Origin of the sequence: Eubacterium ramulus ATCC 29099, assembly GCF_000469345.1 — a bacterium.
Taxonomy (GTDB): Bacteria; Bacillota; Clostridia; order Lachnospirales; family Lachnospiraceae; genus Eubacterium_I; species Eubacterium_I ramulus.
The window spans coordinates 1-57,671 of record NZ_KI271127.1 but is presented as its reverse complement, the minus strand read 5'-3'; the positions used below and the strand labels follow the sequence as shown (position 1 = coordinate 57,671).

General features: G+C 37.7%; 58 protein-coding genes (1 of these 58 running past the window's edge). 2 read left to right on the top strand and 56 right to left on the bottom strand.

Features of this window, described 5'->3' with window-relative positions; translation table 11 throughout:
- The 4 genes from HMPREF0373_RS07745 to HMPREF0373_RS07735 all read right to left on the bottom strand — a co-directional run.
- On the bottom strand, positions 1–1,176 hold the 5' portion of the coding sequence (locus HMPREF0373_RS07745) for a sensor histidine kinase (RefSeq protein ID WP_021739123.1). The gene continues 228 nt to the left of window position 1, outside the view; 1,176 of the gene's 1,404 nt are visible here — the first part of the coding sequence; it begins with the start codon at positions 1,174–1,176; the stop codon falls past the left edge of the window.
- Positions 1,160–1,837 carry a response regulator transcription factor gene (locus HMPREF0373_RS07740; protein WP_021739122.1) on the bottom strand — a complete coding sequence of 226 codons (678 nt, stop codon included), beginning with the start codon at positions 1,835–1,837 and terminating at the stop codon, positions 1,160–1,162. The genes HMPREF0373_RS07745 and HMPREF0373_RS07740 overlap by 17 nt, the downstream gene beginning before the upstream one ends.
- Before the next feature lie 397 nt (positions 1,838–2,234).
- A complete protein-coding gene (locus tag HMPREF0373_RS17770) occupies positions 2,235–2,396 on the bottom strand; it encodes a transposase domain-containing protein (protein ID WP_226972153.1) in 162 nt (53 codons plus the stop codon).
- On the bottom strand, positions 2,329–3,174 hold the full coding sequence (locus HMPREF0373_RS07735) for a tyrosine-type recombinase/integrase (RefSeq protein ID WP_049946824.1): 846 nt from the start codon (positions 3,172–3,174) through the stop codon (positions 2,329–2,331). The genes HMPREF0373_RS17770 and HMPREF0373_RS07735 overlap by 68 nt, the downstream gene beginning before the upstream one ends.
- Between HMPREF0373_RS07735 and HMPREF0373_RS07730 the strand changes: the two genes are divergently transcribed.
- Positions 3,165–3,653, top strand: coding sequence for a tyrosine-type recombinase/integrase (locus HMPREF0373_RS07730; RefSeq protein WP_226972159.1), 489 nt, complete (start codon positions 3,165–3,167; stop codon positions 3,651–3,653). The genes HMPREF0373_RS07735 and HMPREF0373_RS07730 overlap by 10 nt on opposite strands.
- A gap of 126 nt (positions 3,654–3,779) precedes the next feature.
- On the opposite strand, the gene tnpA is transcribed toward HMPREF0373_RS07730, so the two are convergent.
- The 48 genes from tnpA to HMPREF0373_RS07490 all read right to left on the bottom strand — a co-directional run bounded on the left by tnpA (position 3,780) and on the right by HMPREF0373_RS07490 (position 55,023).
- On the bottom strand, positions 3,780–4,193 hold the full coding sequence (gene tnpA, locus HMPREF0373_RS07725) for an IS66 family insertion sequence element accessory protein TnpA (RefSeq protein WP_173867549.1): 414 nt from the start codon (positions 4,191–4,193) through the stop codon (positions 3,780–3,782).
- 506 nt (positions 4,194–4,699) lie between these two features.
- Positions 4,700–5,152 carry a hypothetical protein gene (locus HMPREF0373_RS07720; RefSeq protein WP_044963416.1) on the bottom strand — a complete coding sequence of 151 codons (453 nt, stop codon included), beginning with the start codon at positions 5,150–5,152 and terminating at the stop codon, positions 4,700–4,702.
- A gap of 13 nt (positions 5,153–5,165) precedes the next feature.
- The gene (locus HMPREF0373_RS16455; RefSeq protein ID WP_021739117.1) at positions 5,166–6,998 is read right to left on the bottom strand and encodes a DNA/RNA non-specific endonuclease; all 1,833 of its coding nucleotides are present in this window, start codon (positions 6,996–6,998) and stop codon (positions 5,166–5,168) included.
- Between the two features lie 59 nt (positions 6,999–7,057).
- Positions 7,058–7,312: a hypothetical protein gene (locus HMPREF0373_RS07710; RefSeq protein ID WP_004612655.1), complete on the bottom strand. Its 255-nt coding sequence runs from the start codon at positions 7,310–7,312 to the stop codon at positions 7,058–7,060.
- A 16-nt stretch (positions 7,313–7,328) separates the two neighbouring features.
- On the bottom strand, positions 7,329–7,754 hold the full coding sequence (locus HMPREF0373_RS16035) for a DUF5082 domain-containing protein (RefSeq protein WP_021739116.1): 426 nt from the start codon (positions 7,752–7,754) through the stop codon (positions 7,329–7,331).
- Positions 7,755–7,787: 33 nt separating this feature from the next.
- Positions 7,788–8,084 (bottom strand): DUF4176 domain-containing protein, encoded by a 297-nt coding sequence (locus HMPREF0373_RS07700; protein WP_022250347.1) that lies wholly within the window; start codon positions 8,082–8,084, stop codon positions 7,788–7,790.
- A 46-nt stretch (positions 8,085–8,130) separates the two neighbouring features.
- Positions 8,131–8,691, bottom strand: coding sequence for a T7SS effector LXG polymorphic toxin (locus HMPREF0373_RS07695; protein ID WP_022250348.1), 561 nt, complete (start codon positions 8,689–8,691; stop codon positions 8,131–8,133).
- 15 nt (positions 8,692–8,706) lie between these two features.
- Entirely contained in the window at positions 8,707–10,116 is a 1,410-nt protein-coding gene (locus HMPREF0373_RS07690; protein ID WP_021739114.1) for an Mbeg1-like protein, read from the bottom strand.
- 16 nt (positions 10,117–10,132) lie between these two features.
- Complete coding sequence (locus HMPREF0373_RS07685; protein ID WP_226972154.1) at positions 10,133–10,969, bottom strand: DUF5037 domain-containing protein; 837 nt, start codon at positions 10,967–10,969, stop codon at positions 10,133–10,135.
- Between the two features lie 54 nt (positions 10,970–11,023).
- On the bottom strand, positions 11,024–11,458 hold the full coding sequence (locus HMPREF0373_RS07680) for a DUF5082 domain-containing protein (RefSeq protein ID WP_044963414.1): 435 nt from the start codon (positions 11,456–11,458) through the stop codon (positions 11,024–11,026).
- Positions 11,459–11,468: 10 nt separating this feature from the next.
- The gene (essC, locus tag HMPREF0373_RS07675) at positions 11,469–15,635 is read right to left on the bottom strand and encodes a type VII secretion protein EssC (protein WP_021739111.1); all 4,167 of its coding nucleotides are present in this window, start codon (positions 15,633–15,635) and stop codon (positions 11,469–11,471) included.
- A complete protein-coding gene (locus tag HMPREF0373_RS07670) occupies positions 15,632–16,783 on the bottom strand; it encodes a type VII secretion protein EssB/YukC (protein WP_021739110.1) in 1,152 nt (383 codons plus the stop codon). Before HMPREF0373_RS07670 ends, essC begins: the two co-directional genes overlap by 4 nt.
- A 29-nt stretch (positions 16,784–16,812) precedes the next feature.
- Positions 16,813–17,109 (bottom strand): DUF4176 domain-containing protein, encoded by a 297-nt coding sequence (locus HMPREF0373_RS07665; RefSeq protein ID WP_021739109.1) that lies wholly within the window; start codon positions 17,107–17,109, stop codon positions 16,813–16,815.
- A gap of 26 nt (positions 17,110–17,135) precedes the next feature.
- Entirely contained in the window at positions 17,136–17,678 is a 543-nt protein-coding gene (locus HMPREF0373_RS07660; RefSeq protein ID WP_022250354.1) for a hypothetical protein, read from the bottom strand.
- Between the two features lie 14 nt (positions 17,679–17,692).
- Positions 17,693–19,114 (bottom strand): hypothetical protein, encoded by a 1,422-nt coding sequence (locus HMPREF0373_RS07655; RefSeq protein WP_021739107.1) that lies wholly within the window; start codon positions 19,112–19,114, stop codon positions 17,693–17,695.
- 4 nt (positions 19,115–19,118) lie between these two features.
- Complete coding sequence (locus tag HMPREF0373_RS07650) at positions 19,119–19,418, bottom strand: hypothetical protein (RefSeq protein WP_044963412.1); 300 nt, start codon at positions 19,416–19,418, stop codon at positions 19,119–19,121.
- A gap of 1 nt (position 19,419) precedes the next feature.
- The gene (locus HMPREF0373_RS07645) at positions 19,420–19,704 is read right to left on the bottom strand and encodes a TIGR04197 family type VII secretion effector (protein ID WP_021739106.1); all 285 of its coding nucleotides are present in this window, start codon (positions 19,702–19,704) and stop codon (positions 19,420–19,422) included.
- A 28-nt stretch (positions 19,705–19,732) separates the two neighbouring features.
- On the bottom strand, positions 19,733–19,969 hold the full coding sequence (locus HMPREF0373_RS07640; RefSeq protein WP_021739105.1) for a hypothetical protein: 237 nt from the start codon (positions 19,967–19,969) through the stop codon (positions 19,733–19,735).
- Entirely contained in the window at positions 19,938–20,393 is a 456-nt protein-coding gene (locus HMPREF0373_RS07635; RefSeq protein WP_021739104.1) for a type VII secretion EssA family protein, read from the bottom strand. The genes HMPREF0373_RS07640 and HMPREF0373_RS07635 overlap by 32 nt, the downstream gene beginning before the upstream one ends.
- Before the next feature lie 58 nt (positions 20,394–20,451).
- A complete protein-coding gene (locus HMPREF0373_RS07630) occupies positions 20,452–20,754 on the bottom strand; it encodes a WXG100 family type VII secretion target (RefSeq protein WP_004612715.1) in 303 nt (100 codons plus the stop codon).
- A gap of 55 nt (positions 20,755–20,809) precedes the next feature.
- Positions 20,810–23,206, bottom strand: coding sequence for a hypothetical protein (locus HMPREF0373_RS07625; RefSeq protein ID WP_021739103.1), 2,397 nt, complete (start codon positions 23,204–23,206; stop codon positions 20,810–20,812).
- Between the two features lie 236 nt (positions 23,207–23,442).
- Positions 23,443–23,622 carry a hypothetical protein gene (locus HMPREF0373_RS07620; protein ID WP_021739102.1) on the bottom strand — a complete coding sequence of 60 codons (180 nt, stop codon included), beginning with the start codon at positions 23,620–23,622 and terminating at the stop codon, positions 23,443–23,445.
- A gap of 52 nt (positions 23,623–23,674) precedes the next feature.
- Positions 23,675–24,388: a class B sortase gene (locus HMPREF0373_RS07615; protein WP_049946823.1), complete on the bottom strand. Its 714-nt coding sequence runs from the start codon at positions 24,386–24,388 to the stop codon at positions 23,675–23,677.
- A 70-nt stretch (positions 24,389–24,458) separates the two neighbouring features.
- The gene (locus tag HMPREF0373_RS07610) at positions 24,459–25,217 is read right to left on the bottom strand and encodes an SPL family radical SAM protein (protein WP_242831195.1); all 759 of its coding nucleotides are present in this window, start codon (positions 25,215–25,217) and stop codon (positions 24,459–24,461) included.
- Positions 25,218–25,418: 201 nt separating this feature from the next.
- A complete protein-coding gene (locus HMPREF0373_RS07605; RefSeq protein ID WP_021739100.1) occupies positions 25,419–30,728 on the bottom strand; it encodes a SpaA isopeptide-forming pilin-related protein in 5,310 nt (1,769 codons plus the stop codon).
- 206 nt (positions 30,729–30,934) lie between these two features.
- On the bottom strand, positions 30,935–32,257 hold the full coding sequence (locus HMPREF0373_RS07600; protein ID WP_081695242.1) for a hypothetical protein: 1,323 nt from the start codon (positions 32,255–32,257) through the stop codon (positions 30,935–30,937).
- A gap of 83 nt (positions 32,258–32,340) precedes the next feature.
- Positions 32,341–33,744: an ERF family protein gene (locus HMPREF0373_RS07595; protein WP_021739097.1), complete on the bottom strand. Its 1,404-nt coding sequence runs from the start codon at positions 33,742–33,744 to the stop codon at positions 32,341–32,343.
- A gap of 23 nt (positions 33,745–33,767) precedes the next feature.
- Entirely contained in the window at positions 33,768–34,748 is a 981-nt protein-coding gene (locus tag HMPREF0373_RS07590; RefSeq protein ID WP_021739096.1) for a hypothetical protein, read from the bottom strand.
- 27 nt (positions 34,749–34,775) lie between these two features.
- The gene (locus HMPREF0373_RS07585; protein WP_044963409.1) at positions 34,776–35,321 is read right to left on the bottom strand and encodes a hypothetical protein; all 546 of its coding nucleotides are present in this window, start codon (positions 35,319–35,321) and stop codon (positions 34,776–34,778) included.
- 55 nt (positions 35,322–35,376) lie between these two features.
- Positions 35,377–36,639: a hypothetical protein gene (locus HMPREF0373_RS07580; RefSeq protein ID WP_021739094.1), complete on the bottom strand. Its 1,263-nt coding sequence runs from the start codon at positions 36,637–36,639 to the stop codon at positions 35,377–35,379.
- A complete protein-coding gene (locus HMPREF0373_RS07575) occupies positions 36,599–37,117 on the bottom strand; it encodes a hypothetical protein (RefSeq protein WP_147597880.1) in 519 nt (172 codons plus the stop codon). Before HMPREF0373_RS07575 ends, HMPREF0373_RS07580 begins: the two co-directional genes overlap by 41 nt.
- Before the next feature lie 436 nt (positions 37,118–37,553).
- Positions 37,554–37,793 (bottom strand): cold shock domain-containing protein, encoded by a 240-nt coding sequence (locus HMPREF0373_RS07570; RefSeq protein WP_199797990.1) that lies wholly within the window; start codon positions 37,791–37,793, stop codon positions 37,554–37,556.
- A gap of 76 nt (positions 37,794–37,869) precedes the next feature.
- Positions 37,870–38,385, bottom strand: a complete 516-nt coding sequence (locus HMPREF0373_RS07565) for a hypothetical protein (protein ID WP_147337239.1) — start codon at positions 38,383–38,385, stop codon at positions 37,870–37,872.
- A gap of 33 nt (positions 38,386–38,418) precedes the next feature.
- Positions 38,419–39,075 (bottom strand): hypothetical protein, encoded by a 657-nt coding sequence (locus tag HMPREF0373_RS07560; RefSeq protein WP_044963403.1) that lies wholly within the window; start codon positions 39,073–39,075, stop codon positions 38,419–38,421.
- On the bottom strand, positions 39,026–39,544 hold the full coding sequence (locus tag HMPREF0373_RS07555) for a zinc-finger-containing protein (RefSeq protein ID WP_021739089.1): 519 nt from the start codon (positions 39,542–39,544) through the stop codon (positions 39,026–39,028). The genes HMPREF0373_RS07560 and HMPREF0373_RS07555 overlap by 50 nt, the downstream gene beginning before the upstream one ends.
- 90 nt (positions 39,545–39,634) lie before the next feature.
- The gene (locus tag HMPREF0373_RS07550; RefSeq protein WP_081695237.1) at positions 39,635–40,600 is read right to left on the bottom strand and encodes a S1 RNA-binding domain-containing protein; all 966 of its coding nucleotides are present in this window, start codon (positions 40,598–40,600) and stop codon (positions 39,635–39,637) included.
- A gap of 162 nt (positions 40,601–40,762) precedes the next feature.
- Complete coding sequence (locus HMPREF0373_RS07545) at positions 40,763–41,059, bottom strand: hypothetical protein (RefSeq protein ID WP_021739087.1); 297 nt, start codon at positions 41,057–41,059, stop codon at positions 40,763–40,765.
- 6 nt (positions 41,060–41,065) lie between these two features.
- Positions 41,066–42,892, bottom strand: coding sequence for a VirD4-like conjugal transfer protein, CD1115 family (locus HMPREF0373_RS07540; RefSeq protein ID WP_318248172.1), 1,827 nt, complete (start codon positions 42,890–42,892; stop codon positions 41,066–41,068).
- A 100-nt stretch (positions 42,893–42,992) separates the two neighbouring features.
- A complete protein-coding gene (locus tag HMPREF0373_RS07535; RefSeq protein WP_021739085.1) occupies positions 42,993–43,970 on the bottom strand; it encodes a DUF6017 domain-containing protein in 978 nt (325 codons plus the stop codon).
- A gap of 45 nt (positions 43,971–44,015) precedes the next feature.
- Positions 44,016–45,113: a hypothetical protein gene (locus HMPREF0373_RS07530; protein WP_021739084.1), complete on the bottom strand. Its 1,098-nt coding sequence runs from the start codon at positions 45,111–45,113 to the stop codon at positions 44,016–44,018.
- 121 nt (positions 45,114–45,234) lie between these two features.
- Positions 45,235–45,903, bottom strand: coding sequence for a DUF6100 family protein (locus HMPREF0373_RS07525; protein ID WP_021739083.1), 669 nt, complete (start codon positions 45,901–45,903; stop codon positions 45,235–45,237).
- 34 nt (positions 45,904–45,937) lie between these two features.
- The gene (locus tag HMPREF0373_RS07520; protein ID WP_081695236.1) at positions 45,938–46,486 is read right to left on the bottom strand and encodes a DUF5697 family protein; all 549 of its coding nucleotides are present in this window, start codon (positions 46,484–46,486) and stop codon (positions 45,938–45,940) included.
- 108 nt (positions 46,487–46,594) lie between these two features.
- Positions 46,595–49,261 carry a TraG/VirB4 family ATPase gene (locus HMPREF0373_RS07515; RefSeq protein ID WP_021739081.1) on the bottom strand — a complete coding sequence of 889 codons (2,667 nt, stop codon included), beginning with the start codon at positions 49,259–49,261 and terminating at the stop codon, positions 46,595–46,597.
- Positions 49,236–49,724, bottom strand: coding sequence for a hypothetical protein (locus HMPREF0373_RS17155; RefSeq protein WP_021739080.1), 489 nt, complete (start codon positions 49,722–49,724; stop codon positions 49,236–49,238). The genes HMPREF0373_RS07515 and HMPREF0373_RS17155 overlap by 26 nt, the downstream gene beginning before the upstream one ends.
- 10 nt (positions 49,725–49,734) lie before the next feature.
- Complete coding sequence (locus HMPREF0373_RS07505; RefSeq protein WP_044963395.1) at positions 49,735–50,481, bottom strand: hypothetical protein; 747 nt, start codon at positions 50,479–50,481, stop codon at positions 49,735–49,737.
- A gap of 7 nt (positions 50,482–50,488) precedes the next feature.
- Positions 50,489–52,621, bottom strand: a complete 2,133-nt coding sequence (locus tag HMPREF0373_RS07500; protein ID WP_021739078.1) for a transglycosylase SLT domain-containing protein — start codon at positions 52,619–52,621, stop codon at positions 50,489–50,491.
- 11 nt (positions 52,622–52,632) lie between these two features.
- Positions 52,633–54,570: a hypothetical protein gene (locus tag HMPREF0373_RS16030; RefSeq protein ID WP_049946821.1), complete on the bottom strand. Its 1,938-nt coding sequence runs from the start codon at positions 54,568–54,570 to the stop codon at positions 52,633–52,635.
- Positions 54,571–54,621: 51 nt separating this feature from the next.
- Positions 54,622–55,023 carry a hypothetical protein gene (locus HMPREF0373_RS07490; RefSeq protein ID WP_021739076.1) on the bottom strand — a complete coding sequence of 134 codons (402 nt, stop codon included), beginning with the start codon at positions 55,021–55,023 and terminating at the stop codon, positions 54,622–54,624.
- Positions 55,024–55,394: 371 nt separating this feature from the next.
- Between HMPREF0373_RS07490 and HMPREF0373_RS07485 the strand changes: the two genes are divergently transcribed.
- Positions 55,395–55,841: a hypothetical protein gene (locus tag HMPREF0373_RS07485; protein WP_021739075.1), complete on the top strand. Its 447-nt coding sequence runs from the start codon at positions 55,395–55,397 to the stop codon at positions 55,839–55,841.
- Positions 55,842–56,109: 268 nt separating this feature from the next.
- On the opposite strand, the gene HMPREF0373_RS07480 is transcribed toward HMPREF0373_RS07485, so the two are convergent.
- The 4 genes from HMPREF0373_RS07480 to HMPREF0373_RS07465 form a co-directional block, all read right to left on the bottom strand.
- Positions 56,110–56,640 carry a hypothetical protein gene (locus tag HMPREF0373_RS07480; protein WP_021739074.1) on the bottom strand — a complete coding sequence of 177 codons (531 nt, stop codon included), beginning with the start codon at positions 56,638–56,640 and terminating at the stop codon, positions 56,110–56,112.
- Between the two features lie 75 nt (positions 56,641–56,715).
- A complete protein-coding gene (locus tag HMPREF0373_RS07475) occupies positions 56,716–56,949 on the bottom strand; it encodes a hypothetical protein (protein ID WP_021739073.1) in 234 nt (77 codons plus the stop codon).
- Positions 56,950–57,141: 192 nt separating this feature from the next.
- Entirely contained in the window at positions 57,142–57,369 is a 228-nt protein-coding gene (locus HMPREF0373_RS07470) for a helix-turn-helix domain-containing protein (RefSeq protein ID WP_021739072.1), read from the bottom strand.
- Entirely contained in the window at positions 57,350–57,619 is a 270-nt protein-coding gene (locus HMPREF0373_RS07465; protein WP_167618654.1) for a hypothetical protein, read from the bottom strand. Before HMPREF0373_RS07465 ends, HMPREF0373_RS07470 begins: the two co-directional genes overlap by 20 nt.
- Positions 57,620–57,671 lie beyond the last annotated feature (52 nt).

Below are 57,671 nucleotides of genomic sequence, written 5' to 3'. Positions count from 1 at the left end.
TCCTTTTTTATACACCTTACACCAAATATTTCCATTATCCGGCGTATACTTTACCGCATTGCTAATTAAATTGCCAATTACTTTCTGAAAAAGAACTCTGTCCGCATGAATATCTGTGTGCTCTTCTATTTCTATGTGGAAAGTCACCCCTCTATCTGTCGCAACATCTTCCCATTCTTGTATACAATTTCTTACAATGTTATCCAAGGATACATTAGAAAAATTGACTAAGAATCCAGCTGACTTTATACGCGAAACATCAAGTATCTCCTGAATCAGTCCTTCCATTGCAAAGACTACTTCGTATGATCTTTTCAGATATTTATCCCTATCTTTATATCCACCAATTCCTGAAATCATCCCTTGAATTTGCCCTTTTAATATAGTAACTGGGGTTTTCAATTCATGCGAAACTGCTGCAAAAAATGACAATTGCTTCTGTTCCATTTCCTGCTCTCTTTGGATTTCATCTTGCAATATTTTATTTTTTTCTTTTAACTCTTGTAATGTCTCTTCCAAATGTTCCGCCAATCGATTCAAATTTTCTCCCAAAATACCAATCTCATCGCTTCGTGTTTCGGGATACGGTCTACGAAAATCTAATTTCACCATTCTTTTAGATGCTTCATTCACCTTTAAAATTGGTCGAGTGATATATTGAGCGAAAAAAATAGCAATTAAAATAGATACAGCAAAAGTAATTACTCCGAGAACTGGCAAAATTCGGTTTAACACTTTTAACCCTATATTTACAGACTCTTTCGTTCCAAATATCTGAAGTTTATAAATCGTGCCTTCATTAGATTTCACGATATAATTTTTTGTAATGCCCTTGCTATTTTGTGCTTTTGAACTATCTGCATCTGGAGCTAAAAAATAAGATATCTCTCCATAATTTCCTATCTCCTCTCCTTCTTGATTTTTCACAATGATAGAGACTCCATACTCTATCGCAAACCGTTCCAATATCTTCTGAGTTTCATCATTAGTCATATCCTTTATTTGTGAAATCGTAGTGTCTAATTCTTTCTCAAGACTTTTATTTAATTCTGTTAAATAAAAGTTCGACATGCCAAATGTGACCATTCCGTAGATTGCCGCACTCAATGTCAATAATAGCATTATAGTTACTAAAAATACCTTGACAGTTAAGTGTTCTTTAATGTACTTTCTCAAGGCGATATCCCACTCCTCTTACTGTTTCAATATAATTTCCCAGACTGCCTAATTTCTTTCTTAAATTTTTAATATGATTATCTACAGCACGTTCATCACCATAAAATTCATATTTCCACAATCGATTCAGGAAGCTCTCTCTTGAGATCACAGCTCCAGGATGCTCCATTAGCTCCTTTAATATTTCATACTCCTTTTGTGTCAGATCAATACTTTCTCCATTTATAATTACCCGATAATTACCAATAATAAGACAGATTTCACGATACCACATCTGATTATTTTCTGTTTCCTCTTTTTTATTATATCTTCTAAATACAGCTTCTATTTTTTTAATCATCAGCGGTAACGAAATTGGCTTTGGAATATAATCATCTATTTGTAATTCAAATCCTTTAATCTGATCTGTTTCACTGCTTAATGCACTAATCATAATAATTGGCACATTTGAACTTTGCCTGATGATTTCACAAACGGCATATCCGTCCATCTTAGGCAACATAATATCCAAAAGTACCATATCCGGATGTTCTTTATTGAAAATCGCCACCCCCTCTACACCATCATCAGCAACACATACTTGATAGTTTTGGTCTTCCAAAAAAAATTGTATCATTTCTTGTATATCTAAATCATCTTCCACAATCAAAATTTTCTGCATACTGTCATCTCCTAAATAATTTCATTTTATCATCTTATTTTGTAATTTGTGTGTAGTTTCAATAATATTTAGAATAACAAGAACTTATTTTTTCTGTCAATACACTATTATATTTCATCTGTACATCCTTTTCATTTTTTCCATTCTATATAGAACATATTAAATACATAGAATAGAATCTTTTATTATAGCATTTACAAAGCCTATGGATCCAATATCTGATTATTCCGCCACCCCGTAATATTCTCAATATCAATTCAAGGCGTTTCACCGGCTTTCTTGTACAGTACATTACTCTTACTTAAAATCTGTAAGCGCTTAAATTTCAGCCGTTGATAGAAAAATATCCGGCTACTTTTCAGTAAACGGAATACCTTGACAATTCACATATGATTTATTATTGATTTGAGTTTTCTGCTCGACGCTCTATCTCAGCTTTTACCTTTTCATTCCATGGAGCAAGTTGATCTAATTCATTGTCACTCATACTATCATCTGGCAGCTTTTCCAGAAGATAGGTTAAATAGTGATAGACATTTACTCCATTTGCCGTGGCCATCTCTACCGTCGTATTGCACTGTTGGCTGGAGAGCCCCTTCTCTGGCATAAGGTGTTTGCTCCCATGCCCGGTGGAAACGTTTCCCGACGGAAGCAACCTGCAGTACTTTTGCTGGATCGGATGCAGGAAAGAACCATTCCGATTTTATTTTATATTTAACTGTCATGATCTTTAGATACTCACAGCATAACTGTCGCAGATCGTCCGGCAGATAGACAAGACGGTCATTGCTGCCTTTTGACTGATAGATTTTTAGTACACCATTTTCCAGGTCGACCGTGTCCAGTCGCAGTTTTCTGGCTTCTGATACCCTGAGTCCACAGCAGAAAAGCATGCGAAACAGGATCCTGTATTCCAGAGCCAGCCTATGAAAGACCTCGGCATTTATGGTTGGCTGGTAACTGTCAATCTCCAGAAACAAGGACTGTATTTCTTCAATGCTTAAAACATATGCGCTACGGTTGCTTTTACGGGTGAAGTTTCTCGGGACATAGCACTTAATTCCATATGCCTGCATGTACAGACTTAACTGTCGGAGAACGGAGATCCTTCCTGCAAGAGTAACTTTTGTTTCTGTTTTACGCAGAGTCCCCCATTTTCCCGCCAGTTCCTGAGTTATCACAGGAGTTTCAACCTGTTCCTGATTACAGAATTCATCAAATTTGTGAAGAATCCATTCTGCATGCTCATACTGGAAGCCTGCGTTTCTTTTTTCTGTGATCATGCTTTCGATAAATGGTGCAAAACAGCTGGTGAAACTATAGTGTCCTGACATCATACAGCCCCTCCTTCCAGAAGAAAGGCGATAAGGAACGTTCCGTATCCATTACAGATGCAACAGTATCTCATTTAAAAAAGTATTTAAGACAGTTTCATCCGGAAATGCTTCCTGATCAGCCCTTATTCTATACGAAAATCAAAGGAAGTATTGCTCCGATGTCCCCTGGAAATGTCTCAAGAATCATCAATAAGTATGCGGATGCGATCAGACCAGAACACCCAAATCTCCCGAAACATCTGCATTGCCATATGTTCCGGCGTACCAGGGCAACTGGTTTATACCGAAACGGGGTTGAACTGGAGATGATATCTGTAATTCTTGGACATTCATCTACTGAAACAACCAGGATTTATGCGACTCCATCCATTGAAATGCTTGGAGAAGCAATGAATACTGCTAATTCTACAATTCCAGACGAGACTCCGGAATGGGAAGAAAATGAGGATGAACTTGCTCGCATCTGTGGGCTGAGATAACTTTTTTATCCTCATCTTTTGTTATAAGAATGCCTAAAATAAAGCTTTTGGTAAAAAGATGAGGATAAAAATTTCATGTTTATAAGCCTGTTACGATATAGATTTCATCGGCGGCTGTGATATCCCCTAACATTCCAACTCCTTCACAATGCGAAGCGTTTGAGCCAGAAGCTGAGGATCTGTTCCATTTGGTATTGTTAGATGAAAACTTCCTACAGACAGCTTCATTGGCTCTGCTACGGAAAGGTTATTTCTTTCCGTAGCTACCGGAATCACATTTAATGGCTGTTCATATGGGAGCGGGTCAGTATCATGAAAATCCACTCTGACAACTTCCTGGCTTTCCGGTGCACGATAGCTGCGTGCGGTTGACGCTGGCAAATCCACACAACCTTTCTGACGCAGCCTTTTTACCCAGTTGTAAAAAGTTCCCGGTTTAATGTCGTGTTCCACACACCATTGATGATCTGTCAATCCACTTTGACGGCATTCCATGATGAGACGGTATTGTTCTTCGGCAGGTATTCTTTTGCTTCTCATAAGCACACCTCCATAAATCGGATAGAGTAAAATGCTCGCATCTATCATTTCTAGCAAGAGAAGATGAAGTGAAATGCTTGCATTTTCTAATGATTATTATGGATTCATTTTTAGGGCAACACAATCCGTCGAATTATTTTGCGCTTACAACTGAACCAATGCCACTAACGCTGAAAATGACATTGTTGATTTCTTCCCATAAGTTCTCAAAGTCCTCCCTTCCATTCTTCAATACTTGCTGTTGTTCTTCCAATAAGTATTATTTAGAGAACTCTTTCACGTTAAATTTACCTAAACATGTAAAGAACCAATTAGGCGCCTACTATTTATTTACTACTTTTTGTTGTATTTTCATGCTGGTAAATCCAGCTTTATGCAAGATATCTTCTCTAAAAAGAAAATACCGATAAAGCCCCTAAAATAGGGAATATATCGGTATTTACCAACTTATGAAAAAATACGCAGAAAATTAGTGGGATTTTTTAAGGAATAAAAGTCTATATTGTTTATATGTTTTTTTCAGAATTATACCATTCTTCTAAAATATCATATGCTGTCTTATCTTTATCATTGCTAAACACTGTTTCATAACAATAATCTGCATTTAATCTATTCTTTAACACATCATAAGTAAGTTTAATTTGTGTTGGCATCTTTTTTTTATATTTCTGACATAATGTTATTAATGATTTAATATCGTCATTAATAATAGCTATTGTAGCTCTCTGTCTATCTACTGACACATCATACTCTTCTTCGTTGCCATTTATCACATCATTTAGTCTATTCTTTTTCACTACTTGCCCATTTACCTTATAAAAAAAGCCACTTGACAGTATATTATTTTCAAAAGAACAATATATATATACTTTTTCGGCTCTATCTTCTACGTATTCTAAGCAAATAGAAACCATATCTGCTTGAAGTTCTGAAAAATAATCCTCAAATATTTTTTCCATGATATCCTCCAATCTAATTAAAAATATTCTGAATAGTAGCATCTCCATCAATTATATATTCTACAATAAATTCCGTTGGGCGTAAACCATTTTTATCATATCTAACTTCAACGTTAACAGCAACTTCCTTTCCCTGTTTTATTGCCTGTGCCCATATATTTTCAATTTTTCGATAATCGCTTAAATTGACATGTTGAGACTGAGAAACCATATTATCTAACTTGGGAGAACCGCCAAAGCGATCTCCAGCCAAGTGTCCCGCATGATCTCCTTTTAATTTCCCAGGAGTTTTTGCTACATGGTTTAATCTCTTTTCACGTTGTGTTAATTGTAAGTTTTCAGTATTCCAATTAGATATCCTACCCAATTCATCTGTTTCATAGTTATAGTTGAATTCACCTGTCTGATATTTAATACTAGACTTTAATTTTCCAGTTTTATCAAATGGTATCTCTGTAAAAATTTTCTGACTAGTTTGAACATTACTCTTCAATACATCTAATCTACCTTGATTAGAATTTATTGTGATACTATCTCCCAGTTCTTCAATATCCACCTTTCTCGCCACATCTCCAATTTCCGATACTGAACTATTTGCTAGGTTTCCTGACAGGACTCCTTCTACCACATTACTTCCCAGCATTGCCAATATACGGCTGTCTGTACTTTGATAGATTGCATCATAAGCTTTATCTTCTGCCACATTGCCAATCAATATCCTTCCACCATCTACGGCGATAGTTTTAAATTTTGCAGCACCTGTTGCCCCTTTTAAAATACCACTCATCGGTAATGCCATTGCCGAAATCATAGTACTGGCATTTCCTATAGTATAATATAAATCCGGATTTCCTGCAAACAGTGTATCACGGATAGGGTTTTCTGCCATTGTAAATCCGTCCCCGGAAAAGCCAAGGGATATATTATTCATTCCTTCTGTTGCGTTCGATAATCCATATAAGGTAGATGTTCCTCCTACAATAGCCCCTCCAAGCACAATAGGGGCAGCCGCACCCGCTGTTGCGAAAATCAATGCTGTTCCCACTGTTGCGGATACGATGCCTGCAAGAAGCTGTTTCAATCCTTCTGCTTTCCTATCATCAGCAAGTTTATCGTTCATTTTATCTTCAAACTTTTTCATTGCCTCTTCGTACTGAGCCATGTTCTGAGCTACAAAATTTCCACTTTCTTCATAGCCCATCTGCAGCCTTTGATATGCCGGCAGCATTGCAATAGAACCAGCCTGATAATTAGTTACTGATACAGCAGAGCTTCCTGTTCTTGCTATCAGAATAGACCTTATAGACTCCATCATGGAGTCCATATTCTGTGTGTCATTTTGATGCGTTTCCTCATAATCACCAATATCACTGTTTAAAGTTTTAACACGACTTTCCATCAACTGATAAGAAAGTACTAAAGATAAACCTGAAGGTTGGACAACTGAAACAATGTCACTAACATTGGAAATGACGCTATTGATTTCTTCCCTTAAATTTTCAAAGTCTTCCCGTCCATTCTCCAATGCTTTCTGTTGTTCCTCCAATATTTCTTGTGGAATCTCAGCCTCATAAGAAGAATCAATTCCATAATATCCCTCTGCATATACCGAAAGACGTACCTGAAACTCAGTTAAGAGTTGCTGTAGTGATCCAATCACAGGAATATGTACTTCTTGTATATAATTCTGTATGCTTTTCCCGGTTTCCCCTTGGATGCATGGTGTTACTACAATCGTTTCTAATGCCTGATAAACCGTCTCTAATTGTGTTCCCCATTCACTCAACTGGCTAATCATCTGATTTTGTACTTCCAACAACTCTTCAATTTTCACATGGTATCCCATAACACACCTCCTCCTTGGGTGCTTCTTTTCAAATTCTATATGTTCCAACCGCTAAATGTCTATCGTTTTATTAAGGATTGTTCTGCATAAGTCATACAGGTACTGACATCTTGTAGTTTTCCCACATCTTCCTGCAATAAAGTTTTATAACTTCCAAACAGTTCTGATAAAGTCTGATAGGTTTCTAAAAATGCTGCTAAAGATTTCATATTTCCTGTAATTTCCGGTTGTTCTTTACTTTTTTTAATACCTTGGCTGGCTACAGATAACGCTGACACATTCGAATTATAAGTTAATTTATTTAATTCAATCATTGACAGTCCCCCTTACCTAATTAAGCAATGTTTCAATATAATTTCCCAAAGAGTTAATCTGACTTTTTAGCCAGCCAATCACTCCTTCTTGATCATAAATCTGATTTTCCAATCTTGTGATTTCATCCATAATCGCATCTACGGCTTGATCAGTTTCATCATAATATGTTTGATAACAAGGTTTAAGCTGTTCCTCAGCAATTCCTTCATACTCTTCTTTATTAGATCCTTTCCAACTGCTACATGAAAGTTTTTGCGTAATGTCAAATTTCTCCGACTCTATATTGAGTTTATAAGTCTGCAGTTTCTGTTTTGCACCTTCCAAACGCTCAATTTTCTTTTCTAATCCCTGAATTTCATTTTGACACTCTGAAATCCTATAGTTTGCTTGATTAATTTCATATTTTGCAGATGAAATAGCAGCTTGATTTTTATTTGCCATGAATCACACCTCCCTGTCCAGAAAGCAAAAGTTTTATGACTCATTTTCTATTTTTAATAATCCATCCAAATGTTCTTTTAAACTTTTTTGCATTCTGAAATCATCTTCATCTTGAAACCCTTTTTGAATTACTTCTTCAATATCCTCGTGGTTTAGATATAACACGTTTTCTCCAATCAAGCCTTCTGGATAAGTACAAGCAACATAATCAAAATATTTTTGCTCTCCCTTGAAAATTGCTACAACACCTCTTCCAATCAAAACAAGCTTTTTTACACTTCCTTTTACAATAATTACAGAACCTAATGGTAAAAACTTTTCTTCTTTCATTGCATTCATACCTCTCATATTTAAAATAAAACAGAACGTTTCTTAATTATTTAGAAAATTTCATTCGCATTAAAGTTATTCCTTCATCAAGTAAACTCATATCATTCGCATGTGACACATCATATTCTCCAATTTTTTCGTTAATGTCTGTCAATGTAACCATAAGTGTATCAATTTTCTCTGGAACTTGAAACTCGATGGAATAACTGAATAAATCATCTACTTTACTAAGTTCATCTACGATATTCTCATAAATGTCAGTATAACTTTCTTTATATAAGTTTAATTGTTTCTGCTGTCTTTCTAACACATCTTGTTTAATAATTGCTGTATTTGACTCCTCAAGTTCCATAAATCCTAGTACGTATTTAGAATAATTTTCTTGGAATAGATCTAGAAGAGCTTCTATCTCTGTTTTTATTGGCATATGAATATTTTTTATGTTATCTTTTAATTTTGTACCAGCTTCACCTTGCAATTCGTTTGTATCTCCTAAAACTTCCAGAGTTTTTCCAACCTCTTGTAGCTCTTCTTTCCAACGCTCAATTTGTTCCTGCGATTTAAGCTGTAAGCTTAAAATTTCTTCCATTCTAAGATAATATCCCACATTCTTCCCCCTCTCTTATAATATATCTTTTTCTTTAAGAAGCATAAGTTTTCCCGCTTCTCTATAAGAGTCTGCACTTGCTATAAGAAATGTTTTATACATTTTCATCAAATGATCCAGGTTCTGATATGTTTCTGTCATATTGTTAAGAGATATAAGTTTACTTTCCATATCCAAATGCCCATAAGTACTTGTAATCCTCCCCGCTTTCTTTTTGAAATCATTTACTTGTCTAAAATATGGATTTTTAAATAGTGCAATAAAATCCACACCTGCTGCCGCCCATTTAGAAATTCCTCTTTCAATGGAATCCCAAATTTCCATTCCTATATGGACGCCATTTTGAAATGTATCTATAAAGTACTTGCATACTTTCTTTCCAAATTCCTTTGTATTTTCGGATTCTTTTGCCAAAAGAAAAAGATTTATTAAGAAGATTCCATCTACAGCCAAATTCCGTACTACTCCAGGGGCTTCATTTTCTATTTTTCTTATGACTACACCAACCGTTTTTGCAAAGTCATCCATCTTACCATTTTGGAAAAATTCTGTATCGTGTTCCATCATCCAGCGCCAGACAAAACCGGTATCATGTTTTTGAAACAGAGCGCCATCTGTCAATTTTTCCAAATCATATATTTCATAAACCCTATCGTCTGTTCGTATAGATTGGAACATTTCATCTGGCATTTGATTAAGTAAATTTCCGATAAAAGACCATTGATAGTGTTTCACATGGGAAGCCATATTATCAATTTCTAAAGCATGTGACAAAAGATATTCATCGGAGTATCCTGGTCCGTCCAAATTGTAAATCGTTCCCACTTTGTTCTGCATGTTTGCAGGCACTGTAATTCCAGCATGCTGTGACAGATTTCCACCTAGAGAATGCCCCGAAAAATCAAATGTTGTATAATTATCCCCATATTTTTTATTCATATCTTTCACAAAGTTCTGTGCTGCTTTCTGCTGTTCCGTTAAAATATTATTGAATAAAGCGATATCTGCATTGATCCAGTCTTGACGTAGCTGATGCGTAGTGTCACTTTCACTTCCTCGGAAACCGAATATCGACTGACCTTCTCCACAATCAATCATACATCCATAAAATCCCGAATTTGCATTATCATCTTTTACTTCCACGATCTCCCACTGTGCATATTCTGAATTTTTTATCTCCTCTATAAATGCCTTTGCTTCCTCGAAACGCATCTGCTCGTATTCACTCAATTTTGTCGTTTTGGGATCTTTATTTCCATATACTCGATTAATATATTGTTTTTTTATACTAGGTGACACTCTAAAAATATTTTCCAACGTTGCTGAACCGTATCTATCTACCGCGTCCTTTATATCATCATTTTCAATATTCATATATGCTATCTGTGAAGCCACAAGTGCATCTTTATCTGTTGTCGAACCCATATACAACGCCTTCCTTTTATTTATATTTTTCCTGCTCTTTTCCCTGTTTTGCTGCTTTGAACACCTCTAAAGAATCATCAAATACCTTTGAACCACTCCGCATAATCGTTCCAAAATAAGGCTGCTCTTCAATAGCTTTGTCTAAACGACTTCCTCCATTTCTAGGTGCACTTGTCTCCAATACTTTTTCTGCCTGCCGAAAGTTCTTTTTGTCTAGGTAATAAATATAAAGTAGTGCTTCCCCACCCAGCTTCTCTCGAAACAATTCCTCGTACATTTTATACTCCTCTTCATCGGTCTTATCCATCATTGTCGTAGCATCTATATAAATACGTATAGCCCCCAAGGTTCTTTCATCCGGATTACCTGCATAATTACGTAGATTAACGTAGTTTTCCCAATTGGAGACTTCTTCTACAGGCATATTTTGCCATTTTTCCCACTCATCTTCTTGTGACCAGATACGTCCTTGGATATAGTATCTTTTCGCCACTTGTGAAATCACTTTTTCTGTTTTTTTCTCCATCTGCTTTGCTAACAGACGTTCCACATACCCATCTCCAAGAGGGCCTACTTCTAGTCCAAAATCTTCTGTATAAAAATAGCTTCCTTCAAATGGATGTTTTGGATCACTTTTTGCAATACATGTTGCATAAATTGCTCCATTATCTGATGGTAACAGTTTAGGTTGATTCCAAGACAGTACTTCAAATTCTTCTCCGTATTTTTCCTGTAAATGACTCTCTATCGCTTTTGTTATAACTTCTTTTTTCGTATCCATTCCACATCCTCCCAACATCATGATTAAGAAAAGACTCACTAATAGTGCTGATTTATATCCTCCTCTTTTCAAACCGATTCCCTCCTATCTGTGGCACTTTTCTAATGAATAGTTACACGGCTTTTGCTAATTTAGTAGTTTTGTAAGCCAATTATCCAAATCATTAAGTACCATCTTCAATTGTCCAATGATGCCTTCATGCTCATATCGTTTGTTCTCCAATTGTGTAATTTCATCATTCAATGCATCTTGTAAGCTATCTACATCCTGTTTGAAAGCATCACAATCTTCCAATACTTTTATTACTTCCCCATCAAAAGACTCTCTATTGCTTCCACACCATGTAAAATAATTCATAGATTCAATAGTTCCCGCCATGTTACTGATTGTCGTACCTATTTCTTCCTTTTTTGCACTTACTGCATCCCTTACACTTTTAAGTCTTTCAATTTTTTCTTCTAAACTTTCGATAGTTATTCTGTTATCTGCTATTTGCGCATTACATTTTGATATTCTTTGCTTACATTCAGCAATTTCTACCCCATTTTTATCCTTATCCATAAAATTCTCCCTAATATTTTGGAACCCGCACTTTAACATAAGCTCCATTATGGAACAATAAACCATCTTTAAACTGTGGAAGTTCCTTGGCTGAATTAATCGGGAACATTGTTGTTGTTCCCTGATTTCCAAGAAGTAAACCTTCTGTTGTGTTTTTCGCAAATTTCGTCACTTCGTCAAATCCTTTCATCTTTCCGGAATGTGCAGTCAAAATGATACTGATACCAACACCTGCTGCCTCATTCAGAATAGGAGCCAAAGTTATCGCCTGTGTTTTGGTCAATTCCACAAAATTATCCCAATCGTCTACAATCAAGCTAAACGGCTGCAATTCCCGGCAGATTTCCTTTGGATTTAACGTCGGATCCATTTCTAATGATTCCTTGACTTTTTGATTTCTTTCTGTGATCTCTGCCTTGAGTGCATCTATGAGCAGTGGCACCATTGCCTGATTTTCTATATAAACAACTTTTTCTGATGTTTTATAGGAATAAAGTTCCATAGCTTTGGAATCTACCAGATAGATTTTTCCTTTTCCTAGCATCTGATCGAGAATGACCTTCAATACGTTTGTCTTACCTCTTGCTGCTTCACCAAGAATCGTAAATGGTGTATTTCCAAGCTGGAATCCGCAGGCACACACAGCTTCTTTTTCGAGTCCAACATAAATATCCTGCTCTGTATGAGGATATTCTTTCATATCTGCAAAGAACAAGTTTTCTGGAAGAACCGGAATTCTTGGAGCTTGTTCACCTGGATACAGAGCATCAATATTCTGTATCAATTCTTTAATTTTATCCTTATATTCCAATTCTGTTTCAAACTTGACCATGCTGTAAAGCTGCATTACACTTATCATATTGTCATATTTCAAAAGAGCTCGTCCTTTTGTTTCTGATTGTTTATAAGTGCTTCTTCCAACAATTAAATTTACATCTGACTCATCAAACAGATATCCCGCCACTTTGTTTTTAAAATTGTTGTAGGTAGAATATTTCATGCCATTGCTTCTGGTAGCAGTTGCAATCACAAAAATCCCAAGTCCATAACCATCACGGGAAATCTTTTGGAAAAATTCTTCAGCCTCATATCCAAGTTCTTTTACTACATCAAAATTGTCAATCACAAGAACAATTGCTTTCATTTTCTCTGCAGAAACCTGATTGTAAACTTCAAAATTCTGTACTACTTCATCTGCCAGTTTTTTCTTTCTCTCTCTGATTTCTTTCTGCAAAATCCCCATTAACTTCTGGAATCTTTCCGAGTCATCAAATACAATATAATCTGCCACATGAGAAAGTTTGTTTAATGGCATCAGACCACTGTTTCCGAAATCCAAAATATAAAAATTCAAATCCTGCACGCTATTCTGCATAGCCAAGGACAAAACCGCAGTTGTCAAAAAGACGGTTTTCCCATATCCTGCTGAAGCAATATACAGCAAATTCCCATCTTTGATAAAATCAACATCATATGGAATCTGTTCCTGTTTTTCCGGAATATCAATGAGTCCCATAGCAATTTTCATGTTCAATTCTTTTGGGGTTGCACGAATCAGTTCCTGTGGGCTTACAAGTTGTTCCGGTAGTGGTGGAAGCCAAGGTTTTTTCACCTCTTTTACATCTTGTGTTTCATAATACTCGTGAATATAGCGTACTACTGCGTCCAACTGCGTTTTTACTACTTTGTTGTTTTCTTTCGTATCACTTAAATCTTGATTTACCAATTCCCCTTGTCCGATTTCATTGAGTACATAAACCCGGTCATCGACTTTTTCTTTCTGTTCTTCTTCATTATAAGCAGCTCCACTCCACGCAGATTGGAACAATTCATAGATTTCATTATTACCCACTTGCAGATAGGCACGTCCAGGCAGCGTAATGTTTGCTGCATCTGCCGTTTTTAAAATTTCTTTACTGTCTGCTTCGTTCTGTACTTTAAGTGCCAACTTAAATTTTGAGTTTGACCAAATCTGATCATCTACTACACCTGTAGGTTTCTGAGTTGCCAAAATCAAGTGTACACCAAGGCTTCGTCCAATACGGGCAGCAGATACCAGCTCTGACATGAATTCCGGCTGTTCCTTTTTTAATTCAGCGAATTCATCACTGATCAGGAATAAATGTGGAAGAGGTTCTTCTGCCTCTCCATTTTTAAATAACTTATTATAGTTATTGATATGGTTCACATCATATTGATTAAAGATACTTTGTCTTCTTGCTAGTTCACTTTTGATAGATGCCAACGCACGCATACTCTGGGAACCATCCAAGTTCGTAATCGTCCCCAATAAATGTGGAAGGGCTGTAAACATCTTAGACATACCGCCTCCCTTATAGTCAATCAAAAGGAAGGCAACCTCATAAGGATTGAAATTTACAGCAAGTGAAAGAATATACGATTGTAAGATTTCTGATTTTCCGGAACCTGTTGTACCTGCAACCAGACCATGCGGTCCATGAGCTTTCTCATGAAGATTCAAATACACATAATCTCCGGCTGCTCTTGCACCAAGCGGTACTGCCAATGATTTTGAAGAATTATTTTTTCTCCATCTTTCTTCAATCCGAAGTTGTGATGGTCGTTCCACCTGATACATTTGGAAGAAAGTAATACTGTTCGGTATCTGTGCACTAATCCCCTGCATGTGTTCTAGCACACCCAGATTTCTTCCAAGCCACTCTAAAGGAATTTCCTGCATATTATGAAGCCTGAACTTTTCCTGCTTTTCTTCCCGTTCATCAATCAGCAGAAGTCCATCTTCTGAGTTTTTCAGCATTGCAATAGTTCCTATATTTTCTGGCAGATTTGCCCTTAAATGAGAGGTATAAATGATAGAAAATCCTAAATTATACCCTTCCTTTTCCAAATACTCCATGATGGAATGATCCATAATCCATTTTGGCTCATCAATCAGAAAGAGAAAGTGTGGTAGAAAAGTACTCTCTTTTTTGCTTTCCTCTTCTTTTTGCTTCCTGTCTTTTAAAATCTGATATAGACTTCCTAAAATCTGATCTCTTTTGTTTTCTGAATTGATCATTGCAACGCTGTTTACCGTATGGATTTTAAAATGCGGATACCAGCGCATCCACTGGAAATCTTCCTGATAAGCTTCATCATAGATTGCAATAATTTCCAAATCATGATAACTGTGAAAGAACGTGAGCTGGCAAATGAGTGCCTTTATTTGCTCATGTATTACACTTTTTTCTCCTACCAGGCCAAGATGAGCCTTTTTCAAATCGATAACTACCGGTTTTTCAATGACAGAAAATTCTTTTTGAATCGCTTTTGCCTCATCTTCCAATATATCTGGTTTCGTTTTTAATTCATCAAGTTTCAGCTGAATTTGAAGCTGTGGATGTGTTTTTTCTACTCCCAATGATACTTTTAGAAAATCTTCGTCATTATAATTTCGCTCATAAATTCTAGGGCTGTATTCTTCAATCATATTCCGGATTTCAGATACAGACGGATAATTATATTCATAGGCTTCTTTTTCTTTACAATAGGCATGATAGATTTCTTTTCGTTTCCGCAATAGATACTGCTTATAGGTTTTTTCTCTCAGAATTTTGTTTTCTTTTAATTCTTTCTTATCACTGAAAAAACGCATAATGGAAACAACTAAAGACATCCCCGTACCGGCAACCGCCATCACTACAAATAATCCACGCTTCATAATCACACTAATTGCAATGGTAATGCAAATCATAATCACAGGTGGCAATATTAGCTGAACAAGTCCGCCTTTTTTACGATCCATCAATTCTTTTGGCTTCTCTAATTGAATTTTTTCTTCCTGTACTCTTTTGATAATTCTTGGAGAACGTTTATACTTCGGAAAGCCTTCAAACGGGACTCTGGAATCTTTCATAACAGGAAGTTGCGTATGTATTTCAGAAATATTCCCTTCTATAAGAATTACATTTTCCAACAAAATAACAGAAATATCTCCAATTGTTAAAACATCTCCATTTTCCAGTAACACCTTGTCTTGCTGTATCACCTTATCATTTATAAGCAAAACATCTTCCGTTTTTTTATGAATAGAAATTTCTTTTCCTTTTACAATAATATCGACCTTACACTGTGGAAAAACGATATCTGTTTTCCTTGAACCTATAGTAAAGTAATCGGGACGAAATAATCTTATTCTTCCTGTTTCCATTTTCATTCTCCATCCCCCTCAGTATCCCCTGTAGTTATATCTTCATAGTTATTTTGATCTTCCGTTTCATATTTTTCCATCAGGGGTTCCATTTTCTTTGTAATTTCATTCAGCTTATCGGATTTTTCTGCACCTGTTAATTCTGTATTTTCTTCTGTTATTGCTTTTTCTTTCATATATGCATATAAAAGTAATTGATCATCTGAAAGTCGTAGTGCAATATCAGCAGCCTGTTCTGTATCGCTTCTTCCCAGATAAATCCAGTAATCTAATTTCGACTCTGTATCATTCAATGTCATTTTAGCTAAAATATTATCTTTTTGCTCTTGTGTAAGATTTTCGCTACGGACATATGCATTCGCAAGCATAAATTTCTGTGGGGCTGTCATGTTCTGCACCTTGACATTTCTCATACAGTCTATACATGTAACATAATCAGACTGAACATATGCATCACTAAGCTCTATAACGGCTCTTTGATAAGGTTCTTTTGCTATGCGGTCATATCCTATGTATCCAACTGTCCCAAACAATACGAACCCGAGAACTGCTGCTGTTACTTTTAATGTTGTCACCTTGTTTTTTGGTATCAGAACTTTCTTCTCTCTACGGTCTTTCTTAATTCGTTCATACTCTTCACAAAGTATCTTTTGTATGTCTTCTACCGTGGTTCCTGACTGTACTTGTCCTAACACCCCTTCTTTCCCTAAAAGCTGCATACCTCCCTGCAGATAATCCTCAAATGTATATTTATTCTGTAAAGCATATCCAATAATTGCTTTATAGGCATTTAAGAACTGTTTCTCTCGGTCTGTACTTGCAGACAAAACATCTCTGCTTTTCGCTTTCACACTTCCATGAAGATCATAAAACAGATTTTGGGGCTGCAAAGAAAAAGAATATTTTTCTATGTATTTTTTAAGATTTCCAATATCATCTAAAACTAAAAGGATATCAGGAAGGTCTTCTTTTCGAATCTCCATGAACGGTCTTCGGTTTTCTAAATCATATGTAATTTCTAATTCTTCGCTCTTTTCCTCTATATGCGACTGTAAAAATCCATGTTCCGGATAGGTGATCCATTGATATTCAAATGCATCTTTTGCTATAACTTCTGATTTTTTAATAACTTCTTTTATTACTGTATCTTCCATAACCTTCCTCACCTTCAAGTAAAATAATTCTAATCTGCTTTAATTTTTAATTTTGGATACTTTATTTTATCTTTTTGTAACTCATATTGTTTCAAAAATTCTTTTTCCATTTCATCTACATACCCTGTAAAATAGATTTCTTCTATATCTTCATGGTTAAAAAAATATGTCATCTGACTATTTTGTCCTTGCGGATACAAGCACCCTGCATAGTCAAAATAACCTATGGTTCCTTCATTATTATATAAAGGAACTCTTGATATAATCATAATTTTCTGTTCTCCATCTTTTAATCTTATAACACTTCCAAGTGGCAATACATTCATAATTCTTCTCCTTTTCAATAAGTATATTATATATTTTTATAATATTTATATCGAGCAATAGGCTTCGTATATAGATAACTTTCTAACAACAAGATTGTTAGAGTCCATATAATAAAATGACAAACTGTTACGACTGCACTATACGGACTAATAATCATCATTAAAGGTCTATATGCAAAACAAATTATTAACAATATTATAACTAAACATGTATTACTTCCAAGCTGTTTTTTCCCTTCTTTGACGAATTGTTCAATTTCAAGTTTCGAGCAAGTATATTCAACTGCCGTTTCTTTTATTAATCTGTCCAATCTTTTTTTACCTAGATAAAACAAAATCTGTCCAGCAATAATTCCCAGTATCAATGTTGTCCAATATAAAATATTAACATTCGTTTTTATTTGGACATCAATTTTATTTAAAACAAAATAAATAATCATAGATGCACCCGCAACTAATCCCACTTGCAGCCCACCACTTCCTTTATTTTTCATAGCATAAATCTGTTGTGTTTCATTTGAATAATAATAATTCATCCCTTTTTCTGAATTAAAATATAAAAGCATCATTCTTAAATCCTCCATCACGCAAAAGCATTACCTAATCCATCAAAAAATCCAGATACTGCTTTTCCTACATTTGATAATCCTTTCTTTACATCATCAACCGCTTCATTTATTTCTTTCCCTATATCTTTTATCCCAAGCCAATTATTCTCATACGCATGGTCAAAAACTCTACTACCAAATACTGCGATTGCTGCACCTGCTGCAATTCCAATAGCAGCAACACCGATAGGTCCTACTGCCAATGTTGCTGCTGCAGCTGTTCCTGCCATAGTGCCCAATTCCCCGGCAATCAAACCAACGCCCAAGTGTCCAGCAGCTTTTACCGTTGCATCACCAACTTCTTCTCCTGAAATAAGTTGACCGCTAAAATCTATAGCTGCGCCTATAATAGGCATTCCGACTTTTCCAAAAGAGTGTAATTTTGTACCTGTATTAATTAACTTTCCACTTTGTTGAGCAAATGAATTACTTAATATAACAAAACTATTTTCTGTTGCAGGTCCCTGAATTCCTGTAGACAAAAATATTTCCCCCAATTTTACTACAGATTTACCACCTGATTCAAAAACTTTTGATATTATATCCATTTGCATATTATCCTTAATTTCATTTGGTATTTGTCCAATATTTTTCAGCATTTCTTTTAATAAATCAGCTGGTATTTCAGCATTTGGATTTTTTTGATACAATTCATATAGTTCTGACCACTCTTTTAAAGTTATATTCGGAACTTTCTTTTTTAATTTTTTAACATATTCTTCCATTTCCTTTTCTAGTTTTTTTGTTCTATCATTCCATCGTAATTGAACAGTTTTTTTCCATTCTGGAGTGTCTAATGAAACAGAAAAACCAGTTCCATTCCAACCTTTTTGTATAGCCACAATTCCTTCATTCACAGTATCATATAAAGTAATGCTTTCTGAAAACAACGAGGCCGTAGTATTTTCTATATCATATAATTTCTGTATTTTTTCATTCAACTCTTCAATAAGCGTTTGATTTTGATTAATAGAAATTTGATATTGAAAAATCATTTCTTGATACCAAAAACCATACTTTATCTTCATTACATCGTTTTGCATATTGCTTTGCATTAAACTAATATTTTTTTCTAAAAATGTATTCGTGGATATAAGAGCGTCTCTTTTTGCTATTAATTCTTCCTCATCAAGATTTTCATCTCCAACTGTACTTTTCAGATTTTCATGTTCTTGAATTACAGACTCATTCGCACAAATAAGGCCTTGAATAACAGCTTCGTGATTTCCTAACTGGTATTTCATGCTATCCCAGGCTGCTCCTTTAAGTTCTGTATTCTGTACAAATTGTGAAATTGTTTGCAATGCAGATAATAAATCTTTGTTATCAAATTCCAGATTTTGAATAATACTATCTGCCTGTCCTTTTATAGAACCTGGATAAAGTTTTAATCCCATACTTTTACCACTCCTCGTTTTCCTGCTCTTTCTCTAGTTTTTTCAGATTACTTTTCAAATCACTTTCTATTTCTGAAAATTTTGAATCTTTAAATGTCTTTGCCTCCCATACCGATTGTTGAAGCTTAGAGATACTCTTGCAAAATTCTGTATCATGCTTAAATTGAAGAAACATATCTGAAAAAATATTTTCTATTATTTTATCCTGATAATTGATTTCATCTTTACTTTCTTCTAATGTTCTTATCGCTTTTTTATAGTCGTCAATTTTATCCTGTAACTGTCTTTTTTCATTATCTTCCATATTAATCACCTAATAAACCAGCAGTTAATATATTAGCAATACTCTGATCCACTTGCTCAAATGTCTTACCTAAAGTTTTTATATGTTGTGCATCTTGCTCTAACGCATATCTATAAGCTGATTTTTGAGTCTGGCTTGTTTCATATGCCGTAATAGAATTTCCTTTGGCAGTAATATTTGACTCTGTATCTTTTGATATTTCTTTCTCCTGTAAACTATTTGCATTTGCTGAAATTGTATCTGAACTGCTTGAAGCAACCTGCGTATTGCTTTGTATATTACTCATATTCTATTTCCCCTTTCCATTTCTTATTTTATAATATTTGCAATATATCACCATAGAATATCCCAGCTTCTTCATAAGTAAATTCTTTCGACACAAACATTCCTGTACGCATAGATCTTAATTTGTCTTCATCACCAACAGCTATATTTATTTGACCTGCTTCCTTTAAAATCTGTAAGGTTTCACAAATCTTTTGTTCAGAATTGACCATAATATCTTTGTTGATTTGATATTTAGTACTCGTAAGTGTAATTGTTAATTGCATCTTCACGTCTCCTTTTCCTTCTTTTGTCAAAAACCAGGAAGAAAATAAAAAAGAAAAGTATGAGCATAATACCTGTTATGGCAATATTTACGCCCAACGCATTATCCTCTTTCTCAATTTCTTCTTTCTTTACTTCTGAACCTGTATATAAAAACAGTTGATCCTGTATTCTTTCGTATTCATCTTTTCCACTTTCTAAATCTGTTTCAAACAACTTTTTTTCTATTTTCTGATAGGCATCATATTCTTTTAAATGCACCTTTTCAATTTTCTCTTCATATTGATCTGTAAACAAATCTATTCCATAAGTATCCGTTAAGGAAGAATAGGTTTCATTCTTTTCCTGTAATACAGAGGTATCGAACTCAATGTTGCTATTAATATTTTTTTCAAGTGCTTTTCCTGTGTCATCCATTTTTCCCATACATACGTTCCTCATATTTTCAAAAAGCCGTCGGGAAAATCCCGACGGCTCTCTGCTACTACATCGCTCCAATTTTCCCTGCGATTTCCTGGTCGATGCTCTGCATTGCTGCGGATACATCACGTAACTGCTGTGCAATTGATGTGATAAGATCTGATGTAGCTGTAAAACTTGGTTCTAAAGATTGGAACTGGTCATAAAATGCCTGGCTGCTGTGACCGGCCCATTCATCACATAAGGATGTTACCATGTTTCTCATCGTAGAAACCACTTGGTTGAACTCCTCACATCTGGTATTAAATTCTGCTGCCTTTGCCTCCATCTGTTCCGGGCTTAATTTAATGTTGTTTACATCTGCCATAATGTACCTCCTTTGAATGCTTCTCCTTTTTTTATATGCAATGCTGCCAAACAGCTTATTGCTCTGGTTTTTTATTTCTAAAGTATCTCAAAATCAAGAATATAATAAGTGCTGTTAAAAGTACTGCAAAAACAATATAAATGAAATACGATGTTATATTACTTTCCTTTTCTGTATTCGCAGAAACTGCTTTTGCCGAAGATTCTTTTACTTCTTCTCCGCCCACTATCTTTTCCTTTTCTTTTGAAACATCATTTAAAGCTACTGGCTTAGCGATAAATTGATAAGCCTGTGTATATTCCATACTTCCCAATCTTGTATATGGAAGCTTTGCTGAAAAGTCAGCTAATATATTTTGATTTTCTTTACTGGTGGTTGTCTTGGTATTTTTTGCTGCACTCAAGCCGTCTTCCACCGCTTGATTTGAGGCGTCTTTTGCATCCTGAATACCTTTCTGAAGAGTATTGATATTTTCTTCTGTTGTAGTATAGACTTTATTTGCATAATCCACATAAGACATATTATTTTCTATCAAACTCTTCTGAAGCAGTCCGTTATTCTGTTTTATTCCATTTACATTTTCTGCAATATATTCATCTTGTACAGATGGTGCAAATGACTTCAGCTTTTCATTAAACTCGTGGATATAGACTGATTCAGCCTCATATTTTTGTTGCAGGATACCATTGAAGTTTTCTTGGTTCTTCTGCATTGGATCTACATAAAAATCCTGGAATACATTTTTTATTTCCTGCCCATTTGTTGTCTGCTCATTCCCAAGTTCTGTTTCAAAGGCTTTCACCTGCTTTCCATAATGCTCCAGTCTCTCTTGAATTGTAGTAGGTTGATTTGTCCCTGGATCAATAATCATATTCCCTGCTTCATCATATCGATAATCTTTATATTCCTGCAATGCAGTCACCTCTCGCGGTACATTTTCAATCACGGAATTAATGTACTGCTGAAAAGCATTCAAATCACCATCAAACACAATTTCATGAGTTTTGTCAAGCGCCAAACTTCCATTTCCTGCGTCACTCACAAAAGCACTTATAGAAGAATACCCAAGACTATTACACATAGCTATCATATTCGGATCTTGCTCACATTCCGCAAGTGCTGTCTGCACCGATTTTGCAGTTGTATATACTTTCGGAATTTCTATACCCAAATCAGGATCTTTCTCTATAATTTCAATAGTTTCCTGCTCATTTGCTGCCGCTGCAAGTTTACTGGTAATAGCACTCCATAACTGTTTTGTCGTATCTGCCTTTTGATTTTCTTCGGAGTCGGGAACATCTGCAAGGGTTATAGATAATTTTGGTGAATCCGAAGTAGCGTAATGTAATTCAAAAACCCCTTCACTTTTTTCCTCTAAAATCAATCCCGGATTTGCTGCTTCAATTTTCTTTGCAAACTCAGCTAAGCGGTCAGTCAGCTGATTTGGTAATCCCTGATTATAAGTCTCTATCGATTTTCCTAATTCACCTGCTATAATATCCGGCTGCCGTTTCAAATCTTCAAGCATGTTTCCAACTGTATTTCCTGGTTTTTTATTCAAAACTTCGTCCAGTTTATTATTTGCAGTATCGACTACAGAATTTCCCTCTTCATCTTTAAATACATCTAGCTGTTTTGTATATTCAGCCAAGGATGTAAGCTGTTCTGAAAGACTTCCTCCTTCCGTCTGCATATTCTGCAGTTGTGATTGTGCCTCTTCTACACACTTTTTGTACTGTGAATCAAGATCAGTTGCTAAAGCCGTATTTTTCTCTACATATTCTTCTACATTTAATGGTTCTGTTGTATTTTCTTCTCTTTTTAATTCCGGAATCTCAACTAATTGTACCAAATCATGCGACTGTATACTCTCAATGGCATCTTTATCTTTTAAATCATTATTCATAACTGTAGCAGCACCATCTTGAGCCTTATGGAACTCAGAAAGAATATTGTTCAAATACATATAGCTCAAACTGTCATTCAAAGAATTTCCAAAACTCATCACATCATATAACAAATGATACTGAGACTCTCCTGAAAGATTTTTATTTAAAGCATATTCAAGTTGAGCTGCTTGTGGTGTTGTATTAAGACTAACAACATTTTGTGAAAATCCGGCTGGTATGATTATGTAAGCACCATATTTTCCGTTTGTTAATCCTGTTCTTGCTTCCTCTAATGATGAATATTCAAACGAAGAGCTGGGAAATTGAACAATCTTATCTGCATAATTTATTTTTTCCTCTGCTGATGTTGTCCCCTCATCCAGATTGACTACCGCAATTTTTCTTGACTCCTGTTTCGTGTTTTCTCTTTCAGCAACTGGGGCAACTACTTGTTTTACATCAGGTCCTTTTTGATTTGTTTGTCCAAGGAAATATCCCAAAGTTCCTACAAGCCCGATACATCCAACAGCAAGCAGAACTGCAACGACTTTTTTATATTTCATTACAAATCATTCCCCTCCTTATCTTTGGAATTACATTTCAAATGCTTTTAATGCATTTTTTATTTAGCCCATTTTACCATAATCTTCCATTTCTCACAATATTTTTTTGACAGAATGGATATTTTTTTCACAATAAAGGAAGGAATTCATTTACTTTTCTAGAAAACTGCACATCATCAAAAAAACTTAGTGATAAAATGGTTCTGCTCACATCCTGTCTATTTTGATTCATCGTTTTAATCTTTATAATTATCCGAAATAATTCTAATTGTTGGTAAAGTCAGTCCTGTTTTTGTTACTGCGTAAATACAACTACTTATTTTTTTAATGCCTCGATATCCAAAAAACTCCAGATATTCTTCATGTGATATTCCTTGAAAATCAAATTTTCTTGTATCAATTTCAATTAAATACACCTAGTATCCTCCTTTTCCAATCTGCTTTTTTAATATCTTGTTTCTGGTATCTTCATGATGTTTTTTCTTTCAAATATGCTTTTATAATAATTCTGACATTTGCTTTTGCACTACAGGTAGACAATATGATTTCATTTCCCTTATTATCCTCAACATATCCTCTTTCTATCTGATAAATCTCACTATCTGCCGACACCTGTTCACAAGTTGTAATCTGATAGTTCAAAGTTCTTCCATCCGGTAAATAAACCTCCATATCCGTGTGCTTCTGGAAAAAATCAATATCCTGATAATTTCTCAATACATGAAACATACTTCCATCTTTCATATTATGGCCATAGATAATATTCTTACTATCTGAAAAGTCCCGTTCATTCCGGTAATCTAAAAAAATACTGCCCGCAATATTGTAAGTTTTTTGCACCGTATGGTTCAAATAATAGGAATTGTCTCCCCCTCTTACCACTGGATATTCCAGTACCCCTGGAATTCTGATCCATGCTACAACATCTGGATTGATTTCCTGTAAAGCTGCAAAATCGACCGTTACAGTTTCTTCCTGCTTTTCTCCTTCCTTATCATCTTCTGCAACATTTGGTTTCGTATTTTCCGGATCCCTTGTATTCTTCTCTACTTTTACATATTCTTGTAACTGTTCATATTCCCGTTCTGCTTTTTGATATTCACTAATAATCTGATAAATCCAGACTCCTGCTGCCAGCAAGATCACGCTTAATATCCCAAGTAAAAAGTATTCTTTTTTCATCTGCTTACCTCCAACGTAAAAAAGCGGCAGCATACCAAAACTGATATGCTACCGCCTGCACTTATGCCCCTTATTTTCTTAAATTACAGCAATCCAGTGGGTTTGGATTGATATGCTGTTTCCAATATTCATAATGTTCTGTGACATCTTCACAGACCGTCAACGGAAGATGAATTTTTTCCAATATCCTGATTTTTTCTTCCAATGGTAAATGCCAGTACCCACTCTGACGCAGAACATATTTCTGGTAATCCAAGTCCGGAAACCACTTTTTAATCCATCCATTCACCCGAAGAAATTCTACCAAAACTTTGTCTACCGGCAGCCTATTTAAGTAATCAAAATCCAAATACTCCTCAATCAGAGGGCTTAATCGTAATGTGACATCAAAGCCCTCTTCCTGTAATTTTAACAATGCCCTTAACCGCTTTGACGGACTACTTGCCTTTTCATAGGCAAGAGCCTTTTTATCATCAAAACAGGTAATGGTGATCTGGATATGTGCCAGCTTCGGATCATAAAGTTTCCGGTATCGTTCCTCTCCTGCCAGATGGGATTTTGTCACAATCAGATACCCAATACCATATTCATTTAACTGTTCTATGGTTTGATAGGTAATCTGTTCCTGACTTTCCAGCGGCTGAAAGCAATCTGTCATGCCTCCAAGTCTTAACATGGTTCCCGGTGGCACCTTTTCCAATTTTCTCCGGATTTTCTGGATATCTGCCACTCTTGGATTTTCTGCATTCCAAAGTCCGCGGAAATCCAAAAGGCTGCGTGCATAGCAGTAGGAACAATTATGCATACAGCCACAGCCATAAGTATCCAATCTGGTCGGATACCTGCATTTTTCTGCTTCGTTGCCGCTTACACTTTTATAAAAACTTTTAAATTCTTTTCTTTCGCTTCAGCATCACCTTTCCTTTCACTTGCGGGGTCCGGTACCGCCCCGAAATCTTCTGGTAAAGCATCCAGAAATGTTCTTTACACCACCCCGCAGGTCTAGTGTTCCATCATCTCCAAATGCTTTTTATCTCTTTGTGCGTCTGATCCGCCAAAGGACAATACCAATACCAAAGGCCGCTACTACTGCAATACCGATTGGCAGCAGGAGCATGGTATTATCCCCGGTTTTTACGTCCTCTGGTTTTTCCGGTGTCTGCGGAAGTTTCTTATTCTGGATTTCTTTTACCACTTCAATAACCTTTGTTTTTGCGTCTACATAACTAAATGTGATTTCATAGGTTTCCGTATGCTCTTCATATCCTTCCAACGGTTTCGTTTCCGATAATACATAAGTAATCGGTCCTACTGCTTTTCCTTCTTCGTATGTGGCAATCGGCAGCAGTTCACTGGTTGCAACTCCATCTTTATCTGTAGTAAGTTTTCCAACCACTTCCTCAGTCTCTTTGTTTTTCAATTCAAATTCCACATTCGCAAGTGGTGTCTGATCTTCTGCATCTGTTTTCTTAATAATTAACTGCCCCATTGGTACTTCATCTTTCATGGAAACTTTCTGTACTTCTCCGGTTTCCTCTACAGTAAATTCTACATCTTCTGCAATCAAAAATCCTTCCGGTGCAGCTTCTTCATGAAGGATATATGTTTTTCCCGGCTGTAGATACTCGATCCGGTAAGGTTCTTTGGTAGAGATCCATTCTTCTATGATATTTCCCTCTTCGTCCAGTACCTGTAACTTGGCTCCTTCAATTTCCTGTTCTCCGGTGATATCCGTTTTTGTGATGTCAATCTTTGTATGATCGTCTTTCATGGAAACTTTCTGGATTTCTCCGGTTTCCTCTACGGTAAATTCCACATCTTCTGCTTTCACATATCCGTTTTCTGTTGGAGCCTGTTCTTCGTGAAGTATGTACTTACCCGGTTTTAATGCATAAATGATATGCGATTCCTTTGTAGAAGTCCACTCTTCCACTACAGTGCCTTCTTCATCTTGAATCTGTAGTCTGGCACCTTCCACTTCCTTTTCTCCAGTAATGTCTGTTTTTGTAACTTCAACTTTCGTCGGCTGGTTCTCCACTTCTTTTTGTATAGAAATCACTTCCAATTCTGGATCCGCATAAGAAGCATCAATTTCAACCTTCTCTTCATATGGTAGATATCCTGGCAGACCTTCCAGTTCCTTCAGATAATATTTCCCGTGTGGAATGGTATCCAAGTACTTCAATTTTCCTTCTTGATCTGTTTTTTCAACTGCTACCAGTTCATCTTTTTTCACCACAACTTTTCCTGCTGCATTTACAATATCTTCTCCTGCATACAATCCAAACGAAACCCCAGCAAGCGGTTCTTTTGTGGCTTCTGATCTTTTCAGCACTTCAATTTCCACCTTCTGCCGCTGGTTCTTGATTTCCTTTGTAACATAATCAACAGCCACTTCTTGTCCCTGATAGGTAATCTCAAAATCCTGTTCTTTTGGATCCAACACGAAAGAATCTCCTGTTTTAGTCTCTTTGATATAGAATTTGCCAATCGGAAGATTATTTAAAGTTCCCTTTCCTTTTTCATCTGTTACAATTGTTCCAACCAATGCATCTTTTTCAAAACGTATGATCCGGTTGCCCTCACTGTCCATCTGCCCATCTGGCGAATAAATGGTTTCTCTTGCATGGATAGAAAATTCTGCCCCAGCAAGCCCCTGTTCTTCATACTCAAACTCATATCCTTTTTCCGTTTCCATAGCATCTTCTCCAGTAAACAGGTTGGACACTTTATTGACTACTTTTGCCAGACCATTTTTTAATTTTGTCAGCATCTGGTCTGTTATTTTTTCGGCACCTATAAGCACCTCTCCTGTTTTTTGGATTGTCAGGCTTCCTACTGCCTCATCGTTTTTTACTTCCACGACTACAATATACTTTCCAGTTTCTTCTTCCACCTCATGTACGGTATTGCTGTCTACTTTGATGGTAATGGATTTTCTTGGAGCTTTTTCATAAGTTCCTTCTTTTGTCACCTCATTTAAAGGAAGTATTTCCTCTCCCTTTTTTAACACCTGCTCAAATCCTGTCTGCACAAACAGTTCTGGGCTTTTTACTTCTTCAATCCGGTAGGTACCCATTTTTAACGGTTCTGGTGTCAGAAGATAGCCTTCCTCATTTGTTTCAAACACCTCAATGGTTTCCGGTTTTGGATACCGTACTTTCATCGTGACATATTTCTTTTTCTCCACATCATAGATTTTATAATGGGCACTATTCTTTAAAATCGGGAGATCAGTCTGAGCATCCTTTTTGATGATTTTAAAATAGAATTGCATTGGACGGTCATTAAAGACACGCCATACCTGTGGTTCTCTGCTGTCCTCATCAATGGTAACCAAAAACGGCTGAATCTCTTCCATATTTTCCGGAACGGTACTTTCGATACATACATATTTTCCATATGGAAGTTCCGGGGAACACAGATACCCTTTTTTGTCGGTAAACATTTCTTCTGTCTGTATCTTTTCTCCATTTTCATAATAAGATGCAGTTTCCTCTTTACTGAAATCATATCCGATAAAATCCTGCGGTGCATATTCGGTTCCATTCGATGGTTTTAAGGTACCATCCTTTACTTTAGAAAGTTCACTGATCAGGTACACTTTAAATCCGGCACCCTCCAGCAATTCTGTTTCCGTCTGGCTGCCATCATCACTGATTTTAATTAACTGGAATGCCTGTTTTTTTATGGTTTCCAAAACAGTCACATTTTTCTGCACAATTTCCACATCTTGCCCTTCATATGCAAGATCTACCGGGTATTTGGTTTGATCCAGCAAATATGCATTGGAAGGAGGTGCAGAAATTTCCTGTACATAGTATTTTCCAAGATACAAATCTTTGAAATTCAGAACACCTTTTTCGATCGTTCCCTGCACGACCAACTGATCCTTTTTATAAAGCAGTCCTGTCTTTCCATTTGGGTGTTGGATATCTTCTGCCGCATACAATCCATAGACAGCCCCGTTTAAATCTCCATCTCCCTGGCTTACAGAGTCCTGTGTATCTTTGTCTATTTTCTTGATATGGACTGCTCCCCGTACCTCTTTATTTTTAAAGGTATGTGCAAAGGTATACGTGTAGGTCGTATCATTTTTATATTCATAAAAGAACTCATAACTATCACTGCTCTGAACATAAAGAGGTGGTGCCTGAATTTCCTTTACTACATAATGGAAGCCAATTGGGATATCCGCAGTAAATGCAGCCTTCCCGTTTTCATTGGACTCCGCTTTCTGTATCATAGTTCCCTTTGTAACCAGCACGGAACCGTCTGCACCGGTAACATCTTCATCTGCATACAATCCAAAAATTGCCCCTTTCAATGCTGCATCATCATTACTTGATTTCTTCAGCACTTCCACAGATACCTTTGGTCTGGCATTTTCATATTGTGTTTCTTCCTCAACCACTTCTACTGTCTGCCCTGCATAAGAAAGGGTTACCATATGGGTACGTTCTTCCTCTGTCTTCCCTATTGTCAGGGAATCCGGAGCCTGCTGTTCTACCACCTTATAGGTTCCGAGATGAAGCATATCCGAAGAACAACTTCCATCTTCTTTTGTCTCCAGTTCTCCTGCCAAATCTCCTGCCTGATAGATTTTTGTCTGTTTATCCTGGCTGTAGATGTCTTCTGCTGCATAAATTTTATACTTTGCCCCTGCAAATGCAGCATTGGTATAGGTAAATTGCAGATTTCCAGCCTCTCCAGATACTCCTGTCAGCTTTTCCCCCTGCTTTCGGATGATAATCTTCCCTTTTTGTTCCTCATTTTTTACAGTCAGTGTTTGTGTTTTTGCTACTTCCAGATTGACATTGTAAGCAGTTGTATTCAGTTTATACCCTTTCGGTGCAGTGATTTCCTTGATGTACACTGTATCCTGCGTCTTTGTCAGCTCCGCTTTAGTTGCCCCTTTTTCATCTGTTGGCGGCATCTCCAGAATCAAATCTGTACATGCCTGATCCCGATAAATCCAAAAAACAGCCCCTGCAAGTTTTACACTGCTTTTTGCATCTTCTTTGATGACCTCAATCCAGGAAATATCCATCCATTGAATCGAAAATGAAACCTTAGTACTTGGTTCCTCATAAAAATCCCCATAACCAACATCCTGATTGCCGGAACCGGTAGAAACCACTAGAGTTTTCCACTGAGCCCCTACCTGTCCGCCTAAATCTCCGCTATTCCAGGTACCATGTACGGTTTTTTCTGCGGTAAAGTAAAAAGTTGTACCACCATAAATCTTAATGGAACCGCCTTTCTGCTCCTTTCCGGCAGTATCATGGTAAGTCACACCTTCCGGTAAAGAAAGGGTAATATAATTTCTATGGTCTCCATTTAATGTGATATTTTTTGTTTTCTGCACATCTCCTTCCAAAAAAGCGGTTTCGTTTGTGGAAGAAAGGCTGATGGCAGCACTTGGCGGTGCTTCCTGCCCGCAAAGATAATTGATGTATTCCATGACACCATAGCGTTTCAGTCCGTCCTGCGTGCAGCCCACAAATGCCACTTCCTCTCCGCCATAACAGTAACTTGCTGCTAAATGTGTCAGGACATATTTGATATCATTGCTATAATTCTTTAGATATTCTCCGGTTAAATCACCCGGCCCTCCATATCCATAATACAAAACTTTCTGTAAGTTTAAGTTGCTCTCATAAATTTCTGCCACGTAATCAGACGAAGGCGGTGACTGCAGATTTGATTCCAGACAGTATGCAATCCGTTCGTTGACGTAAAAATAGCAGGTACTGTAAGAACCTAAATCACTTGGGTATACAATCCTCTCCCCTTGCACCAAAGAAGCTTTTTCCCTTGCCTGTTCCATAGAAGAGGGGACAACGGAAAACAAGACACCCTCTTCTTCCTTTAATGCACTGGTATCAATGTTGGCACCATCAGGCTCTGCGTCTTCCTCCCCACTTTTTATCTCTTTCTTCTGTTTCTTCTCTTTTTGCGGACTCTCTCCTTCCTTTCCCGCTTCTTTCACAATGATTTTCCGTGTAATCTCATAAGTATCTCCGGAAGGTTTTTGGACCTGGTAAATACAGTCATACCTTCCAGGTCTGTCTGCATCAAACAGCTTTCCTTCTTTATCTGCTGACAAAACAAGAGAAACCTTTTCTCCGTCTTTTACAGTAATACCGATGAAATCGAATGCCGGATCAAAAGTTTCTCCCTGCTCAATCGTAATGTCTTCTGCCTGTGTTTCTTCTTTTACATCTGTCTGTTCTAATGGTGCTGCAAAAGCACTGCTCCCACCTGCAAGCAGAGAGGAACACCCTAATAAAACAGCTAAAAATCCTGCTGTACATCGTTTTTTCCATGTTGTTTTCAATAAACGCTCTCTCCTTTCACTTTATTGTTTTTTAGACGGGCAGTTCCATTTTCGGGAATATGCTGCACACCGGAAACTGCCCTGTTTCCCATTTCTTCTTAAGGTCTGTCCCGAATCATACATTGTTCTCCTTTCCCATGGCACTTTAAACCATGCAAAAAAGGAACTGCTTTCGCAATTCCTCTTTTGCACATTTTAAAAATGAATTATCTTGTGTTTTTCCTGATTTCCTTTGTCAGCCAGTCATCAATCCCTTTTTCATGTTCTGCCCACAGTCCGTCCTGATCTAAATCCCACTGGTTCCGATTACAGGATAAGGAAAGCTCCTCACAGATACGGTATGTATGATTACAGCCTTTTCGTATGGTATCCCGTTTTACTCTTTTTTTCGGGCATTCAAAGTAAGGATCGCCCTCTTTCTTTCTCTCTTCACATTCCTCACAGATTTCACTATACTTTTTGTCACATATAAGCCGTAACTGCTTATCCATGTCATAGACTTCTTCCACATGGGAGAGACCACGCTTTTTTAATGCTTGTAAAACCTCATACAAATCTCTCCAATTTCCAATTCCCGGATTCCCAAGGAACGTTTTTCCTGATACCTGATGGGCAATCTCTGCTTTTAAAATTCCTTCGGTCACATAAATCTCATTTCCTTCTGCTTTTCCCGATATCCCTACAATACTGCTGATCCCACACCCTTTCTTTTGATTTGCACTGGAAAGCCATACATATTTATTTTTTCCCTTTGGGTTGTCCAATCGTATCTGGAATCCTGCCAGATATCCGTCTACTGTATAAACAGGACAAAGATACCCGCTGTTTCCTTCATAGAAATTCAGATCCCAGTCTCCTTCCCGATTGATATAAAATCCGGGAACGCCTTCCAAGCGTAATCCCTGCTTTATCAGTCTCCTGGCAATCTGTTGAGATTCCTCCTTACTGGTACTTTTATATCCTTTTTCTTCCATACGCCGGATAATCTCTGCATTCACACCTCTTCTTTCCAAATCTTTGCGGTGATATTCCTTCAGTTTCAGATAAGAGAGCATTTTTTTATAAACATGATGCCGTTGTTCTGCATCCACAGGTTCTGCCATGCGTTCCTTCTGTTTCCTTGCCTGTTTTTTTATCCCCTGGCTTTCTTCCTGCATTGCTTCCCTTGTCTTTTTCTTTCTGCCGGGTTCCTCCTGCTTTCTTCTATAAATTTCCCGATATGCCTTTTTATACCGGTCCTTTCCCGTCAGATGACAAAGTTCTGCATAAAGTGTCAGCATATTATGACCAGTTCCACAATCAAAGCAATGGAAAACATTAATGATTTTCCCTTCTGCACAGACACAGATGCTTGCCTTCCCTCTTGCATCTCCACAAAATGGACAGACAACATTGGCTGCATTCTGGACATCCTTTACCTGATATCCATTTTTGCAGTTTTCCAAAAATTCCATATCCAGCATGTTTGCGACATCAAAAATAGTGAATGGGGCAACTGGATAAGAATCTGTACGCTTTCTTTTTTTCATATCCTTTTTACCTTTCTGGAAATATCCCCTTACAAAAGTCGGAAAAGGCATGGCCAGCACACCTCTTCCTAATAGTTAATCTTTTAAGCAGCTTTCTGTTCACAATCTTCCAGTAAAAGCTGAGCTGCTTCTTTCATTTTAAAATCAGAACCTCTGTATTCGTTTGCAAACCATTGTAACTGCCGATATCCCGCTTCTGTCCCAAGCATTTCACCAAATGACTTTCCTTCAAACAACGCATACGGACAGATTACCTTTTTTGCCGCTTCTACTGTCAGAGGTTTCTTCTCCGCTTCACTTTCCATATCTCTTTGTAACTGCAAGAAAAAGTCTTCTTCATCTATTTCTTCAAAGGGAACTTCTTCTTTCGCCTCTTCAAAATCTTCTGATGGAGCAGAAACGGAAGATTTCTCTTTCATTTCCTTTTCTTCCGCAATCTCCTGAGCTGTATCTGCTGCTTTTGTTTCACTGCTTTCTGTCTCTTGAACTTCTGCTTCCTTTGTCTGTTGTGCTGAAAAATCCAAAAGGTTCATCTGTCCAAAACCGTCCTCTTCCTTTTTCTTATGAGATTGCAAGCCCGACTCCTTCGGCCCTTTCTTCCCCTCTTTTGATTTTTCTTCCAGATTGTTTTCGTTTGGTTCCCTCTCCGGTTTTTCGTCTTTTAAATCTTCTATGGAAGAAGAATCTAAAATGTCTTTTCCCTCGTTTGTCAATGAATCTGGCTGAGTTTCCTCTAACAGTACTTCCTGTTCTGCTGTTTCCTGATGATGCACTACTTCTGCTGCTTCTGAAGATTGTTTTTCCAACCTCTTTGTTTCTTGCACTTTCATATCTTCCGCTGTTTCTGCCTCTTCACTTTCTTCTAAAAAAGCTGCAGGATCTGGGAAAAAATCTGCCTGTATTATAGTATCTTTGTTTCTTTTCTTATCTTCCTGCGGCGGTTGCGCTAAAGGACTGTCTGCAATTACATCAGAAGCCTTTTTTTCCGGTTTCTGTGGCTTTACCGGCACTTCGGATTTTTTATATTCCACCCTTTCCTTTGATTTATCAGGTCCATTTGGTGTCCCCTTCATATCCGGATCTTCCGTTTCCTGTTTCATACGGAATTTATACAGGAAGAAGTATTTAAACCCATACGTCCATGCTGCTCCTTTCGCCTTTGCAGGAGAGTCCAGATGGTCTCCCACCAGCTGAATACTTACTCGCTCTTTTTCCTCCAAACAGTCCGCATTGACAATAAAAAATGTAAGTTTTGCTGTATAAATCCAGCTGCCATCTACTTTACTGTAAGCGGCATCTGTCTCTTCTAATTCCTGCAAACAGATATGGTGCTTCGTAAACGCCGGATTTAGAAGTTCAAAGATATCATCAATCTTTACAAAATCATAATCCACTTCGTCTGAATAATGCTTCTTTAACAGCTTTGGCATTTCGTTTGAAATTGCAATTAGTTTTTGCTGTAAATTCATTGTTTCTTTGTTTTCCATCCTATGTCCTCCTGTTCTTTCAATTAAGCAGCCTGTTTCTGTTCTGCCATGACATTGTAATACCAGATATCCCTTGCTCCTACCTGATAGATTTCCTCTACGTCCCATACCTTATTTGCCCCGTACTTTTCTTTCAGACGTTTCTTTTCTTGTCCAGATACCTGACTGAGTGGGTACTTTCCGGTTGTGTTTTTTAATACCTCTGCATCGATGTGGAAATATTCAAAAACACCTTGTCTCCCTCTTACAACTACAATTACGGTATGATGCACCTGCTCCAACGATTTTCTAAGGGCTCTGATTTTTTCAATCCTCTCCGGTTGTTTCTTCATCAAAAACTTTGCTTTGTTGTTTACTTCTGTTTCAAAAATCTGACGCATGACTTCCCTGTTCTGCAGTTCTTTTGCCCAGTATCTTCCAAACCTGCGGATGACAGCTTTTCGGTTTCTTAAATAGCAAAAGTACAGCCAATTGTCAAATACATACGTTTCTCCATCGAAAGCAAAGTCCTGTTGTGGGAGTAATCGGTCTGTTACAGAATTTTTTTCAAAAATCACATCTCCTGCTGTCTTTTCAATCAATTCCCGATATTTCCATGCGACTGCTGCTCTTTCAACTGCGGTGATCACAATATCCTTTTTTCCTTTCTCCAGTTTCTTTTGGGCATATTCCTGAACCTTCTGTTCCAGGCAGCGCATACATCCACGCTGGAACCGGAAATTTTTTCCTTCCGGAATATTTAACAAAGCACGCAAGGCGTAGGATACATCTGTAAATTCAAACGTCTTTTGGTTGAAAATCCCGACAAATTCCATCCCCTGATATAAATGACTGGCTCTGTTTTCAAGGTTTGTTCCCATATACACAAAGGTAAATTCTCTGTTGAAAGTCTTGGTAAACACATTCTCCCATGTCAAAAGGGCTGGCTTGTTCTTTCTCCTAAGCCACTTAAAAAAACGTTTTGCAAATGCATTTCCTTTCGTCCATTCTGGTACATTTCTCATATTCTTTTTCTCCTTTTCTTTTCATTTTTATGCAAATGGAAGACAGTATGAAGATGCCCAATACCGTATTCTTTCCATTGCCTGTTCTTTCCCACATGCTACCCACAGCCATTCCAATAAAAATTCTGTAAGTACCTGCTGTTTCTCTTTCTTCATAGTTACAAGTTCCAGCCAAAATGCTTTCATAAACTGATCTTTGTCGGAATCTGTTAGCTGTCTTAAAATTGCTTCCAGCCGTTTTTCTGGTTCTCCTTCTATCTTCCGGATTCTGAAAATATTCTTTCTGCTGCATGTTGGAAGTATCACAGGACAGGAGAACGCTTCTCTTGCCATATCTACTGCCCAAAGTTCTTCCTCTTCCCATGGTGTAAACAGTGACAATCTGTAAACCCAGTGTGTGACCAGATATGTCATATTTCTGCGGACTGTCCCACGCTTTTGTAAAGCGGAAAAGATTCCTTGTATTCCCGTCTTTCCTTTTCCTGTGTTCTTTGCAGAGATCTCTTCTGCAATGGAAACCAGCATATTTGCGTAATAAATTCCCAGTTCTTTCTTTCCTTTTTTATAATCCATATTCTTTTCTCTCCTATATATACGGTAACCCAAATTTAATTTTTCTGATCTTCCCCTAATAAACAAGATCCCCGGGAATGTCATATTCTCTCCACTTCATACTCGTGCATTTGGCAACTTTTTCTTCCAGCTCCACCATAGTTCTGCCGGATATTCCCTTGCTCTGTGCCAGGAAAAGAATTTCCCCAATCCCACAATACACTTCGTATGCGGTGCAGGGTGCATCACCAAAGGTTGCTTTAAAGCGGTCTACGATCTCTGCAACATTCTTTTTCCCAAACCCTTGTTTTGTCATAATTCCAATCATGGTATTGACTGGATACTCAATGGAAATAGCACACAGTTTTTCCACCGTCCCTTTCAATGCATTTTTATAGCATTCAAAAGTTGAAAGCAGATTTTCCGTAAACTGTTGAAATTCCACAGAATTATTGTGCCGCATCCGCATATCCGTTCCTAATGCAATCTTTCGTTGTCCCTCCATCAGGCTGTAAAAAATATTGGCACCTGATGCTGCCACATCGGAAGATGTGATGCGTATGGTAGCTGTAAGTTTCTCTTTTACCTGCTTTCCATACTTTTCCATGATTTCCCCATACACTTCTTCCAGCCGATGATCTTCAATCTGCCAGATTGCCGATACCATAGTCTGGTCCGCATACCCTTCTAAAAAGGTACTCTTTTTATACTCTCCACGTATGTAAACACTGGCAAGCATAAAAACCTCCGGTAAGGGATATACCTGATACCCGTTTTTTTCTGCTGAATGCACTGCCCGAACCTTTCCTTCTGAAACACGGAGCAATGCTTTCCCTTTTGCGACTTTCAAACACTGATTCAGGATTTCCGCAAGTACCGCAGGCTCTACACTGGACAATGCCGCACCGCTGATTCTGGCCCTGCTTTCTAAAGTTGGGATTGCAGAACTCCCCAGTTGGTATGCTTCTGTCTGATTGGTTTTCAATAAAAGACGGGAATGGTTCTTTGTATCTCGTAATACTTCCATACAGATACGCTCTTCTTTACTCTCAGGCTTTTCCAGTATCTGTCCTGCTTCGTATACTCGTAATTCTTTACTTGGAACCTCAAACCATGTTGCCCGTTTTTCAACCTCTTCCAGATATTGATGCAATTCCACTTCTTTTAAAAATGATTTTGAGAAGTTATCTGCATACCATGTTCCCGTAGGTGTATTATGCAGCTTTAAACAAATCTTCCATCCACCTTCTACAGCACGAAACAGATAACCTTCCTGTTTCATTTTCTCCATCTCTTCCTTACTTGGCAGACTCCCTTCCCATAGAATACTTGTCTGCATAGGTTCGCCTCCTTCCATTTGGCAGATATACAAAAACTTTCCTTTCCTGTAGGAAGTACAGCCGGTAATCTTCCAGACAAAGAAATATATCAAGGCCTGTTTGTTCCTTGACTTCTTGCAATTGGTCTATTTCTTTCTCATGGTTCGAAATCTTCCTAGGGAAAAGATAAATTTCTCCTTTTTGCTCCACCCTTTTCCCCACAGGTAAAAAATGCAATCCCTGATAGAGCATGCACTTTTTTCGATTTGAAACCTCTCCTTTTTTCTGACTGAGAATCGTGATGATACACTTTTTTAGATACGCTTGTATCGTTACCCCTGTTAATACTTCGAAACAGGTTTCCACTGACTCACGGTCTTTACTGCCCTGATAAGTTTTTAAAAGGTCAGTTACAATTCCGGTAATTTCAAAATCGGCACCCTCTAAAATATCTGCAAGTACCGTGTCAGCATCCCGAACGGCAGACTCATCTTCCATCTGCTTTTCTAAAAAAGTGAGCGTTTCAAACAGTTTTCTGGTTTTTCGCTGTTCGCTTAGCTTCTGTACATATTTCCTTTGGCACATTCTTTTCTCCTTCCTTTCCGTTTTTTTGCATGTTTTCCTCCTTTCACGCACAAAAAAAGACACAAAAAAGAGCCATTGTCTTTTTGTGTCTGTCTATCTATGCGTTTAAAACGGTTGTTAAAAGTTCTCTTCCGGAAACATAGCCGGAACTAAATTTGACTTATGGAAAGCAATATGCTGTTTCCATATAAAATAAAGTCACTTAAAGATTAACACAATATATAGTACATGTCAATCTTTCTATCCATGTATTTAGTAGCAAATACGGTTTTTTCACAATTCCACACATATTTACCAGAATTTTTTTAACCGGGGACAGAAGCATTTTTATCTGCCCCCTTCCAGTCGTTTATTCTTCTTCCGATGTTTCTTCTGAGATTGGAACAACACACTTTGCAATGCTTCGTCCCTTTTCATCTTCTTCAACCATAAAGGATACTTCCATATTGTTCCTCAAGGTTTTAAATCCTTCCGACTGGATCTCACTGTAATGTACAAAGTAATCAATGCCATCTGCATCCACAAGAAAGCCATATCCTCTCTTTGCACTAAACCATTTTACAGTTCCTTTCATTTCTTTTCCTGCCATAGTCATCTCTCCTATTTATTATTATTTCGTGCATGTCGGCACGAAAGGAAGAGTGTGGGTTCGAACCACACTTTTTTCACCGTTCTTCCTGTGGGATTTCTTCTGCCCCGTAAAAAACCTCATACATAAGTTCCCCTATTTTTGCAGCTTTTCCCTCCACCCGTTCCACTTTTCCAAAATAGAACCGGTATGTTTTTCCAACCATGAGGTTTTTTTCTTTTTGTATCCGAATGCGGATCCGGCTTCCGTCTTTATCCTGTACAACTATCTGATACATTCTGCCCGGATAATGTTTTCCCTTGACTGCAAGAACCTGTGCTTCCATAATCTCATATTCTCCTGTTTTCCCAATCTTCAGAAACTTGAAAATCTGATAAAACGAAAACACTGCCAATATCCAGGTAAGTATCAAAAAACTCGCTTCCTCAAATTGCACCCCCATATATGTACCGATTACAGCAATAAAAAAAGACAAAAGCCCTGCTTTCAGCATTTTATCTTTAAATAAAAATGGGATTTCTTCTGTTCCATCTAAATTTTTGATCATATATTGTGTCATGCTTTCCCACTGCTTCCTCCACCTTTTTTTCATGTCCATCTCCATTTCTCTTTCTTACCTTTGGAACTACAAAAGCAGACACAGAACTGCTTTTGGTATAAGATAAAAAAGAAAGCCGGCAAATGCCGGCCCGACCCAATGTTTCTTTGCTTTCTGTTTCCATACAGTCTGTTTTTTTGTTCCAATAATCCGTACTTTTCCAGGAACCAGCCACCGCAGCTTTAGATAGAATTTCCGGAACGCTTCTTTGTCATACCCAAAAGAGCGCACCTGAAAAACAAGTGTTTCCCTTTCCTTCTTATCAAGCAGGATAAAACTCGTCTGTTCTGTCTCTTTCATTTTACGGATTACAATATAAAATTCCGGGATCCCCCTGCGGCTTCCCTCTACGATTTTTTCCATTTCTCTGTAAAAAATCCGGCAGACTTCATAATGCTCATTTTTGTATGGCTGACGAATTACCAGACAATCCTCTTCTAATTTCATATAACAGCCTTTCGTCTGCATAATCCTTCCATTTGCTTTCAATGCTTCTTTTACCAAATAGAATCCCCAACTTGCTAAAATCAGGAATACACAGATACTCTCCCAAAAGCAATGGTTAAAAAGCAGGAAAAATCCCAGAAGTCCGGAAATTCCAAAACAGCTTCCCGCCCTTATCAGACATTTCTCTTTATAATCCAGAAGCCGATACATATCGTGTTCCGTGGCTTTCATTATCATGCGATTTTGTTTCTCCTTTCGGCTTTCCTTTTTGTTTCTTTTTTTCCATCTCTTTTCTCTCTTCTAACAATTCATTGGCTAAGCGTATGGTTTCCCTACAACGATAAGTACTAAACATGGCAACATGTGTCTCCTTTTCCGGAAGTGCCAGTTTTCCACTCAGCCAATGATATGTACTGTTTTTTGTCATATATCCCTGTGTCCAAATTTCTCTTAATGCACGATGTGTCTGTATCCGAAGGTTTCGAAGTTCCCCATCCGCCATAATTCCAAGCGGTCTGTGGTTTTTCTGGTTCGCTGAAACATAAGCATTGCAGTCCGGATAACCACTACACACATAAAACATTGTTTCCGGGGTGAAAATTCTCTTTTCTCCATATAGATAGGAAGCTGGTCTTAAAACTGCCTTTTTCCCACAATATGGGCAGATTACCTCTGGAAGTTGCTTTCTATTTTTCTTTTTCTTCATCGAATTTCCCCTTTCTGCTTTAGTCTATATCATGCATTATAAAAAATTTGGCTTTCACGGTTCAATAGGTTTTCCAAATTTTTTTTATTTTTAAGAATATTTTTTAATCAGCCTTGTAATGATTCCCTCTGCCACCTCAGAAGTTTCATTGATTCGTGTTACAACAAAGCCAATTTTATCTCGTTTTCCTGGAAGGGAAGCCATGTTGCACTCATGGGCAATAGCATTTACTCCAAGATCTAAACGGATAAAGTACGTTCCCTTATAAACATCAACCACGATACCGGAATATTTTCCCTGGCGGTGGCATTTCTTTAAGTTGTCCTTATTGGTATTTTCCGTTGCTCCCTTCGCATCTACGGCTACTGTCATACTCTCCGCATCCGGCATTTCTATTTTGTTAACGCAGACCAGCACTAAATCTCCCACCTGAAATTTTTCTGTTGCATCTGGCATCCATTCCCATGCCATGTCTCTTGCACGCACAGAGCACTCTACACCAAACACTTCCAGACGGACTGCCTTTGGTGCTACAGCAATGACTCTGGCCTCCACAATCCTTCCAGGATAAACCATTGGCTGCTCCTCTTCATTTTCTGTAAAATAGAAAATCTGTCGTTTCCGCAGCATCGCATCTTTTCGGGATGCCACTACGCTTCTGGAAGCCTCATCTAAATCTTTGATAATAAAATCAATATCTGCCCCAAGCATATTATTAGCAATCCTTACCTGGCGGTTCAATGTATCCGCATTTTCCCTTCCGTCTCCTTTTAAGTTAATCATCATTTCAGACATAGGGATTAAAATCCGGTAACCATTAAAATAAGTGACTGCTACTGTCCAGCCGCTTTCCAGTTTCTCAATACCACTTAACGGACCAGTCAGGATTTTCCGGGTTCGCTGGGCATTTAACAACTGATGCCATTTTGCCTCTTCTTTTTCCTGTGTACTTTCAATCGAAGCATCGACTTCAATCGTCAGGATTGAATTTTGTGTTACTGCTCTTGGAATTTCATTTTTTACTTCTTCTGTGATTGTTGTTTTCGTTTCTGCCATATACAGCCTCCTTTTCTTCATCAAAAAAGGCACAAAAAAACAGCCCTCTGGCTGCTTTCTGTGCCTGATTATTTACACTATCATCATAAAACATTCCGTTTTGCCTGTCAATTCCGATTGTGTTGCAATGTTATCGCAATTTCTTATTTTTGCAATCGCTTTTCAATTTTCCAACTTTTTTAAACCTTCTTCCCACCGGATACGGGAAAAATACCAGATTTTTCCCTGGATTCTCCGGCAGATTTGATTCTCCTCCAAATACTGGAAACTGCTCTGCTCTGGATTGTCTTTATCCCAGTTTGTCTTTTCATAGAATTCTTCCGGTGTATCATAAATCTCCACACACTGTTTTGCCAAGTCAGCCTTTTCTACTTCTGTTTCCCTGATGTAGATCCCAAATTCTCTTAAGAGCAATTTTAAAAAAGTATATTTTACCAGTGCATTTTTCTCCATATTCATACAGCCTTAATCTCCACCTCCATCTGTACTTTTCTGAAACAAATCTTCTACTTTGTATACAGTTGTCTGCTTTTCATTTTTCCTTACAGACTTTTTCGGCGGTTCCCCTTGTAATGTCAGAGGTTCCGATTCCTGTTCTTCCCTGCTTTCTTCTGCCTGTTTTCTTTCAAAACGCTCAACCGCTTCCCTCTCCTGCTCCAATATCTGAAACTGATTTTTTTCTGCTTCCATTTCCCGATACCATTTCGGAATATGTTCATTTGTTTTTTCCAACTTCAGATGTTTTGCATCTGGATGTTCCGTATAATCCATTTTCCGAAGTTTTAGCACTTTCTGTCCACGGATAATCAAAAGCATCTGATCAATGGGAAAACGTAATACTTCATCAGGAAGCAGCAGCATTCTTTTTCCTACGGAAGAAGTCTCTGCGTATTCCGGCACATAATCTGTCATGCGTATAGTATAATAGCTTTTCCGCATAGATGCAACGGAAACCGTAATCTCTCCAGAACGGGAACTGTAATAAGTAGCAGTTGTCATATCATTGCACCCTAAAAATAAAGACATATCACAACCGCCAAGTATTTCTTCCCATTGTCCTTCCGGATATCGGTTCATCATCTGTGGGATATTCTGAAAGATAATACTCATGCCGATTCCCCTGCTTCGTGCGGTTGCCAATTTCTTTTTAAAATCCGGAATCACTCCGATGTTCGGAAATTCATCTAAGATAAAGCACATGGGAACCGGAAGTTTCCGATCTTCCATTCGATCTGCCAGTCTCACCAATTTGATGCTAAGAAATGAGGTAAACAGTGTTGCCAAAACATCATATGTAGAATCCTGATCTGATGTAATGCAAAAATAAGCACACTTTTGTTTTCCCGGAAGTGTCAGGTCAAAATCCCCATGACTGGTTATCTGCTGTACCAGTTTATTCTGCATAATCTGCAAACGGGTTCCAAGTCCCAATACCGCATTTCCTTTTACCTTTTCTGCCTTTGAAAAAAGCTGATATGGTCCTCTTGCCGGGTGTGTTGTCGGCAGACGTTCAAAAATAGCATCTAGCATTTCTACCGATTTATTCAGCAGCAGTTTATATGCTTCTGGAAATGTTTTTTTCCCCACTGGATATTCTTCATATACATACAGGCACAGCGCTTTCAGCAAATCCATTTCTACGTTATCATAAAAATGGTCAAATTTATCAGTTGTGTTCCGGATCACGACGTCAACAAACACATCTATCAGGCTTCCATCATCAATTTCCGCAAGACAGTCCCAGGCATCACTGTTTACAAGGTCTATCAGATTTAACTGTTTTACAATATAGCCCTCTTCCCGCAAATATCCTGCTAAATCTTCATACAACTCTGATTTTGGATCGGTAAGATACATGGACTCTCCACGACGCACGCACTGCAATGCCATATTTCTTGCAAATGCTCTTGATTTCATACTTCCCTGGCTGCCACAAACTGCTAGATTCCTATTCAGTCTGGAATCTATCGGAAGGCTTACGTATTCTCCATTTTCTAAATCCTTTCCAAAAATAATCCCCAGAACGTCTTGTAAGTTCTGGTCTGCGTTTAAAATTTCTTTTTGTTCCTCCGGCTTCATATATCCGGCTGTACCATAGGTTCCCTTTACCGAATAATCAAAGTTCCGTTCATCTGTTTCTGAAATATCCTTTTCCTTTCCTCTCCAGATAATGAGCATACCCAAAAGCAGCATACATAAAAATGCTACTACGGAACTTTGAAGTCCTGTTGCTGTTGTAAAGCCTCTCCAAATGCATACAAACGGGTTTAGTACTACAACTGAATGAGACAACCTTTCTAAAAAACCTCCAAAATAGACAGTTAATGTGGCAAGCAGAACACCAAAACCGATTTTCTTGCATCTGTCTCTCTGTTCTTTTTTCTCTTTCGTTCTATTCCTCCTCTCCTTTTTCTAATACACCGTATGATCTGTGGTAGTTATAGAGACTGCTATAGTAACTGGAAATCGTATTTACAGAATTATAGAGAGCAGTGATCAACATAGCCCGCATATTCGTAACTTTTGTTGTGTTTTTCTCCATACAGTTTAAAACAAACTGTATATGCTCCATTCCGATTTTTTGAAATTGTGCTTTTACAATCTCAGCTGGCTTGTCTTCCCGATTTACCCGAATCGTTTTTGCAGAACAGGTTTTCACATCTACCAGGATACCTACCAATTCATCTATCTGCATATTATAGGGATTATCATGTTTTAAAGCCCCATAAGAAATCTGTTCCCTGACTTCCTTTTCGATTTGAAACAAAGAGGAACTCTCTGTACTGAATTTTCTGTTTGTATTCTCTGTATTTGTCTCACCGATATAGGATACCTCTCTCTCCCAAAATGGAGACTCCATTCCCCCGGTATCCGTGATACCTGTCTCCTTTTTCAGGGAGGGGTATCCCCCATTTAAGTGACACCCCTGCTCGTGATCCGGATAGGTAAGGGCTTCCAATATGTCCACGTTCAAATCTAGAAACAATACATTTGGCACTTGCTGCCCATTTACATGAAGTGTCCGAAAAACACGTCTGATCACTTTCATTTTTTCCAGTTCTACTACCGCATTTGTTGCATCTCTTTTCGTAATCCCAAACTGGTCTGCAATCTGCTGATAACTTCGCTGCAAAAGATCTGCATGGAATTTCTTTTTCAATCCTACAAGTTCTCCTGTCATTTCATCACGCACTTCTGTCGGACGGTACCAATATACAATATCCGCCAAAATGATGATTGCATTTAAGTTGGGCTTTCCTGTTGATTTTCGAATGGTTTTATACCAGGTAACCGGTATGATATTTCCTGAAATATGTAGGCGGCTCATTCTATCCACAGTCACACTTCCAGTCCGAAATTGATCCTGCATGGTCTCCGTCACCTCCTATAGTGCTTCCATAGAAACCATACCTGCCTACACCTCCATAGCCAACAGATACTGCTTTACCTTTTCACAATCCAGTACCATTATCTCCACCCCCTCTCCATAATAATCTTTTAGCAGTTCCTGTTGATAATCAAAGCATACCGCCATACCCCTTCCGCGTCTTTCCATATCCTGTTTGACCATTTGAAGTTTTCTCAGTTCCAGTTCATATACAAAATAAACAGGAATTCCCTTTTTCAGCCCCGCATAAATCGGGAACTCGTTTCTTTCCACTTCGTCTAGTATGGTCTCTAAAAAAGTGGAAAAGGCATGACTTCTCTCCTTATCTGTAAGTAGCTCTATTTGAAGATAAGCCCCCTCCTTGTCTTGCGGCACAAAATAATATTGTTCATACACATCATCCGTCTGGAACAGCTCCTGTTTCACACCACCACTGCTAAGGAGTATCTTTCTCAATAATTTCATGGAGTCTCCGAACAAAATGGCTTTTCCTTGCCATGTAATTCCTGTCTTCAGCAAATTGCGTTCTACCCAACACCGCATAGCTGTTTCCATTTTCTTTGACCATTTCATCAGATTCCCCATACTGTTGTAAACCACAAAAACTTCCTCATTTTTCATGTAGAGGCCACAGGCTCTGGAACCCTTAACCTGATCCGTCCCCTGCTTTAATTCCTGACTCCCATAATAGGTCCCCAAAGATGTTTTCCCGTAACAATCCTGTGTAAAAATCTTAGGCTTCTCTGTTGCAAAAATCAGGTTCCCATGCATAAAAAAGTACCCCCATATCTGACTCATGCGGTGCAGGCGTAACCGCTTTTCCAGTTCTGATTTCACATGGTTTGTCTCGCTTGCCCCTATAAGATAACTTCCAACCTCTTGACGATAATCCTGCAAAAGATAATTTTTCCCTTTCTTTCCCAGAACATATCCACGCAGTCCTTCTCTATACCGTAAAAGAAGATATCCTTTTTTCTTTAAGTCGGTAATCAGACTGGCTGTATAGGATTTAGAACCCACAATTTTCTCCGGCAAATTCGCCGGCATCTCTCCTGAAATCGCAATCATTTTCAGGAGTATATCGCCCTTTTTTTCCTTTCTTTCCAATGTCTCCCATTTATCCATCTCTGTACCCTATCCTTCTCATACCTGGGTATTTCCCACCTGCCTTTTCCACTTCCTTTTGCTTTAATTTACGGAAAAACCCGTCATATTATCTTATCGAAATTTCAGTATGTGTTCTCTGTCAATTTTTCGATACCAAATTTTGCTGTTTTTCGTAAAGCCACAACGGAAATTTTTCCGGTGTCAACAGATAAATCATTGTGCGTTCCACATCTTCCAACCGTGTTTCGTGATACACATTTGTATAGCATCCACTATCCGATGTCAGGAAGAAATTAGATATCACATCTAACACATGCTTCTCTTCAATATTGTCATGATCTCGTACCCTATATATCGGGCGTTTACAATCATAAATATGAGAAAAGCAGACGGTACATGCTCTGTATTCCGGTATCTCTTTATTCTGTTCTGCCCGTTCGATACACCAGTGTTGAAAAGCTGTATACAACGGTTTATAAATGTAATTTGTATACTCTGTTTTCCGGTGCGGTATCAGTGCTGGAAGGGAAATACTTAGAATATTCTCTTCATACGCAATCTCAATCCCATGTATCAATACCAGATCCGATTGGTATTGCTCATATTTTCTCTTATCAAGTGTCATCTGGAGAACAAGATTGCGCATCTTTTCTGTCAGGATTTCAGAGCTCTTTGCGGCTTCCAGCACCATATCATTCAAGTTCTCAAAATGAATATTGACGCACTTCCTGGCATACGCCTGTAATAGATTGCGTGCTTCTGCAAGCATGGATTCCACATATCCTGCCGTTTTCTGTCCCTCGTCCAATTGTTCTTTTAGTCTTTGTATTCCTTCTTTTTCGCTATTCCCTCCTATAATATTCCACCCCTCCTTCTTCTTCCTGCACCGTACAAAAACCTATCACATTTGGGATTTCTATCTGTGGGATTTCCTCCGGATTTTCCACAATAACAACATGTCCACACCCGTCCAGTTTCTGTCTGGAAAACAACTGATTTACCAGTTGGATCTCAGCTTCCGATATATAAAGAATATCGTAAATTTCCGCATTCCCCACAAATACAATACGAATTGGATACTCTTCCTTTTCTGCCAAGAAATGTCGTTCGATTTTTTTCTGTTCCATCAAAGAAAGAAGAACCCAGAATGCTTTTAATGTGCCTTTTTCCCGCAACTGATAGGCATCTTCATGTTGGGATACCGTTTTTGTGACTTCGTTTATATAAATCAAATGTTCTTTCAATAACGTGTGCAGTGCTTTTCCTACAAATTTCTCTTTTCCATCTACTGCAAAAAAAGCATAAATCTGCCTTTTATATAAGACATTATAAGTTTTAACAAGTTCCAGTATCTGACGTTCTACCTGTTTTTGATTTGTTACATGTTCCAAAATTTTTCTCCTTTCCATTTTAGGATTGCGTATAAATTACGTATTCTATCAACCTGAATTTCTGATTGCGTAATCTATACGCATTTTATGGTTACGATACCTCTACAATCATTTGGACATTCCCCCTTTCTCATAGGCTGTTTCCCCGTACTTCTCCAACCGTTCCTTAAGTTCCTTTAAGTCTTTCCGGTCTGTTGTAATCAAATCTTTTTCTAACCGGCTTGCCTTAAATTCTACTAACAAGTTGTTATTATTAGTGGAAATCAGTGCATTTCCTCTCTCAAATCGGGTAATAGCAAGCATCTCTGCTTCAGACAAATCCAATTCCTTTTTTACGACTTCTGCCTCCTTATGCTCCAGATTCAGAATAATCTTTGTCTTTGTGTTATTTAAGACACCTTTTCCATACTTTCCGCCTTTTAAAGAGAAAAAGTCTTCCAAATCCTGACTGGCACATACCGCAGCGCCTCCATACCCACGTATCGTCTTAAAAATTTCAAGAATATAATTTGCCGTCAATTCGTTTGTTGATAAAAGTGCCCAACATTCATCAATAAAAATAGCCTTTTCTTTTGTACGGTCTTCTTTTGCTTTTGACCATACAAAATCCAAGGCCGTAAAGGTAGCAAGTCCCAAGTCGCTCTGCATTTCTGAAATATCCAGTATCATATATTTGTTATCAGAATCTATATTTGTCTGATGATTAAAGTTCGAAGAAGAACCATTTACCAGCCGGTTTAAAATATTTGCCATACGTCTGGTTTCTTCTTTTTCCAAAAGCACCTGATAAAGATCTCCCAAAATTGGCATTTCTTTATACTTCCCTGGTTGTTCCTGATTCCACAAGCTTGCATTATCATGAGTAATCCCTTTCTTCTGATATGTAATGATAAACGCCTCATCCAAGAGCTGACGCTCTTCATGGGTAATATCCGGAATTAAAATAGTAAAGAAAATATGCAGGCTCTGAATCTTCATAGCAAGTTCTGAACGCTCTGAAGCCTGTCCGTCTAAAATTACCCTTGCACTTTGATCACTTGGCCGTATCTCCATGATATTGATTCCATATTGGGAACCTGGGGCAATCTTCAAATATGCCCCACCTATATTTTTACATGCCCTTGCTAGTTCATGTCCTTTTTCCGGTGCAATAATAAATACCTGAATATTTTTCCTTCGCATTCTCAAAGCCATAAGCTGCAGGCAAAATGTTTTTCCGGCACCACTGGTTCCCAGAATCGCAATATTCGCATTTTTGTAAATTTCACTGTTAAAAATATCAACGATTACAAGGGAATTGTTGGCTTTATTCACTCCCATTAATATCCCGTCCCGATCTGACATTTCATAACTTACAAAAGGATAACACGCTGCAACACCGGAAGTCAGAACATTTCGTTTTGATTTCTGGTATAAGTTTTTGTCCAGATTCAAAAGTGGAAGGGACGATAAAAATGCCTTTTCTTCAGAGAATGTACATTTTGCAGTTCCGATATCCTGTGAATTTAACAGTTTTGCCATTTCCCTCGCACGCCACTCCACTTCCTTTTCTGTATAACCGGTAATGGTAATCAGCATAGACATATAATATAGTTCTTCATTTCCACTTAGCCCTTTTTTTAGGTAAAAACCGGCACGTATAGACTCTGACAGATCATCAAAATCGCTATTGGTGTCATAAGTTTCTTTTAATCTTGAGCGATTCAGACGTATCCTTCGTCCAATACGCTCCACACTTTTTCCTTTATCCTGCTTAAAGAAAAACACATCAACATCAATTCCTTCGCCCGCATTGATAATCAGAGAAATCCAGCCTGCCGGAACTCGCATCCGGTATTTTCCAGAAGGAATATACAAATAGGTATGATATACCCCATCAAATACCACACAGTTCCTGTGCTTAAAATTCAATGTCTTTGGGGCAAATAATTCGGTTACCGGAATATGGTGAAGACTCTCTTTTCCATTCTCCTCCTGATACCACTGGGTAACCAATTTTATCCGTTCTGAAAAAGGAACGGTTACACTTGTCCTTCTATTCAGCAACTGATAAAACAATTCTACACAAAAGCGGGACTCGTTTTCGTGTTCTAATACTACATTGCCACATATCGCCAGATATTTTTTTGCAGTCTGCACTGTTGTCCGCATATACTGGTACACTTCTTTTTCTTTTGGTTTACGGTTCCCATCATAAGACTGAAACTCAAAAATCAGAAAGAATCGTCTTGTAATCGCTTCTTTGGTACCTATAGAACGGATGAGACGTGCATAATCTTCTTGAAGAACCCTGCACTGTTCGTCTTCTTCTGCCTCAATCTCCTGCTGTATTTTTTCCAAATATTCCGAAATATCGGCCTTTTTGGAAATAACTTTAAACTGCAGCTTGACTGGTGCAATCTTTAAATAACTCAAAAAAGAAAATACAACGTTTCTCTGTTCGCTTGGAGAACGGAGCAGAAAGTTAATCGGCAAGACTTCTACAATTTTCACATACCGGTGATCTGCTGTATAAATAATCCCATCTTTTATTTTCTCAATCGGAAGATAAGAGGATGCCCATGTAACTGGAAGAAAATCCTGTTTTTCTTCTAACTCTTCTGATTTTTTCTTTCTCCGTATCTCTGACTGCGTATTTTCTCTTACTGGTTTTCTCGGATACTCTGCTTGATTAAGCTGCTTTTGCAGTTGATGTTCTTCTTTCTTCTGCTGTTTTCGTATCCTTTCCTCTTCCAATAACTGCCGCCTTTCAGCTTTCTTTTGTTCCGACTCCAAAATTTTCTTTTCTTTTTGCTGACGTTTTTCTTCCTTTTTTGCCTCTTTTAACCGTTCTTCCAGTTCCTTTATTTCCTGACTGATGATTATCTCCTCCTTTCTTACGGCGTTTATGCTCTCTTCTTTCTATCCGCCGTTTTCTCTCCAACTGATATCTCCCGCTTGGTGTTGTAAGAACTCTTCTATTTTTTAAAAAACATAAAATATGAAACAAATAGGCTGTCAATCGTTCTCCCTGCACACCTATCACAGCAAAAATGACAACTGGAAGAATAAATATAATTCCCAGATAAATTTTGGTTCTGCCATCCACCGGTACTTGCAGCAAAATTTTTAATAAAATAAGCGACATCACTGCCGCTTCAACTACATTCCCCGCACTTACTCTTCCGGAAAACCATTTTCCTGATTCCGCAAAATTAGGCGGTATGGTATATGTATCTACTTTTTCTCGTTCTGACATTTTCTGCCTCCTATGTATATGGTTGCTTTTTCTTCCGCACAAACAGATATCCCCCAAGGGAAATAATCACTACAGGAATAATAAGTTTTCCTATAGTCTTTAACAGCTCTTCTGAAACCCCATCGGTTTCCATTTTTTCTGTCTGTGGCGCATTTGCAGATGATCGCATATCTTCTGTGTCTGTTGCCATTCCAATACATTCCCCTGTTACCTGAAGGTTTTCAATTTTTACTTCTGCTTCTTGCATACTAAATTTCGCTTCGTCATATAGTACTCTATACAGACGCTCCTTCTCCACTGCATCTACAGATAAGTGATAATCTCCAGGTGCCAGTTCTAAGTTTGTACTATACTGATTGGCTTCACACAGTTCAAACAAATATTCTATTCCGCTTTTCTCCTTTACACTCCCCTTCACGGTTCCTGAAAATTCCTCATATACTTCCGCACGTATTGCCAAGATTCCCGTATTTTGGTTTGTCACTGTAAAGTTTTCACTTATTTGCTCTTTCTTTTTCCAATCCTCTGATTTTTTTAACACTTCTCCATTCTTCCCAAACAGGACATATCTTCCGGCTTCATGGACAGAATCATACGCCCATGTATCTTCCAGACGATTTCCTTTTTCATCATAACCGTTTCCATTTTCCCATTTGGTGATAACGGGAAGTTCCACTATAGATACCGCCATGACCGGAACAGAAAACATCATCCAAAAAATTGTACATATAAGCACAAAAACAATTCTTTTACTCATTTTGTTCCTACTTTCCAATAATCCAAAAAGCTCCTTCCGACAAATCCCTTCCATAACTTTTTATGGTTTCTACGCTATAAAGTTTTCCAGTTCTTTCTCTGCTTGCACAATCAGCAATCGTGATATGTCCATCTGTGGTCACTCCGGTAAATACAATAAAGTGTCCACTACTTCCTCCGGTAATCGTATAAGCTTCACAGATTTCAACAACCAGTTTTCCTTCTTTTAAGGATTCCACCACATAATCCATACGGTCTTTTCCTACCCGTTCACAAGTCAATCCCCAGTGAGTTGCCGCATTTTTCACAAAAGAATGACTGGTGCCTACATTGGGTACATATTCTCCATTTTGCTCTGCAAAAGTTTTCGTGATTTCCGGTGTTACATTCTGGCCAGTAAAAGTGGAAATTACAATCGCCAGAGAAGTTGGTCCGCACCCGGCAGCACCAACATTGCTTGTTCCATAAGGAAGGCTTGCCCACGGTTCTTCTGTCTGATTAAAATAAGTGACTTCTTTCACACAGTTTTCAACCGTATCATATCGGATTTTATCTCCGGTAACATCAATATTTCCAATCAATGAATCATCAACCCCACCTCCTGTCACAAAATCCGTCCATGAAAATAGGGAAAATATTGCTTCCTTTAGCGCATCAACTCCATCCTGCATAATCTGAAGAACCCGTAAAACCAACTCAAATGTCCCCTGATCCAGTACATACTTATACTCATACTTGTTTCCGTTTTGAGATAACTGTGAACTCAATAGTAAAGCCAATGTATATTCCACCGTTTTTTCACCTACTTCTTGCTCTTCCATCTGCACATTCTGTCCACTTTCCTTTAAAGTCAGATAAGTTTCTTTTGTAATCTCTGTCTTTCCAGCTTCTGTTATCACATAATAGACTGTTTTTACAGATGACTGCTCTCCCGTATTGCTTACAGACCATGAAAAGAATTGCGGCACATATTCTGTCACCGCATTTTTTAACAGTTGGTATGACTTTTCCAATTCCTCTGGACTCCATTCGGTATCAGAGGAACTTCCCGTTCCACTGGGCTGTTCCAGTATTTGAATATATCCCATTACCTTTTTTACATGGTTCTGGGTTTCTGTATACGGTGGAATTTGATATCCGGCATTGATGACTGCCTGCGGACCTGCATTATATCCAGCAATAACCAATTCCAAAGCATTTTCATATCCCTGAAACATTTCCATAAGCTCTGCAACGTATTTGGCTCCCCCCATGATATTCTGTCTAGGATCATACGGATCTGTTACTCCCAGTGAAGCAGCAGTTCCAGGCATTAACTGCATAATGCCAATTGCACCTGCACCAGATACTACATTAGGATCAAAGTTTGACTCTACTTTCCCCATTGCAATCAAAAGTGCTACCGGTACATTATAGGTATTTGCCGCTTCCTCAAAAAAGGCATCATATGGACTGCTCAAATCTGTATCCAAGTTCATGTCCAGACCACCAGAATATCCGAGAAAAGATTTTCGCGTGGTGCTGTCCCACTTTTGCATCAGTAAAATCCCCACATAATAAGATAGGTTATCTTTTAATCTTGTCTCATATTCATCTACGATTGTCAGTTTATGTTCTCTATAATTTGCCTGATAATCTGCCTGTATTTCCTGCAGCTTCATATCATGTTCCTGAGAAATAATAGATAGCAGCTCTGTTTGGTATGCTTCTACTTCCAGCACCTGTTCAATCCTGCTTCTTATTGCTGCAAGTTCTTTTGACTGCGCTTCATTTGCAAAAGAATTAGCATCCATAAATCCAAGATAGGAAAACAGAATACCAATGAAATTCACAATGATGAATAGGAACAGTAAAATTGCCGCCATAATTGCTGCAACTACTTTTTGGAACGTCTTATTTGTCACTAAAAATCCAACAACCGTTCCAAGAGGTCCTGCAATTGCTGTTCCAATGGTACTTCCAGCCACACTGCCTCCTGCCGCTGTTGCCGTAGAGTAAGCTGCCTGAGCACCTTTTGCTGCATTTTTTGCATTTTTTATGCCATCTGCAACCTGTTTTGCCTGCTTTGCTGTTTTTGCTGTCTGGATAGCAGCATTGGCTGTATTGTCAAGAGGTGATGTATCATGCCTTTCTTCTGCCATTTTACACCTCCCTACCAGTCTTTACGCTCATCATATCCCTGTCGCAATTCACGTCTGGATTTTGGAATTTCTGGAATCCCATCTTCTAGTTTCAAACTTCTTTCTGCCTCGTTTGGGAGAACACTTTCTCTTAAATTCTGTCCTTGTATCAGCATCTCTCGTCCTAAAACATCGCTAGTTTCCATTTCCCCTGTTGTCGGAACATCTGAAATTCTTCTTTCTGCCCCTTGTCCAAACTCATTTTGACTGGAGAGACAATCACCTGTTGGATGTTCCCTTGTTTCCTCTGAAAACTTTGGAATTACGGACTCTCCTTTAGAAGTCGAAACACCACTTTCTCCAATTTCGTTTAAAATACCAGATCCGGAAGTCTCCATTCCGCCTGAAACTTCCTGTGCAGAATATTCCCTTCCAGCACTGCCGCTTGTGACCCCTTCCAAATCCATTTCACTTTCACCAATGGTTCCACCATCCAGATCCATACCAACGGATGTAGCTGTTTCCTCTTCCCTTGGATAATCTAAAGCTCCATCTGCTTCTGTCAGTACCTCTTGTCCATTTTCAGATTCTACTGGAATACTATCTGTATCCAACATACCTTCTGCATAACTGCTTCCAGTATTTTCTGCTTCCATAGCAGGAACTTCTGATACCGAATTTTCCTTCAGGTCAGAAAGATTTCCTTGTTCCTGTGTAGGTTCAATTTCTTCTCCTTTTACCAATTCACCGCCTTCTCCAAGTCCATAATTTTCTGTACTAGCTTCTGGATTTTTCATTTCTTCTTGCTGTGAAGTAATTCCCATTTCGTCCAGAATATTTTCCTGATCTGAAACTGTGTCTGCTGTTTTACCATCATCTGCATTGTCCGCATACCCCTCTTCCAACGGATTTCCTGATACGTAATCTTCTCCCATTTCTTCCATATCCATAGGATTTCCAGTACTCATTGGTATTGGACCTGCACCATCTCCCATTCCGGAAGAAGTTCCCATTGCTTCACTATTTCCTGTATGTTCTCCATTTTCCATACTCTCAGTTGTACTATGACTGCTATGTCCGAATGAGAATAATCTGCTGGCTGCCATCATTAACCCAAAAGCGCCCATTCCATTCGACATTCTTCCAAGATTAATTCCAAGTGAAGCCATATAAGAATCCATTTTAAAGCACACTTTTGAAAATCCAATCAAACATAAGGTTGCAATAAAAAACTTTGTAAAACCATAGTGGCTTGCGGTCAAATTTCCATACCCGCTTAAAAACATTTTCATACACCACGCATTCATAATGATTAAAACAACTTGTCCACCAAACATCTTGCTCCAGGATGCTAATACATTATTCGTTGCCTTAGAGCCACCTGTCGAAAATGCCAAAGGTGCAGTATAGGAAAAAACACCCAACAGAACATACCGTTCTGCAATGATAAACAGCATTTTAAAGTAATTCCATGCAACGACAAACTGCATAATCAGTAATAGTATGGAAATGCTCAATCCATCAATTCCAAGACTTGCCGATGCCTGATCCAGAGAAGATACAAAATCAGAAAAACTTTTTACTTCAATTTCTGTTCCTGCTACCCACTGATAAGGAGTACCAGCCACTTCCAAAATATAATTTGCTACTGGTCTGGCAAAGAGCAACATAAATAAACATAAAAAGCTCCTGCAGACCAACTCCACCGGATCTTCCGCTGCAACACCGCCTCTTCCAAACATGGTTTTGAATAACTGCCAGATTAAAATCAGCAATAGGATTGCAATCCCCATAGGAAGAATAGCATTTTTATACAAATCTTTTACTACTGTAAATAAGTCTTCAAACAAACTCAAATTGCAGGATAGTAAATCTGTGAACATTCCGGTAATGAGGTCCATCATGTCTACTAAAAACTGTGAACAAATTTCCCGGATTCCTTCAATCAATAATTCTAATAACCAGCCCAACTAACTTCATCAACCTCCTTTTCCCGGGAGGGCTCCGGTATATTATGTTTTTTAACCAGTAAAGTTCTGCTGTGGAACGAGAACTTCCATGTAGTTTACAATCGCTCCAAGTACCATTAACACTGCCCAACAAATGACAATGCGTTTCAGCCACGTTCTTGACTCATCCACTGTTTTTCCGCTTTTTGAAAAATTCATCAAAAACAAACACACTGCTGAACACACAACTGCTGCAACAGTAGCAATTCCTACTACATCGTTATACACTTTCTGCATAGCGTCTTTTGCCATAGAAAAGATGTCCGCAGCATATACTGGCTGTGTAAACCACGCCAGCATGGTAATCATGAAAAATCCCATAAACATAAATTGAGGAATCCAGGCAGTCTTCATTTTAAACTGTGGTTTCCTCAATTTCTCTACGATATGCACTTGTAATTTTTTATGAAACAAACATCATCCTCCCTTCCTCTTTATTTCAGGGCAACAAAAAAAGCAACCATTTCTGATTGCTTTTTTCCCTGATTATTCAGTTTTGCGGCCCTCCATGTAGATACTCACATGCACAAAACTTTACGTTATCATTGTAAAACTTTAAGAATCCGATGTCAATTTCAGAGAGGTCGCAATGTTATAGGAAACCAGTCTTATTTTTGTATCACTTATAAAAACATATACACAGTAAGTATCGTAATGACATTTTTGAAAAATCTATTCCAAAAAATCCATTTAACAATATTTTAATAGAATAAAGAATCTAGTTTTTACAAACCTATGATATTTTAATACTGAAATCTAAAATAAACTATTTAGGAGGTATCATAATGAAGAAAAAAATACTCACATTATTATTAACAGTCACAGCTTTAGGTGTAATTCCTTTTTCAGTTTATGCTAGTGACACCGACACTGCCAAAGAGAATGAATGCAACGAAGTGATTACAAATCAAAAAATTATTAATGAGAAAAATCCAGACGGCACAATTACACAGGCTGGATTAGTAACATTTGAATATCAGCCAAGCTCATCTGACTTAAAAGCAGGAGGATGTTCATCTGGCCATCACACCAATATCGTCAACAATGGAACACCAGACACTACACGCATCCACGGAAAAACACACCCTGGATATTGCCAGGTAAAAACAACAACCTATTGGAGATGCACAAATTGCAACACAACCGGTCATGATGATAAATATACACTTGTCTGGTGTCCAAGTGCAGATATAAGTGGTGATGAACCTGGCAATGAACCTGGCTTACAATAAACAAATTTTATAGGATCTCAATAATTTTACATAGAAAAAGAGTGGTTCATTTAGATTGTATCAACTATTTAATAAATATAAAATCCAGTGTATTTGTGAACTCTAATTTTGAACTATGAAATAGTATAATTATGGTAATTACATTTCCAGTTCAAAATGTAACACACAAAAAAAGGAGTACCAGAAATTCGAGAGCATTTCCTCATTGCTCCGACTCTGTGTACCCCTTTTTTAATAAATTGATTAGTCTTCTATTTCTATAAGGTACTTATACATTTGCCGCTTTATACCATGACTGCGTTGTTATCTTTCTCCTAAAATCCCTTTTATAATTTTCTTTTTTTCTATATCCTGATGATTGTTTCCTTACATTCGCTTTATATTCCTGATAATGTTCTTTCTTATGATAATTCCAACAGTTATTTCTCCATTTTTGAGCGAGAACAGAATCCGTAGAACTTAGCAGTAATAAAATTTCCATTGGGCACTGACATTCCTGCGGTAGTTCCCCTTCATATTGCTCATTGCATAACAGATTGTAATACATTCCTTTCTGAATGCAAAGTGGCAAAACTGCTGCGTATACAAAACTTTTACCAAATCGGTCCGTTGTCCTGACTGCAGCATAATATACCTCTTCTACAATATAAGACAAAATTACTTCTTTCTCCGGTATCCATCTTCCTCTTTCTTCGTATCCCCTTTGTCTGAAAAGTTTATCACACTCTACTCTTATTTCTTCTGAAACTGCAGCTTTTAATAATCTTTCATTTTCTATATGAAAACATATCCAACTCATTCTATTCACCTCTTCTTATTCTTTTGAAAAAGCAGGAACAAGAATTTTAATACCCTTCTTGATCCTGCCCTTTTTCTACGCTGCTGCTTTTAAACTTTCTGCTTCATCTGCAAAAAACTGTATATAATAGGTCTTTTCTTCTCCTTCTACTACAATATGATTTACATCCAAAGCAATAATTTTTTTAACTACTTCTGTTTGGAATTTGTTACCTTTCCAGTAATAGTGTAGTGGTCTACCTGTAATAACTGGAAATACCACCCAGCCATGCGTCCATATCATTTTTTTGATTTTCTTGCTTTTTACCATCCTTGTTCCTCCTTTTCAACATAAAAAAGGCACTGACTGTCCAATAACAATCAATGCCATTCTTTTTCTTGTGGATATATCCCTATCCTAAATTTTTCTCCTATTTAAAATAGGACTATACCTTTGTGATGTCAGTCTATACTGATATCATAAATAACTACACAATCATCATAGCACAATATCTTGTGTATATCAATACTTAATATACAAATTATTGTGTTCTTCTGTTTTCATAGGAAATTTTATAATACTTTTTAAAACTGCACATACCAATTCCTGGTATAAATCCTCATCAAATTTCCCATTACTTTTTGCGTATTTTAACAACAAAGGACGGTACATTTCTATAATTTCAAATACTGCTTTTTTATCCTTATTTCGTGCTTTCCATAATAATTCTTCAAATTCTCTTTCCTGCATCTTTTCCTTCTCCTAATTCCCTGCGAATTTTTTTAATTACGTTGTAATAGGTATTTTCAGCCTTTTTTCCAGATATTCCTATAGCCATTCCTATTTCATCAAATGTCTTTTCGTACAATATTCGCAGACAGAGAACCTTTATATGCAATGCCGAAAAACTTTTCAGTATATGTAAAAGTTTATTGTCTGTCACCTGAGCAAACAATTTTTCCGTATCAATCTTTCCCCAAAAAATATCGTGTGCTTCCATCATTTCATTCCATTCTATTCCCCTCGTATTATATAGTAGTAGTTTTTATAGA

Coding starts and splice junctions, on each gene's coding strand:
- HMPREF0373_RS07735 (WP_049946824.1), bottom strand. CDS start 3,174: ATGATGTCAGGACACTATAGTTTCACCAGCTGTTTTGCACCATTTATC.
- HMPREF0373_RS07710 (WP_004612655.1), bottom strand. CDS start 7,312: ATGATTGAATTAAATAAATTAACTTATAATTCGAATGTGTCAGCGTTA.
- HMPREF0373_RS07645 (WP_021739106.1), bottom strand. CDS start 19,704: ATGAGTAATATACAAAGCAATACGCAGGTTGCTTCAAGCAGTTCAGAT.
- HMPREF0373_RS07500 (WP_021739078.1), bottom strand. CDS start 52,621: ATGGCAGAAGAAAGGCATGATACATCACCTCTTGACAATACAGCCAAT.
- HMPREF0373_RS07585 (WP_044963409.1), bottom strand. CDS start 35,321: ATGGATTATAAAAAAGGAAAGAAAGAACTGGGAATTTATTACGCAAAT.
- HMPREF0373_RS07640 (WP_021739105.1), bottom strand. CDS start 19,969: ATGCAATTAACAATTACACTTACGAGTACTAAATATCAAATCAACAAA.
- HMPREF0373_RS07595 (WP_021739097.1), bottom strand. CDS start 33,744: ATGGAAAACAAAGAAACAATGAATTTACAGCAAAAACTAATTGCAATT.
- HMPREF0373_RS07550 (WP_081695237.1), bottom strand. CDS start 40,600: ATGGCAGAAACGAAAACAACAATCACAGAAGAAGTAAAAAATGAAATT.
- HMPREF0373_RS07635 (WP_021739104.1), bottom strand. CDS start 20,393: ATGGGAAAAATGGATGACACAGGAAAAGCACTTGAAAAAAATATTAAT.
- HMPREF0373_RS07475 (WP_021739073.1), bottom strand. CDS start 56,949: ATGGTAAAAAGCAAGAAAATCAAAAAAATGATATGGACGCATGGCTGG.
- HMPREF0373_RS07660 (WP_022250354.1), bottom strand. CDS start 17,678: ATGATGCTTTTATATTTTAATTCAGAAAAAGGGATGAATTATTATTAT.
- HMPREF0373_RS07480 (WP_021739074.1), bottom strand. CDS start 56,640: ATGAGTTGGATATGTTTTCATATAGAAAATGAAAGATTATTAAAAGCT.
- HMPREF0373_RS07560 (WP_044963403.1), bottom strand. CDS start 39,075: ATGATAATGAAAGCCACGGAACACGATATGTATCGGCTTCTGGATTAT.
- HMPREF0373_RS07465 (WP_167618654.1), bottom strand. CDS start 57,619: ATGGAAGCACACGATATTTTTTGGGGAAAGATTGATACGGAAAAATTG.
- HMPREF0373_RS07545 (WP_021739087.1), bottom strand. CDS start 41,059: ATGAATATGGAGAAAAATGCACTGGTAAAATATACTTTTTTAAAATTG.
- essC (WP_021739111.1), bottom strand. CDS start 15,635: ATGAAAATGGAAACAGGAAGAATAAGATTATTTCGTCCCGATTACTTT.
- HMPREF0373_RS17770 (WP_226972153.1), bottom strand. CDS start 2,396: ATGGCCACGGCAAATGGAGTAAATGTCTATCACTATTTAACCTATCTT.
- HMPREF0373_RS16035 (WP_021739116.1), bottom strand. CDS start 7,754: ATGGCAAATAAAAATCAAGCTGCTATTTCATCTGCAAAATATGAAATT.
- HMPREF0373_RS07570 (WP_199797990.1), bottom strand. CDS start 37,793: ATGGCAGGAAAAGAAATGAAAGGAACTGTAAAATGGTTTAGTGCAAAG.
- HMPREF0373_RS07680 (WP_044963414.1), bottom strand. CDS start 11,458: ATGGATAAGGATAAAAATGGGGTAGAAATTGCTGAATGTAAGCAAAGA.
- HMPREF0373_RS07700 (WP_022250347.1), bottom strand. CDS start 8,084: ATGAAAGAAGAAAAGTTTTTACCATTAGGTTCTGTAATTATTGTAAAA.
- HMPREF0373_RS07625 (WP_021739103.1), bottom strand. CDS start 23,206: ATGAAATATAAAAAAGTCGTTGCAGTTCTGCTTGCTGTTGGATGTATC.
- HMPREF0373_RS07485 (WP_021739075.1), top strand. CDS start 55,395: ATGAAGAAAAAAATACTCACATTATTATTAACAGTCACAGCTTTAGGT.
- HMPREF0373_RS07655 (WP_021739107.1), bottom strand. CDS start 19,114: ATGGGATTAAAACTTTATCCAGGTTCTATAAAAGGACAGGCAGATAGT.
- HMPREF0373_RS07565 (WP_147337239.1), bottom strand. CDS start 38,385: ATGAAAAAAAGGTGGAGGAAGCAGTGGGAAAGCATGACACAATATATG.
- HMPREF0373_RS07580 (WP_021739094.1), bottom strand. CDS start 36,639: ATGCAGACAAGTATTCTATGGGAAGGGAGTCTGCCAAGTAAGGAAGAG.
- HMPREF0373_RS16455 (WP_021739117.1), bottom strand. CDS start 6,998: ATGGGATACCATGTGAAAATTGAAGAGTTGTTGGAAGTACAAAATCAG.
- HMPREF0373_RS07600 (WP_081695242.1), bottom strand. CDS start 32,257: ATGAAAAAAAGAAAGCGTACAGATTCTTATCCAGTTGCCCCATTCACT.
- HMPREF0373_RS07615 (WP_049946823.1), bottom strand. CDS start 24,388: ATGAAAAAAGAATACTTTTTACTTGGGATATTAAGCGTGATCTTGCTG.
- HMPREF0373_RS07670 (WP_021739110.1), bottom strand. CDS start 16,783: ATGGAAGATACAGTAATAAAAGAAGTTATTAAAAAATCAGAAGTTATA.
- HMPREF0373_RS07535 (WP_021739085.1), bottom strand. CDS start 43,970: ATGCAGGATCAATTTCGGACTGGAAGTGTGACTGTGGATAGAATGAGC.
- HMPREF0373_RS07740 (WP_021739122.1), bottom strand. CDS start 1,837: ATGCAGAAAATTTTGATTGTGGAAGATGATTTAGATATACAAGAAATG.
- HMPREF0373_RS07590 (WP_021739096.1), bottom strand. CDS start 34,748: ATGAGAAATGTACCAGAATGGACGAAAGGAAATGCATTTGCAAAACGT.
- HMPREF0373_RS07555 (WP_021739089.1), bottom strand. CDS start 39,544: ATGAAGAAAAAGAAAAATAGAAAGCAACTTCCAGAGGTAATCTGCCCA.
- HMPREF0373_RS07690 (WP_021739114.1), bottom strand. CDS start 10,116: ATGGGTTCGACAACAGATAAAGATGCACTTGTGGCTTCACAGATAGCA.
- HMPREF0373_RS07470 (WP_021739072.1), bottom strand. CDS start 57,369: ATGCAGGAAAGAGAATTTGAAGAATTATTATGGAAAGCACGAAATAAG.
- tnpA (WP_173867549.1), bottom strand. CDS start 4,193: ATGAGAAGCAAAAGAATACCTGCCGAAGAACAATACCGTCTCATCATG.
- HMPREF0373_RS07665 (WP_021739109.1), bottom strand. CDS start 17,109: ATGAATGTATTGCCACTTGGAAGTGTTATAAGATTAAAAGATGGAGAA.
- HMPREF0373_RS07530 (WP_021739084.1), bottom strand. CDS start 45,113: ATGGATAAATGGGAGACATTGGAAAGAAAGGAAAAAAAGGGCGATATA.
- HMPREF0373_RS17155 (WP_021739080.1), bottom strand. CDS start 49,724: ATGTCAGAACGAGAAAAAGTAGATACATATACCATACCGCCTAATTTT.
- HMPREF0373_RS07505 (WP_044963395.1), bottom strand. CDS start 50,481: ATGAGTAAAAGAATTGTTTTTGTGCTTATATGTACAATTTTTTGGATG.
- HMPREF0373_RS07630 (WP_004612715.1), bottom strand. CDS start 20,754: ATGGCAGATGTAAACAACATTAAATTAAGCCCGGAACAGATGGAGGCA.
- HMPREF0373_RS07720 (WP_044963416.1), bottom strand. CDS start 5,152: ATGGAAAAAATATTTGAGGATTATTTTTCAGAACTTCAAGCAGATATG.
- HMPREF0373_RS07575 (WP_147597880.1), bottom strand. CDS start 37,117: ATGGAAGATGAGTCTGCCGTTCGGGATGCTGACACGGTACTTGCAGAT.
- HMPREF0373_RS07650 (WP_044963412.1), bottom strand. CDS start 19,418: ATGGAAGATAATGAAAAAAGACAGTTACAGGATAAAATTGACGACTAT.